Source organism: Paenibacillus sp. 203 (assembly GCF_037027525.1).
GTDB classification, from domain to species: domain Bacteria; phylum Bacillota; class Bacilli; order Paenibacillales; family Paenibacillaceae; genus Paenibacillus; species Paenibacillus polymyxa_B.
The window spans coordinates 1-57,671 of record NZ_JAXCHD010000018.1 but is presented as its reverse complement, the minus strand read 5'-3'; the positions used below and the strand labels follow the sequence as shown (position 1 = coordinate 57,671).

The 57,671-nt window shown below is 44.9% G+C and carries 47 protein-coding genes, 1 tRNA gene and 1 other RNA gene (1 of these 49 running past the window's edge); 40 read left to right on the top strand and 9 right to left on the bottom strand.

The window, feature by feature from the left end; genetic code table 11:
• The 10 genes from hisJ to WA407_RS25070 all read left to right on the top strand — a co-directional run.
• On the top strand, positions 1-37 hold the final stretch of the coding sequence (gene hisJ / locus WA407_RS25115) for a histidinol-phosphatase HisJ (RefSeq protein ID WP_336078651.1). It extends 794 nt beyond the left edge of the window; the window shows 37 of its 831 coding nt (coding positions 795-831); its start codon lies beyond the left edge, outside the window; it ends in the stop codon at positions 35-37.
• Positions 38-274: 237 nt separating this feature from the next.
• Positions 275-2,044 (top strand): tetratricopeptide repeat protein, encoded by a 1,770-nt coding sequence (locus WA407_RS25110; protein WP_336078650.1) that lies wholly within the window; start codon positions 275-277, stop codon positions 2,042-2,044.
• A 39-nt stretch (positions 2,045-2,083) separates the two neighbouring features.
• A complete protein-coding gene (gene trxB, locus WA407_RS25105) occupies positions 2,084-3,037 on the top strand; it encodes a thioredoxin-disulfide reductase (protein ID WP_013308252.1) in 954 nt (317 codons plus the stop codon).
• A gap of 293 nt (positions 3,038-3,330) precedes the next feature.
• Positions 3,331-4,281, top strand: coding sequence for an ROK family glucokinase (locus WA407_RS25100; RefSeq protein WP_336078649.1), 951 nt, complete (start codon positions 3,331-3,333; stop codon positions 4,279-4,281).
• A gap of 66 nt (positions 4,282-4,347) precedes the next feature.
• Complete coding sequence (gene rapZ, locus WA407_RS25095; RefSeq protein ID WP_013308254.1) at positions 4,348-5,247, top strand: RNase adapter RapZ; 900 nt, start codon at positions 4,348-4,350, stop codon at positions 5,245-5,247.
• A 12-nt stretch (positions 5,248-5,259) separates the two neighbouring features.
• Entirely contained in the window at positions 5,260-6,246 is a 987-nt protein-coding gene (locus WA407_RS25090) for a gluconeogenesis factor YvcK family protein (protein WP_023986485.1), read from the top strand.
• Between the two features lie 5 nt (positions 6,247-6,251).
• Positions 6,252-7,196: a DNA-binding protein WhiA gene (gene whiA, locus WA407_RS25085; RefSeq protein WP_061830212.1), complete on the top strand. Its 945-nt coding sequence runs from the start codon at positions 6,252-6,254 to the stop codon at positions 7,194-7,196.
• Between the two features lie 136 nt (positions 7,197-7,332).
• Complete coding sequence (locus WA407_RS25080) at positions 7,333-7,602, top strand: HPr family phosphocarrier protein (RefSeq protein WP_013308257.1); 270 nt, start codon at positions 7,333-7,335, stop codon at positions 7,600-7,602.
• A gap of 272 nt (positions 7,603-7,874) precedes the next feature.
• Positions 7,875-8,636, top strand: coding sequence for an SIMPL domain-containing protein (locus tag WA407_RS25075; protein ID WP_336078648.1), 762 nt, complete (start codon positions 7,875-7,877; stop codon positions 8,634-8,636).
• 239 nt (positions 8,637-8,875) lie between these two features.
• Positions 8,876-9,979 (top strand): PdaC/SigV domain-containing protein, encoded by a 1,104-nt coding sequence (locus WA407_RS25070; RefSeq protein ID WP_336078647.1) that lies wholly within the window; start codon positions 8,876-8,878, stop codon positions 9,977-9,979.
• Positions 9,980-10,104: 125 nt separating this feature from the next.
• On the opposite strand, the gene clpP is transcribed toward WA407_RS25070, so the two are convergent.
• On the bottom strand, positions 10,105-10,701 hold the full coding sequence (clpP, locus tag WA407_RS25065; protein ID WP_013368815.1) for an ATP-dependent Clp endopeptidase proteolytic subunit ClpP: 597 nt from the start codon (positions 10,699-10,701) through the stop codon (positions 10,105-10,107).
• Between the two features lie 211 nt (positions 10,702-10,912).
• Positions 10,913-10,987, bottom strand: a tRNA-Arg gene (locus WA407_RS25060).
• A gap of 269 nt (positions 10,988-11,256) precedes the next feature.
• Here WA407_RS25060 and WA407_RS25055 point away from each other — a divergent pair.
• The 13 genes from WA407_RS25055 (at position 11,257) to WA407_RS24995 (ending at position 25,172) form a co-directional block, all read left to right on the top strand.
• Positions 11,257-12,294, top strand: a complete 1,038-nt coding sequence (locus tag WA407_RS25055; RefSeq protein ID WP_013308261.1) for a sugar-binding transcriptional regulator — start codon at positions 11,257-11,259, stop codon at positions 12,292-12,294.
• Positions 12,295-12,387: 93 nt separating this feature from the next.
• Positions 12,388-13,398: a type I glyceraldehyde-3-phosphate dehydrogenase gene (gap, locus tag WA407_RS25050; RefSeq protein ID WP_165179540.1), complete on the top strand. Its 1,011-nt coding sequence runs from the start codon at positions 12,388-12,390 to the stop codon at positions 13,396-13,398.
• 120 nt (positions 13,399-13,518) lie between these two features.
• Positions 13,519-14,700, top strand: a complete 1,182-nt coding sequence (locus WA407_RS25045; protein ID WP_013308263.1) for a phosphoglycerate kinase — start codon at positions 13,519-13,521, stop codon at positions 14,698-14,700.
• 59 nt (positions 14,701-14,759) lie between these two features.
• Entirely contained in the window at positions 14,760-15,512 is a 753-nt protein-coding gene (gene tpiA / locus WA407_RS25040) for a triose-phosphate isomerase (protein WP_013308264.1), read from the top strand.
• Position 15,513: 1 nt separating this feature from the next.
• Complete coding sequence (gpmI, locus tag WA407_RS25035; protein WP_336078646.1) at positions 15,514-17,058, top strand: 2,3-bisphosphoglycerate-independent phosphoglycerate mutase; 1,545 nt, start codon at positions 15,514-15,516, stop codon at positions 17,056-17,058.
• 63 nt (positions 17,059-17,121) lie between these two features.
• Positions 17,122-18,408, top strand: coding sequence for a phosphopyruvate hydratase (eno, locus tag WA407_RS25030; protein WP_013308266.1), 1,287 nt, complete (start codon positions 17,122-17,124; stop codon positions 18,406-18,408).
• A 341-nt stretch (positions 18,409-18,749) separates the two neighbouring features.
• Positions 18,750-18,983: a preprotein translocase subunit SecG gene (gene secG / locus WA407_RS25025; protein WP_013308268.1), complete on the top strand. Its 234-nt coding sequence runs from the start codon at positions 18,750-18,752 to the stop codon at positions 18,981-18,983.
• Positions 18,984-19,179: 196 nt separating this feature from the next.
• Entirely contained in the window at positions 19,180-21,795 is a 2,616-nt protein-coding gene (gene rnr, locus WA407_RS25020; protein WP_336078645.1) for a ribonuclease R, read from the top strand.
• Between the two features lie 281 nt (positions 21,796-22,076).
• Positions 22,077-22,556, top strand: coding sequence for an SsrA-binding protein SmpB (smpB, locus tag WA407_RS25015; RefSeq protein ID WP_013308270.1), 480 nt, complete (start codon positions 22,077-22,079; stop codon positions 22,554-22,556).
• A gap of 250 nt (positions 22,557-22,806) precedes the next feature.
• Positions 22,807-23,171, top strand: a transfer-messenger RNA (tmRNA) gene (gene ssrA / locus WA407_RS25010).
• A gap of 282 nt (positions 23,172-23,453) precedes the next feature.
• Positions 23,454-23,681 carry a DUF896 domain-containing protein gene (locus tag WA407_RS25005; RefSeq protein ID WP_336078644.1) on the top strand — a complete coding sequence of 76 codons (228 nt, stop codon included), beginning with the start codon at positions 23,454-23,456 and terminating at the stop codon, positions 23,679-23,681.
• Positions 23,682-23,748: 67 nt separating this feature from the next.
• Positions 23,749-24,147, top strand: coding sequence for a DoxX family protein (locus tag WA407_RS25000; protein ID WP_336078643.1), 399 nt, complete (start codon positions 23,749-23,751; stop codon positions 24,145-24,147).
• Between the two features lie 74 nt (positions 24,148-24,221).
• Positions 24,222-25,172 (top strand): ring-cleaving dioxygenase, encoded by a 951-nt coding sequence (locus tag WA407_RS24995; protein WP_254329927.1) that lies wholly within the window; start codon positions 24,222-24,224, stop codon positions 25,170-25,172.
• Positions 25,173-25,290: 118 nt separating this feature from the next.
• Here the strand turns inward: WA407_RS24995 and WA407_RS24990 are convergent, their stop codons facing one another.
• Positions 25,291-26,442, bottom strand: coding sequence for a glycosyltransferase family 2 protein (locus tag WA407_RS24990; RefSeq protein ID WP_254329925.1), 1,152 nt, complete (start codon positions 26,440-26,442; stop codon positions 25,291-25,293).
• A gap of 353 nt (positions 26,443-26,795) precedes the next feature.
• Here WA407_RS24990 and WA407_RS24985 point away from each other — a divergent pair, with 353 nt between their 5' ends.
• From WA407_RS24985 to WA407_RS24950, 8 genes are all read left to right on the top strand, one after another.
• Entirely contained in the window at positions 26,796-27,518 is a 723-nt protein-coding gene (locus WA407_RS24985; RefSeq protein WP_023986502.1) for a GntR family transcriptional regulator, read from the top strand.
• Between the two features lie 294 nt (positions 27,519-27,812).
• Positions 27,813-30,197: a phosphoketolase family protein gene (locus WA407_RS24980; protein ID WP_336078642.1), complete on the top strand. Its 2,385-nt coding sequence runs from the start codon at positions 27,813-27,815 to the stop codon at positions 30,195-30,197.
• Between the two features lie 278 nt (positions 30,198-30,475).
• On the top strand, positions 30,476-31,318 hold the full coding sequence (locus WA407_RS24975) for an aldo/keto reductase (RefSeq protein WP_336078641.1): 843 nt from the start codon (positions 30,476-30,478) through the stop codon (positions 31,316-31,318).
• Between the two features lie 184 nt (positions 31,319-31,502).
• Positions 31,503-32,123, top strand: a complete 621-nt coding sequence (locus tag WA407_RS24970; RefSeq protein WP_336078640.1) for a PspA/IM30 family protein — start codon at positions 31,503-31,505, stop codon at positions 32,121-32,123.
• Between the two features lie 26 nt (positions 32,124-32,149).
• Positions 32,150-33,184, top strand: a complete 1,035-nt coding sequence (locus WA407_RS24965; protein WP_061830225.1) for a hypothetical protein — start codon at positions 32,150-32,152, stop codon at positions 33,182-33,184.
• Positions 33,181-33,975 (top strand): TPM domain-containing protein, encoded by a 795-nt coding sequence (locus tag WA407_RS24960; RefSeq protein ID WP_336078639.1) that lies wholly within the window; start codon positions 33,181-33,183, stop codon positions 33,973-33,975. Before WA407_RS24965 ends, WA407_RS24960 begins: the two co-directional genes overlap by 4 nt.
• A 141-nt stretch (positions 33,976-34,116) precedes the next feature.
• On the top strand, positions 34,117-35,103 hold the full coding sequence (locus WA407_RS24955) for an SPFH domain-containing protein (protein WP_254329916.1): 987 nt from the start codon (positions 34,117-34,119) through the stop codon (positions 35,101-35,103).
• Between the two features lie 259 nt (positions 35,104-35,362).
• Positions 35,363-39,112 carry an alpha-L-arabinofuranosidase C-terminal domain-containing protein gene (locus WA407_RS24950; protein WP_336078638.1) on the top strand — a complete coding sequence of 1,250 codons (3,750 nt, stop codon included), beginning with the start codon at positions 35,363-35,365 and terminating at the stop codon, positions 39,110-39,112.
• A gap of 101 nt (positions 39,113-39,213) precedes the next feature.
• Here WA407_RS24950 and WA407_RS24945 read toward each other — a convergent pair whose 3' ends face one another.
• On the bottom strand, positions 39,214-40,611 hold the full coding sequence (locus WA407_RS24945; protein ID WP_336078637.1) for a phytase: 1,398 nt from the start codon (positions 40,609-40,611) through the stop codon (positions 39,214-39,216).
• 110 nt (positions 40,612-40,721) lie between these two features.
• Positions 40,722-41,597, bottom strand: coding sequence for a helix-turn-helix transcriptional regulator (locus WA407_RS24940; RefSeq protein WP_061830230.1), 876 nt, complete (start codon positions 41,595-41,597; stop codon positions 40,722-40,724).
• A 193-nt stretch (positions 41,598-41,790) separates the two neighbouring features.
• On the opposite strand from WA407_RS24940, the gene WA407_RS24935 reads away from it, so the two are divergent.
• The 3 genes from WA407_RS24935 to WA407_RS24925 all read left to right on the top strand — a co-directional run bounded on the left by WA407_RS24935 (position 41,791) and on the right by WA407_RS24925 (position 46,800).
• Complete coding sequence (locus tag WA407_RS24935) at positions 41,791-43,734, top strand: glycoside hydrolase family 127 protein (protein WP_336078636.1); 1,944 nt, start codon at positions 41,791-41,793, stop codon at positions 43,732-43,734.
• 27 nt (positions 43,735-43,761) lie between these two features.
• Complete coding sequence (locus WA407_RS24930) at positions 43,762-45,132, top strand: MFS transporter (RefSeq protein ID WP_336078635.1); 1,371 nt, start codon at positions 43,762-43,764, stop codon at positions 45,130-45,132.
• A gap of 276 nt (positions 45,133-45,408) precedes the next feature.
• Positions 45,409-46,800 carry an MATE family efflux transporter gene (locus WA407_RS24925; RefSeq protein WP_103048395.1) on the top strand — a complete coding sequence of 464 codons (1,392 nt, stop codon included), beginning with the start codon at positions 45,409-45,411 and terminating at the stop codon, positions 46,798-46,800.
• 88 nt (positions 46,801-46,888) lie between these two features.
• Here WA407_RS24925 and WA407_RS24920 read toward each other — a convergent pair whose 3' ends face one another.
• Complete coding sequence (locus tag WA407_RS24920) at positions 46,889-47,878, bottom strand: zinc-binding dehydrogenase (protein WP_336078634.1); 990 nt, start codon at positions 47,876-47,878, stop codon at positions 46,889-46,891.
• 135 nt (positions 47,879-48,013) lie between these two features.
• Here WA407_RS24920 and WA407_RS24915 point away from each other — a divergent pair, with 135 nt between their 5' ends.
• Together WA407_RS24915 and WA407_RS24910 are read left to right on the top strand one after the other, a co-directional pair.
• On the top strand, positions 48,014-48,886 hold the full coding sequence (locus WA407_RS24915) for a LysR family transcriptional regulator (protein ID WP_336078633.1): 873 nt from the start codon (positions 48,014-48,016) through the stop codon (positions 48,884-48,886).
• The gene (locus tag WA407_RS24910) at positions 48,864-50,012 is read left to right on the top strand and encodes an RDD family protein (RefSeq protein ID WP_336078632.1); all 1,149 of its coding nucleotides are present in this window, start codon (positions 48,864-48,866) and stop codon (positions 50,010-50,012) included. The genes WA407_RS24915 and WA407_RS24910 overlap by 23 nt, the downstream gene beginning before the upstream one ends.
• Before the next feature lie 161 nt (positions 50,013-50,173).
• On the opposite strand, the gene WA407_RS24905 is transcribed toward WA407_RS24910, so the two are convergent.
• Positions 50,174-52,432 carry a beta-L-arabinofuranosidase domain-containing protein gene (locus tag WA407_RS24905; RefSeq protein WP_336078631.1) on the bottom strand — a complete coding sequence of 753 codons (2,259 nt, stop codon included), beginning with the start codon at positions 52,430-52,432 and terminating at the stop codon, positions 50,174-50,176.
• A gap of 130 nt (positions 52,433-52,562) precedes the next feature.
• Between WA407_RS24905 and WA407_RS24900 the strand changes: the two genes are divergently transcribed.
• Both WA407_RS24900 and WA407_RS24895 read left to right on the top strand, forming a co-directional pair.
• On the top strand, positions 52,563-53,456 hold the full coding sequence (locus WA407_RS24900; RefSeq protein ID WP_336078630.1) for an AraC family transcriptional regulator: 894 nt from the start codon (positions 52,563-52,565) through the stop codon (positions 53,454-53,456).
• Positions 53,457-53,789: 333 nt separating this feature from the next.
• On the top strand, positions 53,790-54,728 hold the full coding sequence (locus WA407_RS24895; RefSeq protein ID WP_336078629.1) for a YwqG family protein: 939 nt from the start codon (positions 53,790-53,792) through the stop codon (positions 54,726-54,728).
• Between the two features lie 51 nt (positions 54,729-54,779).
• Here the strand turns inward: WA407_RS24895 and WA407_RS24890 are convergent, their stop codons facing one another.
• Entirely contained in the window at positions 54,780-55,643 is an 864-nt protein-coding gene (locus WA407_RS24890; protein ID WP_069290826.1) for a LysR family transcriptional regulator, read from the bottom strand.
• 224 nt (positions 55,644-55,867) lie between these two features.
• Between WA407_RS24890 and WA407_RS24885 the strand changes: the two genes are divergently transcribed.
• Positions 55,868-56,230 (top strand): cupin domain-containing protein, encoded by a 363-nt coding sequence (locus WA407_RS24885; RefSeq protein WP_013308297.1) that lies wholly within the window; start codon positions 55,868-55,870, stop codon positions 56,228-56,230.
• A gap of 384 nt (positions 56,231-56,614) precedes the next feature.
• Complete coding sequence (locus tag WA407_RS24880; RefSeq protein WP_336078657.1) at positions 56,615-56,980, top strand: cupin domain-containing protein; 366 nt, start codon at positions 56,615-56,617, stop codon at positions 56,978-56,980.
• Positions 56,981-57,592: 612 nt separating this feature from the next.
• Here WA407_RS24880 and WA407_RS26840 read toward each other — a convergent pair.
• Positions 57,593-57,649, bottom strand: a complete 57-nt coding sequence (locus WA407_RS26840) for a hypothetical protein (protein ID WP_442952046.1) — start codon at positions 57,647-57,649, stop codon at positions 57,593-57,595.
• Between the last annotated feature and the right edge of the window lie 22 nt (positions 57,650-57,671).

Genomic DNA, 57,671 nt, shown 5'->3' with positions numbered 1-57,671 from the left:
CGAGCGCTCGCTGGTGCCGCTGACGCTGACGCTTTAATTATTACGTTTATTGGGTCTAAGTATCATTTCCAGTGGTTAGCCGAACGCTCCCTATTTCTACAGGGAAAAAGCGCTCGGCTATTTAGCGTATTCTTATATACATATCTATAGGTATACAAGAGTGTATCCGATTTTTGGAATGAGGCAGGATCGACTGTCAAGTCGTTTTGAAGTTGTGGTATACTGAAGGGTATGAACATGCCAGTTACTTTTAAAGGAGGTGCCTTGGTTATTTATGAAAGGGAAACATCTGCGAGTATCGGAACCTAGCCCTAAAATTATTGCTTTGCGTTTCGACGCATCTTTCTTTTTTGAGAAAGCTGTGCGCTCGCTTGATCGCAATCATTATGACAAGGCATTGAAATATTTTCGCAAAGCCGTTGAATATGAACCGGATAATCCGGTGAATCATTGCAATATGGCGGGTATATTATCAGAGATGGGGGATTATGCAGGTTCGAATGAGATCCTGTCCTCTGTTCTGAGTGACGTAGACTCGTCGATGACAGAGTGTTATTTCTATATGGCGAATAATTACGCTAATATGGAGCAGTTTGAAGAAGCGGAGAAAGCATTGGTCACGTACCTGGAGGAGGACGAAGAAGGCCAGTTTCTTGATGAAGCGGAGGAAATGATGGAGCTGCTCTATTATGAGCTGGACCGTCCAACGAAGCTGAACCGCATTAAGGCCCGGCAGGGAGTAGTAGAGCATGATCAGGCTCGTGTCCTGCTGGAGGAGGGGAAATTTGCTCAGGCAGCCCAGTTGCTCAAGCAAATTTCAGAGGAACAACCGGATATGTTCGCTGCGCGGAATAATCTGGCGCTGGCGTATTACTACATGGGATTGTTCCAAAATGCTAAGGCTACCATTATTCAAGTGCTGGAAGATGAGCCGGGTAATTTACACGCATTGTGCAACTTGGCGATCTTTTATCAGCACGAGGGCGGCGGCCCGGAATTGGATCGTCTGGTGCAGACTTTGGCGGTTACTATACCGTTTCAGGAGGAGCAGGTATTCAAGCTGGCGACCACTATGGGGATTCTCGGACGCCATGAGGAGGCCTATAGACATTTCCGCAGGTTGCTTCATGGCGATGGAGAGAACAATGCGGATGCTTCTTTGTACCATTACACGGCGGTAGCTGCTAGCAATACCGGAAGATATGCGGAAGCTCGGCGGTTGTGGAGTCATTTGCAAAAACAGGATGCTTCCTCGGAAGTTCCGCGGTTTTTCCTGTCCCGACTGGAGGAACTCCAGCAGGAGGGTACACCGCTGCAAGTGCTCAGCTATCATTATCATCTCCCGTTTGAGGAGCAATTCCGCATGTGGGAGAAGTTTGGTGCTGACCAGGTGCCTGACAGTATGAAGAAGGACCCGCTAATCCGGTCATCCTTCTTCTGGGCCTTGCGCCACGGGGATCGGGCGACTCAGCTTCAGGTCATTCAGGCGTTAAGCTTGATCGGTGATGATGAGGTGCGTCAGGCACTGGAGTCCTTCGTAGAAGACCCGGACCAGGAGGATGAGCTGAAACGCCGTGCCTTGCAAGTATTGCAAGAACTGGCGGAGCAGGGTGAGCAGAAAATGTACCCGGAAACGGAACATTCTGATCAGTTGGAGGTTGAGAACGATCCGCATACAATTGAAGGTGGTGTATCTGCTTCCCCGGTCGATCCACAATGGCAGGCAGTGCTGGATAAGGTACTGACCGTCATGAGCAGGCCATCAGATCCGGCCATGCAGCACGATTTGAGATCGCTTTGGCTGGAGTATTTGGATCGGCTTGCCCCGGAAGTTCCGATGGTTCAGCATACTGAGGGATGGGCAGCGGCGCTGGAATATTTGACAGCTAAAATGCATCATCATTCAGTCACCTATCAGGAAGTAGCCGATCGTTATGGTATTTCCGTATCGACCGTAAGCCGCTATGCACGCCAGATTGACAGCGTGTGTGGTATCAAACAGAAGCTGAAGCAGCCGCTCTCCACGTTTAAAAAGCAGGTCTGAGACCTGCTCCAAACATCACTTAAAGGAGGCAACAAACGTATGTATAAATCCATAATTATTGGTACAGGTCCTGCAGGCTACACAGCCGCTATTTATTTGGCACGCGCTAACATGAATCCGCTGATCATTGAAGGGATGCAGCCCGGTGGGCAGCTTACTACAACGACCGAAATTGAAAATTTCCCGGGTTTTGAGCAAGGTATCCTCGGGCCTGAACTGATGGATAATATGCGCAAGCAGGCTGAACGTTTTGGCGCTGAATTTACTTCCGGTTGGGTTGAGGAAGTGGATTTCAGCAAACGTCCTTTTAAAGTGAAGGTAGAGGGTAAAGGCATCATTGAGGCGGAGTCGGTCATTATTGCTACAGGTGCGTCCGCCAAATATCTAGGCATTCCGGGCGAGCAAGACAATGTAGGTCGCGGAGTCAGCACGTGCGCAACTTGCGATGGCTTCTTTTTCCGCGGGAAAAAGATTGTCGTGGTTGGCGGTGGCGATTCAGCCATGGAGGAAGCGAGCTTCTTGACCCGTTTTGCTTCCAGTGTAACCTTGGTCCATCGTCGCGATGAGTTGCGGGCGTCCAAAATTATGCAAGATCGCGCGCGTGAGAACGAAAAAGTACATTGGGCATTAAACCGGACTCCTCTGGAAGTTGTGACGGGAGAAGCTGGTTTAAAGGGTTTGAAGGTACACAATAATGAGACCAATCAGGATGAGCTGATTGAGGTAGATGGCGTATTCGTAGCCATCGGGCATACACCGAACACAGGTTTCCTGAACGGACAAATCCATACCGATGAACACGGCTATATTGTTGTGAAGCCAGGCACAACAGAAACGAATATCCCCGGAGTTTTTGCCTGTGGGGATGTACAGGATAACCGTTACCGTCAAGCTATTACGGCTGCGGGAACGGGCTGTATGGCGGCTATGGACTGCGAGAAGTATCTCGAAGGCAGTGCTGTTCACGACTGGAGCGAGACACTGGATCAATAAAAGAGTGACTATAGTACACAAAAAGGCTAGCAGGAGAGCGAAGGAAGCCTCTGTTATGCCGTATGTTTTTGTTCAGGAAGAGAAAGCCTGCTGCGTTTGCACAGGCTTTCTCCTTTTTATGGGTGCATGAGGTTAAAAGTTCCGCTAATCGTACACTTTTCAACAAGGAAGTGTCCTTGACCGTAACGGGGGCTTCAATTATAGTTGGAACGTAGGAATACTATTATGAAGTAGGAATTGTAATCGTACATTTCATACCAGGTTTTTAAGTAAACACAAAGGTGGCTTGGAACATGTCTGAAAGTATCTATGTAGGTGTCGATTTGGGCGGTACCGCGATTAAAGTCGGCATTTGTAATGAAAACGGACAGCTTTTGCACACATATGAGGGACCAACCGAAACCGATAAAGGTGTAGACGTTGTCATCGGTAATATCGAAAAATATGTGCGGCATATTGTTGAGCAATCTCCTTATGAGTGGGATCAACTAAAGGGTGTCGGTGCAGGCGTTGCAGGTTTTACGAATGTTCGTGATGGTATTATTGTCCTCGCTCCTAATATTGGCTTTCGTGACGTACCGATCCGTGCGCTCCTAGAGAACCGGATTGGCAAGCCTGTGAAAATAGACAACGATGCGAATGTTGCTGCGCTGGGTGAGGCTTGGGCTGGTGCAGGCAAAGGCATAGAAAACTGCGTATGCTATACCCTGGGAACAGGCGTAGGTGGCGGTATTATTATAAACAGTAAAATATACCAAGGCTCTTCGGGCATGGCCGGAGAAATTGGCCATATCAGTGTCGTACCTGATCTGGAGGCTATTCAGTGTGGGTGCGGCAAAATGGGTTGCTTGGAAACTGTATCTTCCGCAACAGGCATCATTCGTATGGCCAAGGACGCTGTGGAACGTGGCGACCGGACCTCTCTGGCGCTGGAAGATCAAATTGCTGCCAAGGAAGTATTTGATGCTGCTAAAGCTGGAGATGAAGTCGCGCTGCGTATCGTGAACCGGGCTGCCTTTTATTTGGGGAAATCCATGGCAGCGGTTGCCGCTGTGCTTAATCCAGAGTTGTTTATTATAGGCGGCGGTGTTTCTAAAGCAGGCGACTTTTTATTTGAAGAGATGCGTCGCGTATACGCCAAGCTGGCACCTGAACCGCTTCAAAAGGGTGTATATATCGTACCAGCGGTGTTAGGCAATGACGCAGGTATCGTAGGGGCTGCAGGGTTGCTGCTACGCTCCTGATCCACAGGTTATTGATAATACGGGTACTGGTATAGAGCGAAGAAGCAAAAGGAGAGGGAAGTCCATATGACAGACAACCTAAAAAATGCTGCGCCGTGGGCAACGCTCATTATTATTACGGGGATGTCAGGCGCAGGGAAGACCATTGCGGTTCAGAGCCTGGAAGACTTGGGCTTCTTCTGCGTTGATAATTTGCCCCCTGTACTGATTCCCAAATTTGCCGAGTTGATTGAGCAGTCGAACGGTAAAATAGGCAAGGTGGCACTCGTAATTGATTTACGCGGACGAGAATTTTTCACTGCCTTGTCGGAATCTTTGAATTATATTAAAGATCATTTTACGATCCATTGTGAAATTTTATTCTTAAATGCGAATGATGGCGTTCTCGTACAGCGGTATAAGGAAAGCCGTAGACGTCATCCGTTGGCTCCAGACGGCATGCCTTTGGATGGGATTCGGTTGGAGCGCAAGATGTTGGAAGAATTAAAAAGCTCAGCTACACAGGTTATTGATACAAGTGTGATGAAGCCTGCAACCTTAAAGGCGAGGATTATTTCACGATTTTCTCATCTGGAGAGTAGTATGCTTTCCGTGAACATTACTTCTTTTGGCTTCAAGTATGGTATTCCCATTGATGCCGATCTTATATTCGATGTGCGCTTCCTGCCTAATCCCCACTATGTGGACCAACTACGTCCCCACACGGGACAGGATAGCGATGTATATGATTATGTCATGAAATGGCCCGAGACTCAGGCATTCTTGACCAAGTTGCTGGATATGTTACACTTTTTGATTCCGCAATATCGCAAAGAAGGCAAAAGCCAGGTCATTATCGGCATTGGCTGTACTGGCGGTAAGCATCGTTCTGTTGCAATATCGGAGTATTTAGGAAAAATGCTGGGTGCCAGCGAGACAGAATCTGTTTCTGTTTCGCATCGGGATGCTGATCGGGACCGGCATTAATGAGGTGAAATCATGAAAGAGACCGGATCACAACGGGAGCGCCCACGTATTGTTGTTATGGGCGGCGGAACCGGCTTGTCCGTCATGCTGCGGGGCTTAAAGCAAAAGCCGTTAGATATTACGGCTATTGTTACAGTCGCTGACGATGGCGGAAGTTCCGGGATTTTGCGCAGTGAGCTACAGATGCCCCCTCCAGGGGATATTCGCAATGTGCTGACTGCCTTGGCTGACGTGGAACCAGTGATGTCAGATATGCTGAAATACCGTTTCGGTGCGGGATCAGGATTGTCAGGCCATAGCCTGGGTAATCTGATTTTAGCAGCGATGACCGATATATCGGGAGATTTCGTAACGGCGGTGCGTGAGCTTAGCCGTGTATTTGCTGTCCGGGGACGTGTGCTACCGGCAGCCGAGGAAGGCGTTGTGTTAAGCGCCGAGATGGAGGATGGCACGGTGATTACCGGGGAGTCCAAGATCCCGGAAGCGGGCGGACGCATCAAACGCGTCTTTCTTGAACCGACTCACGTGGAGCCGTTGCCTGAGGCTGTAGAGGCCATTAATGAAGCCGATGCGATTTTGATTGGCCCCGGCAGTCTATATACCAGCATATTACCAAATTTGCTTGTACCTAAACTCGCTGAAGCTGTAGTAAAATCAGACGCTATCAAAATATTTGTCTGTAACGTTATGACCCAGCCTGGGGAAACCGATGGTTATACGGTAGGAGATCACCTGCAAGCTATTTTTGAGCATGTAGGGCATCATCTCTTCGACTATGTCATTGTAAATAACGGAGAAATTCCACCCCAAGTACAGGAAATGTATGCCGAGCAGGGAGCCAAGCCAGTTCAAGTAGACATGGGCGAGCTGACCGACCGGGGATATAAAGTGGTGGCAGATACATTAGTTCTGTTCCGCACGTATTTACGGCATGATGCCGACAAATTGAGCCAGCATATCTACCAATTGGTACAAAACTGGATATTAAGAAGGAGGTGAGTCCCTTGTCCTTTGCGGCACAAACGAAAAAAGAGCTTACGATGATTGAAAGCCAGTCCTGCTGTGAGAAAGCGGAACTATCTGCGCTCATACGTATGCTCGGATCCGTACAACTGTCGAATAAAAGGGTGATATTGGACGTGTCCACAGAAAATGCCGCGATTGCAAGGCGGATTTACTCCTTGATCAAGAAGCATTTTCAACTTCATATCGAACTGCTTGTACGGAAAAAAATGCGCTTGAAAAAAAATAATGTGTACATTGTCCGTATTCCCAATGGTGTGCAGCAACTGCTAAAGGATCTTTATATCGTCACAGAAGGTTTCTTATTCACTGACGGGATTAATCGGGATATCGTTCGGAAAAACTGTTGTAAGAGGGCTTATTTGCGGGGCGCCTTTATGGCAGGTGGCTCTGTCAACAATCCTGAAGGATCGTCTTACCACCTTGAAATTTCTTCGATGTATGAGGAGCATTGTCAGGCACTCGTTGATCTTGCGAATGAATTTCATCTAAATGCTCGCTGTATTGAGCGAAAAAAAGGTTTTATTCTCTACATCAAGGAAGGCGAGAAGATCATTGAGCTGCTTAGCATCATTGGGGCGCATCAAGCCTTGTTCAAATTTGAAGATGTACGCATTATGCGCGATATGCGCAACTCCGTAAATCGCATTGTCAATTGTGAAACGGCTAATTTGAACAAGACGATCGGAGCTGCTGTCCGGCAAATTGAGAATATTAAGTTGCTGGAGAGGGAAGTTGGTTTGGAGACCTTGCCGGATAAACTGCGTGAAGTGGCAGAAATTCGGCTCGCTCATCCCGATTTGAATTTGAAAGAAGTCGGGGAAATGCTTAAAGGGGTCGTGAGTAAATCGGGTGTAAATCATCGGCTTCGCAAAATTGATGAGATGGCTGACAAAATTAGGGGCGAAAATGGCCTGATTCCGTAAAAAGAGTGTCCATGGGGCTTTTAGCCCCGGTTTTTTTAGTTTTTTTTCTAGTGTCTGTCCCGGGTTAATGTTATAATGTGATAAATAAAATGGAGTAAGTAGTGTCCAGATTTATTTGATGAGGGGGTAAGCTGACATGTCAAAACATCCGGTAGTCGTACGCTTGAAAACAGGACTGCACGCCAGACCTGCTGCGTTGTTCGTACAGGAAGCGAATAAATATTCATCTGAGATTTTTGTGGAAAAAGATGACAAAAAAGTTAATGCCAAGAGTATCATGGGTATTATGAGTCTTGCCATCAGTACAGGTACTGAAATCAATATTAGTGCTGAAGGTGCGGACGCCGAACAGGCTGTAAACGCTTTAGTAAGTTTGGTTAGTAAGGTAGAGCTGGAAAATCAATAAACAAAGATTTGCTTTGTAATATGATGTATGCTCTTAGTGAAAAGCCCCTTTGGGGCTTTTTTTGTATCCAGAAAAAAGTCTTCGAACGCTCCTCCGTTAACTGTTCTATGTGTGGATTTGTTGAATATAGAGACCGTATTAAGTTCAAGTTATAAATAATTAAAATTTCCGTGGTCATGCTCTGTTTCGGAAATATGTATGCTTGGCTGCAACCTTTTTTCGTCATTTCCGTCTGGAAGGTACAAACATTTACAAGAAAGAGGTTGAATTCAATGAGACTTTGGACAAAAACAGTAGCCACGGCAGTTCTCGCAGGAGCATTAATGGCAGGGGGAGTAGCAGGAGGATTATGGACAGGGGAAGATCGTGCCTATGCTGCGTCAACAGCTTCGACGGTAAACGGTGTAATTAATGTGACTGGAAGCGGGGAAGTAATGGCGAAGCCTAATATTGCTTATCTCTCTATCGGTGTACAATCAGAAGGGAATACGGCAGCCGCTGCTCAAAAAGCCAATGCTACAAAATTGAACAAGGTTACACAACTGCTGAAAGAAAAGTGGAGCATCAGCGCAGATGACATTCAGACCAGCCAGTTTTATGTACAGCCTAACTACACCTATAACGAAAAAGAAGGGCAAAAGCTCAAAGGGTACACTGCCAACCATACACTTTCCGTCAAATACCGCGATTTGGATAAAATTGGTCAGTTATTGGATGAGGCGACCAAGTCCGGAGCCAATAACGTGGATAATGTACGTTTTTCCGTGGAAGACCCTTCGACTTATGAAGAGGAAGCCATTACTAAGGCATTGGGAAGCGCACAATCTAAAGCCAGTGCTGTAGCTAAAGCAGCCAAACGCGGGTTAGGTGCCCTTGTGAGTGTGACGGTAGATGGCGGAGAAGCACAAGTCTTTACACAACGTGAAAATGCCATGTCAAAATCGCTCTTGGACGTAGCAGGTGGCGGGACAGAGATCCAATCGGGACAAGTAACAGTGAAAGTTCAGGTGTCGGCTCAGTACGAAATGAACTAATACAGATCATCAAACGAAGCCACAAGCGGCCTGCATCATGCGTAGGCTGGCTTGCTGGCTCTTTTTGTATATCGAAACCTTTTTGTAATGAGTCTGTCATAGCTAAGGGTTATTAGGTGTACATATTGAAATCGGAGAGTGTACAGATTGTAAACTACATACAATAGGGTATAGATATAATAAGAAAAGTAATTATCACACATAGACAATACAGATCAATAACAGGAGGAATACTTAATATGAGTAAGCATGCGAAAAAATGGGGTTCAGCACTGCTGGCAGCAGGGATTTTAGCAGGAGTCGCAGCTGTTCCCGTTTCCTATATCCAGGCAGCATCGACCAAACAAGCGACAACACAGCAACCAGGAATCACCATCCAATGGAATGGTAAAACGTTGCCCGCTAAAGGTGTTCAAGTGAACGGGAGTACAATGATTCCGGTGGCCGCTTTGCGTGACAGCCTGGGGATTCCAGTAAGCTATGATGCGAAAACAACGACATATACCGTAGGTAGCGGGTACAATAAACTTTACATTATGGCTTCTTCCTCGGATGCCTACGTCAACGTCAATGGAATCAATACACGTAGCATGGATGCCAAACAGATCGCTGGGAAGCTATACATTCCTATGAGTCTGCTGAAAGACTATCTAGGCATAGATGCTCAATGGAATGCTGCTCAGAAAACAGTAACGCTGAGTAAAAGCCAGCTAAATCCGATCACCATTGCGTCTCAAACACTTCCAGCTTCGAGTAATGCGAAGGTGTCCTACAAGATTAAGTACCCGCAAATCAGCGGCAGTCAGCTGAATCCTGAGGCTCAACAGGCCATTAACAATGTGCTTAAAAAGCATGCAGAGGGTATATTGGTAGCAGGCAAAAAGATGATGGCTGAGGGTGAGGCTACAACAGAAAGACCGTATGAGTTCGGAAATGACTTTGCGATTGCCTATAACAAAAATGGTATTCTGAGTGTGATTATGCAGGATTACTCGTATACGGGTGGCGCACATGGCATGACGGCACGTAAAGGATATACGTTCTCGCTCGCTGATGGTAAACTGCTGCAATTGTCTGACGTTTTGAAGGCAAATCCGAACTATAAAAAGTTCCTCAATGCTGATTTGAAGAAAAAAATCGATGCGCTTCAGGCTGGCGAAGGATTCGGCAAATTTAAAGAGCTGGCGTCAGATCAGAATTTTTATGTGACGAGCAGTGGAGTAACAATTGTGTTTGATTTGTATGATTATGCGCCATACGCGTATGGAATTCCGGAGTTTACCTACTCGTTCGGTCAACTGCTGCCTCAAGGCGGAAAGCCTTTTGCGGAACAGCATGAATAGTAGGAGTAAACAATTCCAATTGTCTATAACCTAAAAAAACAATAAAGCAAAAAAAGCTGCCTACCGGATAAAACATCCGGGGCAGCTTTTTCATTAACCGGCTATCGAGAGGCAAATTTCTTCTCTTATACACCTTCTGGAGAGGAGCTAGTTAGCACTTTATCAATAATACCGTATTCCTTGGCATCATCAGCGGACATGAAGTAGTCACGGTCTGTGTCTTTTTCAATGCGCTCCAGTGGTTGGCCTGTGCGATCTGCGAGAATGCGATTCAATTTGTCACGCATTTTCAGAATGCGGCGTGCACGGATTTCAATATCCGTTGCCTGGCCTTGTGCACCACCCAGTGGTTGGTGAATCATAATTTCACTGTTTGGCAAAGCGAAACGTTTACCTTTGGCGCCTGCATTTAGCAAGAACGCGCCCATGGAAGCCGCCATACCTACGCAAATCGTAGATACGTCAGGTTTAATGTATTGCATCGTATCGAAAATGGCCATACCAGCTGTAATGGAACCGCCAGGACTGTTAATATACAAGTGAATATCTTTTTCAGGATCTTCGGCAGCCAAAAACAGCATTTGCGCAATAATAGAGTTGGCTACAACGTCATTGACGTCCGAGCCTAACAAAATAATGCGATCCTTCAACAGTCTGGAATAAATGTCATAGGCGCGTTCGCCGCGGTTACTTTGTTCTACTACCATAGGAACATAGCTCACGTCAAAAAACCTCCCTTAAATATCGTTAGTGGATTTGGTGGACATGCCGATTACACGTCCCTTATTTATAAACTGTTACCGTATTAACCACATGATAAACAATTTCAAACAAAAAGTCAAAGAAAGTCAAACTAATGATTTAAAAAAAAGAGCCCTCAGCGCTCTTATTGGTTAAAACATTATATAGAAGCATTTATGCGTTCATTTAAAATGGCGCGCCCGCGAGGAATCGAACCTCGATCTCAGGCTCCGGAGGCCTACGTCATATCCGTTGGACCACGGGCGCATAGTTCAATCAATGCAAACAACCAACTAATTAAACAGCTAATTGGAAACAAAGATGATTATATGATATACAACAGTGAATTGCAAGCTTTTATTAAATGCGCATATTCAGGCAAATGGTTGAGAAATATAGGTTCAGATAGACTTGCATGTGGAGCAAATATTGGTTAAGATATACGTGGGACTTAAAAAGTTATCCCGGGACGTTTTAAGACCAGTTAGAGATAGAGCATTAGAGACAGAACTTAGAAGTGTGCGGGAGTGGAAAGCATGCGAAAGATATTAGAAATACAGAAGCAGCTTCTGCCCGACCTCATGGATGTTTTGAAAAAAAGGTACACGATCCTGCATCAGATTATGCTGTCCGATGTTGTTGGACGCAGAACACTGGCAGCTTCACTGAACATGACTGAGCGCGTGTTGCGCGCCGAAACCGATCTTCTTAAAGCTCAAGGGCTAATTGAGATTGAGAGTGTAGGCATGAAGGTGAGCAAAGCAGGACTGGATCTGCTGGAACAGCTGGAGCCGATTGCGAACAACTTGTTCGGCCTGTCCCAATTGGAGGACCAGATTCGTCAAGCCTATGGTTTGAGGAAGGTGGTTGTCGTTCCAGGGGATTCGGATGCTTCTCCGTTAACAAAGCAGGAGCTGGGGCGCGCTGGAGCAAAAGCGTTGCTGAGTGTTATGGACGACGAGGATGTGGTCGCTGTAACAGGTGGCACGACGATTGCCGACGTGGCGGAACAACTGGCACTACCTTCTAATGGCCCACTTAAGGGTGGGTGGTTTGTACCGGCACGCGGAGGTTTGGGAGAAAGCATGGAAATGCAGGCCAACACAATTGCTTCCACAATGGCTCGCAAGGTAGGCGCTCAATACCGTCTGCTCCATGTACCGGATTTGCTCAGCAATCATGCTTACAACTCCTTGCTTGAAGATACGAACATTCAGGATATATTGAACCTGATTCGCGAGAGTCGTATCATCATTCACGGGATAGGCAACGCCATAGCGATGGCACATAGACGTAAACTTGATCCCGAAACCTTTGCCCAGATCAGCAGTGAGGGGGCCGTTGCTGAATCGTTTGGTTATTACTTTAACGAAGATGGCGTCGTTGTTCACAGAATGCTGACGCTTGGACTTCGATTAGAGGACATCAGGCGTACCGATACGGTTCTAGGTGTAGCTGGAGGCAAGAGCAAGGCGGCCGCTATTCATGCGGTACTGCGTTTCGGACAAGAAGACATTCTAGTCACCGACGAAGGCGCTGCTGCCGAGATTGTAAGTCATTATTTAAATGGTTAAGATGGATTTATGAATGGTGTTGTCTTGACGGGCTTTCGGGTCTGTCTTGAATATATAAAACTAAACTAAACGAACTTTGGGAGGAACTCACTCATGACAGTTAAAGTTGGTATTAACGGTTTCGGACGTATTGGACGCCTTGCTTTCCGCCGGATTCAAAACGTGGAAGGTATTGAAGTAGTAGCAATCAATGACTTGACAGATTCCAAAATGTTGGCACATTTGTTGAAATATGATACAACACAAGGTACTTTCCAAGGAGAAGTAGAAGTACATGACGGCTTCTTCAAAGTAAACGGTAAAGAAGTTAAAGTTTTGGCTAACCGCAACCCTGAAGAACTGCCTTGGGGAGACCTGGGTGTAGATATCGTTCTGGAATGCACAGGTTTCTTCACAACTAAGGAAGCTGCTGAGAAACATTTGAAAGGCGGCGCTAAAAAAGTTGTTATTTCCGCTCCAGCTACTGGCGACATGAAAACTGTCGTTTATAACGTAAACCATGAAATTCTGGACGGTACTGAAACTGTAATCTCCGGTGCTTCTTGCACAACAAACTGCTTGGCTCCTATGGCTAAAACACTGCAAGACAAATTCGGTATCATCGAAGGTTTGATGACTACAATTCACGCTTACACTGGCGACCAAAACACTTTGGATGCTCCACATGCTAAAGGTGACTTCCGTCGTGCTCGCGCAGCAGCTGAAAACATCATTCCTAACACAACTGGTGCTGCAAAAGCCATCGGTCTGGTAATTCCTGAACTGAAAGGTAAACTGGATGGCGCGGCTCAACGTGTTCCAGTAGCAACTGGTTCCCTGACTGAGTTGGTAACAGTTCTGGAGAAAAACGTAACTGCTGAAGAAATCAACGCAGCAATGAAAGAAGCTTCTGATGCTGATACTTTTGGATACACTGAAGATCAAATCGTTTCTTCCGACATCAAAGGTATCACTTACGGTTCTTTGTTTGATGCAACTCAAACTAAAGTTCTGACTGTTGGCGACAAACAACTGGTGAAAACTGTAGCTTGGTATGACAACGAAATGTCCTACACTGCACAATTGATCCGCACGTTGGAATACTTCGCAAAACTGGCTAAATAAGAACAGTCTTATTGAGCAATAACATAGAGCGGAAACAGGTTATTGTTTCCGCTCTTTATATATCAAATGTGCCTTAAATTCCTGTTTCGTAAAATTATAAGGGTGCGGAGGAATATGGAGATGAACAAAAAGAGCGTACGTGATATAGAACTGAATGGAAAACGGGTGTTTGTTCGTGTAGATTTTAACGTTCCGGTTGAGGACGGTAAAATTACGGATGACAAGCGTATTCGTGAAACCTTGCCAACCATTAACTACTTGATTGAAAAAGGTGCAAAAGTTATTTTGGCGAGTCACTTTGGACGTCCAAAAGGTCAGGTTGTTGAATCCATGCGTCTGACTCCTGTTGGCGTACGTTTGTCTGAGCTGCTGAAAAAGCCAGTAGTTAAAGTGGACGAATCGGTAGGCGAAGCTGTTAAAGCGAAAGTGGCTGAACTGCAAAACGGCGACGTGCTGTTGCTTGAAAATGTACGTTTTTATGCAGGAGAAGAAAAGAATGATCCTGAATTGGCGAAGCAATTTGCTGAACTGGCCGACGTTTTCGTGAATGACGCATTTGGTGCAGCACACCGTGCTCATGCTTCCACTGAAGGTATCGCTCATATTCTTCCGGCTGTTTCTGGCTTGCTGATGGAAAGAGAATTGTCTGTTATTGGTAAGGCTCTGTCGAATCCAGACCGTCCTTTTACAGCCATTATTGGCGGTTCCAAAGTAAAAGACAAAATCGACGTGATCGACAACTTGCTGAACATTGCAGATAACGTAATCATTGGTGGCGGTTTGACTTATACATTCTTCAAAGCTCAAGGTCATGAAGTGGGTCAATCTTTGCTGGATGAATCCAAACTGGACGTAGCTCTTGGATTTATTGAAAAAGCGAAGAAGCTCGGCAAAAACTTCTATCTTCCGGTTGATATTGTAGTATCTGACGATTTCAGCGCTACGGCGAACACGGACATTGTGGATATCGACGGCATTCCTGCAGATTGGGAAGGCGTGGACATTGGACCGAAAACACGTAAAATCTATGCAGATGTGATCAAAAACTCCAAACTGGTTGTATGGAACGGACCAATGGGCGTATTTGAAATCGAGCCTTTCGCTGGTGGTACTCGTGAAGTAGCGGAAGCTTGCGCAACAACTGAAGCATACACCATCATTGGTGGCGGTGATTCTGCGGCTGCGGCTGAAAAATTCCACTTGGCTGATAAAATGGATCATATCTCCACTGGCGGTGGCGCATCACTGGAATTTATGGAAGGCAAAGCACTTCCGGGTGTTGTTGCACTGAACGATAAATAATCAAACGCACTATGCGTGAATAAAGCTTTAGGGCACCTAATAGTTAGGAGTTGAAACCATTGAGAACACCGATTATCGCGGGTAACTGGAAGATGTTTAAAACCGTACCAGAAGCTAAAACTTTCATCGAGGAGATCAAAGGCAAAGCGGAGGTTGCAGGAGTGGAGAGCGTGATTTGCGCACCATTTACGAATCTTCCTGCTCTGGTTGAAGCAGTAAAAGGCACGTCTATTAAAATTGGCGCACAAAACCTGCACTTTGCAGAAGATGGTGCATTTACAGGTGAAATTAGCGGTGGAATGCTGAAAGATCTGGGCGTAGACTACGTTGTGATCGGACACTCCGAGCGTCGTGAATATTTTAATGAAACAGACGAAACGGTGAACAAAAAGGTTCATGCAGCATTCCGTCATGGCCTGACTCCAATCGTGTGTGTAGGCGAAAAGCTGGAAGATCGTGAAGCTGGACAAACCAAAGAGGTTGTAAAAGTGCAAACTGTAGCAGCTTTTGCTGGTTTGGCTAAGGACCAGGCTGCACAAGTAGTTGTTGCTTATGAGCCGATCTGGGCCATCGGAACAGGCAAATCCTCCACTTCGCAGGATGCGAATGAAGTGATTTCCTATATCCGCAGTCTGATTAAAGAGCTGTATGATGAAAATACAGCAAATGCTGTACGTATTCAGTATGGTGGCAGTGTAAAACCTGAAAATGTTACTGAGTACCTGGGTCAAAGCGATATCGACGGCGCGCTCGTGGGCGGTGCCAGTCTTCAACCGGCGTCGTACATCGCGCTTGTTGAGGGGGCGAAGTAAGATGACAGCACCAAAACCGGTAGCTTTAATTATTATGGACGGGTTCGGATTGCGTGACACCGTAGAAGGTAATGCGGTTGCGCAGGCCAACAAACCGAATTACGACCGGTATTTACAACAGTATCCTCATACAACGCTGACGGCTTCTGGCGAAGCAGTGGGTCTGCCTGAAGGACAAATGGGTAACTCCGAAGTAGGTCACTTGAACATCGGCGCAGGCCGAATTGTATATCAAGACTTGACTCGTATTTCGAAGTCCATCCGTGAAGGTGAATTCTACGACAATGAAACACTGGTTAAAGCAGTGCAACATGCCAAGAAGAACAACACGAAACTTCACCTGTACGGACTTCTGTCCGACGGCGGCGTGCATAGCCATATCAGTCATCTGTTCGCTATGCTGGACTTGGCGAAAAAAGAAGGCTTAACAGAAGTGTACATTCATGCTTTCATGGATGGACGCGATGTTATGCCTGACAGCGGCGTAGGCTTTATGCAGCAGCTGATCGCTAAAATTCAAGAAGTGGGCGTAGGTAAAATTGCGACTGTACAAGGACGCTATTATGCTATGGACCGCGACAAACGTTGGGAACGTGTAGAGAAATCCTACCGTGCAATCGTGTACGGAGAAGGTCCTCAATACACAGATCCAATGGAAGCATTAAAAGAATCGTATGAAAAATCAGTGTTCGACGAATTTGTGGAGCCAACGGTTATTGTGAAGGCTGACGGCAGTCCTGTAGGGCTGGTCGAAAGCAATGACTCTGTTATCTTCCTCAATTTCCGTCCTGACCGTGCGATTCAACTGTCTCAGGTATTTACAAACGCGGACTTCCGTGGTTTTGAACGTGGTCCGAAATGGCCTAAAGATTTGCACTTTGTTTGCCTGACGTTGTTCAGCGAAACGGTTGAAGGCTTTGTAGCTTACGAACCGAAAAACCTGGATAACACGTTTGGTGAAGTGTTGGTTCAAAACAACAAAAAGCAATTGCGTATTGCTGAGACTGAAAAATATCCGCACGTTACTTTCTTTTTCAGTGGCGGACGTGATGTGGAGCTTCCTGGCGAAACTCGTATTTTGATCAACTCGCCTAAAGTGGCTACATATGACTTGCAGCCCGAAATGAGTGCGTATGAAGTAGCGGATGCTGCTGTTAAGGAAATCGAAGCCGACAAGCATGATGCGATTATCCTGAACTTTGCCAATCCGGATATGGTTGGACACTCCGGTATGCTGGAGCCAACGATTAAGGCGGTAGAGACGACGGATGAATGTGTTGGACGTGTTGTAGATGCGGTTAAAGCCAAAGGCGGCGTGGTTATTATCATTGCTGACCATGGTAACGCGGATATGGAAATTGATGAGCAGGGACGTCCGTTCACAGCTCACACAACTAATCCGGTTCCGTTCATTTTGACTGACGAAAATATCGTTTTGCGTGAGCATGGAATACTGGCTGACGTAGCTCCAACGCTTCTGGATTTGATGCAACTTCCGCAACCTGCGGAAATGACAGGAAAATCTATGATTGCATCCCGCAAGTAAGCTTGATTTAATAAGTATAGGCTTGACCAACAAATCATGATTCACAAAGGAGATTAAGTACAAATGACTATTATTTCTGACGTGTACGCTCGTGAAGTCCTCGACTCCCGTGGTAACCCTACGGTTGAAGTTGAAGTATATCTGGAATCCGGTGCTATCGGTAGTGCTATCGTTCCTTCCGGTGCCTCCACAGGCGCTCACGAAGCTGTAGAGCTTCGTGATAACGACAAATCCCGTTACCTGGGTAAAGGCGTTCTGCAAGCTGTTAAAAACGTGAACGAAATTATTGCTCCTGAAGTAATCGGCTTGGATGCTGTGAACCAAGTAGAAATCGACACGCTGATGATCAAATTGGATGGTACACATAACAAAGGTAAATTGGGTGCAAACGCAATTCTGGCTGTATCCATGGCTGTAGCTCGCGCTGCTGCTGAAGCTCTGGGCTTGCCACTGTACACTTACCTGGGTGGATTCAATGCTAAACAATTGCCAGTACCAATGATGAACATCGTTAACGGTGGCGCTCATGCCGACAATAACGTTGACGTACAAGAGTTCATGGTTCTGCCTGTAGGCGCTCCTACATTTAAAGAAGCTCTGCGTGTAGGCGCAGAAATCTTCCACAACCTGAAATCCGTACTGAACTCCAAAGGTTTGAACACAGCTGTTGGTGATGAAGGTGGTTTTGCTCCTAACTTCAAATCTAACGAAGAAGCTCTGTCCACTATTATCGAAGCGATCGAAAAAGCTGGTTACAAACCAGGTGTTGACGTATTCCTCGGTATGGACGTTGCCTCCACTGAGTTCTTCAAAGATGGAAAATACACTTTGGAAGGCGAAGGCAAATCCTTCACTTCTGCTGAGTTCGTTGACCTGCTTGCTTCTTGGGTTGATAAATACCCAATCATCACTATTGAAGATGGTTGCTCCGAAGATGACTGGGAAGGTTGGAAATTGCTCACTGAAAAATTGGGCAACAAAATCCAATTGGTTGGTGACGACCTGTTCGTAACAAACACAGAGCGTCTGGCTAAAGGTATCGATGAAAACATCGGTAACTCTATCCTGATCAAAGTAAACCAAATCGGTACGCTGACTGAAACATTCGATGCTATCGAATTGGCTAAACGTGCAGGATACACAGCTGTTATCTCTCACCGTTCCGGTGAATCCGAAGACAGCACAATCGCTGATATCGCTGTTGCAACAAATGCAGGCCAAATTAAAACAGGTGCTCCTTCCCGTACTGACCGTATTGCGAAGTACAACCAATTGCTCCGCATTGAGGATCAACTGGGTGAACTGGCTCAATACCACGGCCTGAAATCTTTCTACAACCTGAAAAAATAATATTGCGCAAAAATGCTGATGGCGTCTCTTGACTCATGGTTTATGATCATGAAGTCTGAACGCTCAAAGCTTTTTCGCATGAATAAAACAGGCCTACTCGCCACCGCGAGCAGGTCTGTTTTTTGTTATTATGGATGTGTATGAGAATTTATAACTTTGCAAAGGCTTAATGGCTGAGTGACTTGCTATAGCTGTTGTTATCTACTGGAAGCTGTGGTAGAATAGAAATAGTGTTTTGCGTTAATTTCCGGCTATTTATAACATGATATGTACATGTTTTCATAAAAGAGGCTGTGTTGTTTTGCAAAACAGATGTATAAGCTCAGGAGGTGGGATTTTTCATGGAAATCTTTTTGAAAGTGCTGCTCGTTGTGTTCTCGATTGCTGTTATTGCGGTTGTTTTACTGCAAAAGGGGAAAAGCGCAGGTTTGTCCGGTGCCATCTCTGGCGGTGCTGAGCATCTGTTCGGCAAGACAAAAGCTCGCGGTATGGATTTGATTTTACAACGCGCAACTGCTGTTTTGGGTGCGGGTTTCATGATCGTTTCTGTTTTAGTTGCATTTTTTGCAAAATAAGATAAATATGTACCTTAAGCCTTCGTTTCGCGGGAAACGGGGGCTTTTTTTAGATTTTGGACAGGCAGGGATGCCGTCGATTAAATTCGTGTATACTAGGGTATGAGTATATTAAGAGCCTTGTATCAGGAGCAAGGAACAAGGACATGCGGATTTTATTACTGAAAATTAAAGGTCACCCGAGGTGGACAATATTATGATAACAGAGCAACAACTACTCGATTTTATGCGCGAGACCGCATACAAACCCATGACTTACCAGGAGCTGGAGCAGCACTTTGATATTAAGGATGCCGATGATTTCCGTGAATTTCTTAAGCTATTGAATGCCTTGGAGGAAGAGGGGAAAATTCTGCTGACCCGCACAAACCGTTATGGTGTGCCGGAACGAATGGATTTGCAGCGTGGGCGTTTGCAGGCTCATGCCAAGGGATTTGCTTTTCTGATTCCAGAGGACCGGGAGCACCCGGATGTATATATTCATGCTAACGACTTAAAGAGTGCGATGAATGGAGATACGGTACTGGTAAGAGTGACTTCGAAGGGACCTGCGGGTGGCCGATTAGAAGGCGAAGTTGTGCGGATCGTGAAGCGCGCAGTGCTTCAAGTAGTAGGCGTGTTTCAGAGCCACGAAGCATACGGTTTCGTTTTGCCGGATGATAAGCGTATTAACCGGGATATTTTCATTCCAAAAACAAGCTTCAATGGAGCTGTAAACGGTCAAAAGGTCGTTGTGCGTATTGTGAGCTATCCAGAAGGACGAGCAGCAGCGGAAGGCGAAGTGTTGGAGGTTTTGGGTCATAAGGATGATCCGGGCGTCGACATTTTGTCAGTTATTCGTAAGCATCAGCTTCCGGAAGCTTTTCCAGATGAAGTGACAGAGGAAGCCGAGAATGCTCCCGACGCGATTACGGAAGAAGAGATTGTACGTCAGGGACGGCGCGATCTGCGTGATAAGATCATTGTGACCATTGATGGTGAGGATGCCAAAGACCTGGATGATGCTGTCAATGTAGAGCGCTTGCCGAACGGAAACTACCGTCTGGGCGTTCATATTGCCGACGTAGGGTATTATGTGCGTGAGAACTCCAAGCTGGATCAGGAGGCATATAACCGCGGTTGTAGCGTGTATTTGGTTGACCGTGTCATTCCTATGCTTCCACATCGACTTTCGAACGGAATATGTTCTTTGAATCCACAGGTGGATCGACTGACTTTATCCTGTGAGATGGAATTCAATGAGCATATGAAGGTTGTAAAGCATGATATTTTCACCAGTGTGATTAAAACGAAGGAACGAATGACGTACACTAACGTTCGCAAAATCCTCGAAGAGGAAGATGCTGAACTGATGGAACGGTACAAGGATCTGATTGATGTATTCAGCACGATGAAGGAATTGGCATTGAAGCTGCGTGCTAATCGAATGCGCCGAGGCGCGGTTGATTTTGACTTTGATGAAGCCAAAGTGATTGTGGATAATGAAGGCAAAGCTGTCGATATTGTAAAGAGGGATCGTACGATAGCTGAACAAATTATTGAAGAGTTTATGTTGGCGGCCAATGAAACGGTAGCTGAACATTTCCATTGGCTCAAAGTACCTTTCTTGTACCGGATTCATGAGGACCCAGATCCAGAGAAGCTGCAAAACTTTATGGCTTTCGCAGCTAATTTTGGGCATCAGATCAAAGGTAGAGGAAATTCCATTCATCCGCGTGCGCTACAAACGTTGCTAGAAGACATTCAGGGTACGAAGGAGCAAACCGTGCTTAGCACGATGATGCTACGTTCGATGAAGCAGGCAAAGTATGATGCGGAGTCGACAGGACATTTTGGATTGGCAGCGGAGTATTACTCTCATTTTACATCGCCGATCCGTCGTTACCCTGACTTGGTGATTCACCGTGTCATTCGTGAGGTATTGGAGAATGGCGGGGCTTTAACAGCCGAGCGTCAGGAATATTTGACTGCACGTATGCCTGATATTGCGCAGCAATCTTCCGAGCGTGAACGCGTAGCTGTGGATGCAGAGCGTGATACAGAGCAGATGAAAAAGGCTGAATATATGCTGGACAAGGTCGGCGAGGAATTCGAGGGGATCATCAGCAGTGTAACCAGCTTCGGAATGTTCATTGAGCTCGACAATACAGTGGAGGGCCTGACGCGTCTGAGTGCGCTTACGGACGACTATTATCATTTTGACGAGCAGCATATGGCGTTGATTGGCGAACGCACCTCCAAGGTGTTCCGCATTGGGGATGAGGTTAAAGTTCGCGTCGCGCGTGTGAATATGGAAGATTACACAATTGACTTTGAACTTGTCGATATGAAGCAACGGCAACGCCGTGAACGGACTGGCGGTACAGGACAGGGTGGAGACTTTGCGCGTGGCGAGAGCCGTGGTAAAGGCAAAGGCCGAGAAGGGCGTGACCGCAAGGGCGGCAAGGACAAGACTGGCAAAGAGCGTAAAGGCGGTCATGATGTTACCGGGAAGCCAAAAGAAGCTGGCGCTGGTAACGGAGGGATTAGTACCGCAGGTCGTTCCGGGCGCGGCGGCGGAAACGGAGCTGGAACCGGCTCAGCTAGCAACTTCGGCTTTGGCAGTGGCAAGGGCGGATATAACTCGCCAGCATCCGGGGCAAGCAAGCGACGGAAGAAGACGTCTGCCAGCGGTATTTTCATCGGCGGAGCAGCTACACCAGGTAGTGATGCCAGACCAAACGGTGAAGGCGCAGCACGACGCAAGCGGAAGAATAAGGGCGGAAGTGGCGGCAATAGCACCGCGGGCTTTGTGCGGAAAAAGAAGAAGTAGGAAGTTAGAGTTTACTTACTTTGAAGGCTGGAGCTTCCATTGCAGTGAATGAAGCTGACTTTGAAGCATAGGTTATACGGGCGGTTTCTGTCTGCTGTATTGGATGGAAGCCGCTTGGTTTTAAGTGTGATATAAGTGCAGTTTGAAATGTAGAAGGCTTGACCTTTCTTGCTTTTACCATCTGAAATTTGTTACAATATATTTCTAGGTGGCTCTTTGTAGCCGGATTTTGATGCTTGGATTTCAAGAGTGAATTACGTTATTCATAAGGAGTGGTATTCATGGGTAAGAAGGCAGACGGGAAAGTGCTCGCCCAGAACAAAAAAGCTTCCCATGACTATTTTATTGAGGACACCTACGAGGCGGGCATGGTGCTTACGGGAACAGAAATTAAGTCTCTACGGAATGGTCGCTCCAATATAAGTGATGCATTTGCTACGATCCGTAATGGCGAAATTCATATTCACAATATGCATATCAGTCCTTTTGAGCAAGGCAATCGTAATAATCCTACCGATCCGACCCGTACGCGTAAGCTACTGTTGCATAAAGAACAGATTCGCAAGCTTATCGGATTGTCCAAACAGGAAGGCTACACGATTGTTCCGTTAAAGATTTATGTTCGCAATGGTTATGCTAAGCTTTTACTCGGACTGGGTAGAGGTAAGAAGCAGTATGATAAACGTGATGCTGCCGCTAAACGCGATGCACAGCGTGATATCCAACGTGCTTTGCGCGAGAAGCAGAAAATTGCAAGATAAGTTGCTGTATTATTGGGTATGGTACAAATTGCTTGGAGAAGTTACTTGTTCCTGTAATGGTGCTATTTTATAAGGCTTAAATAGCTTCATTTCGTTTCGTAATGACCTGTAATATGGTATACTAACGAAGTAGTCAGTTTTAAAGCTTTTAACTTTGTTCGAGTGTTGAATCCTAGGATTCAGCTTTTGATATTATGCATGCTTATGCTCCGGTATTTCCGGTTTTATCCGTGGAGCCCTTTTATAATAAGGGGGCGTTTATGGATTCGACGGGGATAGTTCGAGCATGGGTAGCGGGTAGTGGGGACGCGTCCGCTTCATCAACGCTAAAGCCTATTAAACGGCAAACAACAAAACAACTACGCTTTCGCAGCCTAAGAAACTGTGTGCGTGCTTCTACCCAGCATCGTCCATGTGACTGGGATAGGGGCTAACAAATAGTGGAATACGCTGTCTCATCTCCGCCTGCGGTGAGCTGAAGAAGATAATCAGGCTGACCCGAAGGGAATCCGGTGACAGGGAGTTTCTAGGGTGACATCAAAACTGTCACTACACCCGTAGAAGCTTATGTGTCGTTATCTTCGGACAGGGGTTCGACTCCCCTCGCCTCCATTTGAGTAAGACAAGAAAGCCATCAGCCAGTGATTCTGGTTGGTGGCTTTTTATTATGGCTCTAGTAATTGAGTTGAAGAGGTTTTACACAACTTGTAGCTTAAAGATATTTCTAAGTGTTCCGGCTGTTTTTTCTTTCACCTTTAAAAGCAACTCAAGCGTTCATCTTCTTTTCTTTCGAAAAGTATTGACACGGATAAGAAATTGTTATATCTTTATATCAAGATAAATGAATTAAAGATAAAACAACAGCGAACAGCGAATTATGAACAGGGAGGTATATACATGATCACCATTTTAGAAAGAATTAATCAGCTTGCAAAAAAAGCAAAAGAAGTTGGGTTAACTGAAATTGAAAAAATGGAACAAACGGATCTTCGCAAAGAATACCTTCAAATCTTTCGGGGCTCTGTACAAAGCATTCTCTTGAATGCTACGATTTATGATCCGAATGGAGACGATGTTACACCTGAAAAACTAAAAAAAGAACAGGCTCAAATCGCTAAACGATGAATTTAATTTTATCTAATATCTTTAATTTAATAATCTTTAAATAAATATAATGTGGAAGGTGATTTTTATGTTGGCAAGTGGATTGTTACTGGTACGTTTGGTGGTTGGATTGTTATTGGTGGGGCATGGAGCTCAGAAACTTTTTGGCTGGTTTGATGGCTATGGTCCAAAAGGTACTGGCGGTTGGATGGAATCGATCGGCATTAAGCCTGGAGTATTCATGGCAGTGTCTGCTGGGTTGATGGAATTGTTGGGAGGAGCTCTATTTGCTGTAGGACTACTCACTCCACTGGCTGCATTGTTGATTACGGTGACTATGCTTGGAGCAATTTTCAAAGTACATGGCCCAAACGGGATCTGGGCAACAGCTAATGGCTATGAATATCCGTTAGTTCTTATTGCAGTCGTAATTGGTATTGCGTTGACAGGAGCAGGTTCATATTCCATCGATGCATTACTTAGATAAAACATGATATTTAGGTCATTAAAAGTCATCAACAATAAAAAATAAAGGTTTCTACGATTAAAGGAGGGTTTCATATGTCACTTCAAACTACAGGTATCCATCATATTACAGCTTTTGCCGGTAATCCGCAGGAAAATGTCGACTTCTATGCCGGCGTCCTGGGACTTCGGTTAGTGAAGAAAACAATCAACTTCGATGCTCCTGAGGTCTACCACTTATACTTTGGTAGCGAGGCAGGAAGTCCTGGAACGATCATTACTTTTTTTCCTGCACCAGGAACTCCCAAAGGGCGAATCGGAGGTGGCCAGGTGGGCATAACCTCGTATGTAGTACCCCCAGGTTCACTTGATTTTTGGCAGCATCGTTTGGAAAGCTTTGATATTCAAGTTACGAAAACGAGCCGTTTTTCTGAACAATATCTTCAATTTGAGGATAATGAGGGCTTACGACTTGAGCTTGTCGAACGTGAGGAAGGAGCGAACAGTACTTGGTCTTACGGTGGTATTTCGGCTGATAAAGCAATTAAGGGGTTTGGAGGTGCTGTGCTATTTAGCGTCAATCCACAGAGAACGATGGATGCATTGGAGAGCATACTCGGATTTACGAAAATCGCTGAAGACGCCGAATATGCCCGTTATCAGTCCGTAGGAGAAATCGGCAACATCGTAGATGTTCCGCTCGCCAAAATGGGTTTAGGCTTTGGTGGAGCAGGCACGGTACATCACATTGCGTGGCGTGCAAAAGATTTTGAACAACATGAAGAATGGAGAAGCGCAGTCCAGCATTATGGATATCAGCCGACTCCCATTATAGACCGCCAATATTTTAATGCGATATATTTCAGAGAAGCAGGCGGTATCCTATTTGAAATTGCTACAGATCCACCGGGATTTGCTAACGATGAACCTACTGAATCTTTGGGACAGGAATTAATGCTGCCAGAGTGGTATGAACCGCAGCGGGCTCAAATCGAGGCGAATCTGCATCCTATTAAAGTGAGAACATTAACGGAAAAACAAAAGTAAGAAAAAGTTGCATATGACTCTTCCATAAGACAGCTTGCCGAGTTTGGCCTGCTCTCAGATGGAGGAGTCTTTTTATTACGGGAAAAATTCATGCGTTTCGTGTCCTTCCGGCCTCTTGCTACTCCACCAGCTTTTCAGACTTCACTAGCATTTCTCGTAACACATGAGCGACTCGACTTTTCCGGTTCGCTGCTTTCTTTTTTATCAAGTGTAATGATTTTTTGTATGCATGAGTATGGCTTTGATCGTAGAACTGTTTGGCTGCAATGCGTAGTGTTCTTCTTAATAACAGTGCTGATGAGCGTGTTAACCTAGAGCGGAATCCCCTGCGCAATACCCGCAATGTATTTTTGTAGGTCTCAAAATCCTCGGATGGAGGGATAAGGGCGAATAAATTTAACGAAGAGTCATTGAATCCGTAGGTTTCATACATGATTCTCAGATTTTCCGTATTTAACACGTTACCTCTAAGATAGGTTGGATGTTCCTGATGATATCCGACCACCTCTTTGATGCAATAAAAAGGGATTTTCAAGCGATGAAGTCTATAGCCAAGGTCCCAGTCCTCGAGTCCATAGAGCACAAACCGTTCATTGAAACCTCCAATACGAATCAAGTGGCTGCGTCTGATGGCTACACAACGAGTAACCAGCAGCATCCAGGGGGCTACGTCCGTTGAGGCAAATTGTTTCTGCGTATTGGGAGGAACCCTTGTGGGACTAACTACTTTAGACAGTGCACCCGTTTGGTGAAGGATATCTTCTGGGGTTATGATCGGAGTAATTTTGTTCGCTGCTTCATAGTTAGCATTCCATAAGTTGGATTGCGTAAGTATGTTGCGACATTGTTCTTTTTCTTCAGGGGAAAAGTCAGGGTAATAGTGGGTAAAAGCATCGTCCCACGAGTGAGGAATGCCTGAAAGCACGGACTTGGGATATTTACGGTGATAACGGCTCACGATCCTAATGAATTCCGGTAACACTACAAAGTCAGCGTCGCAGAAGATGATGTACAGCCCTTTTGCACGGCGCAGTCCCAAATTTCGAACGGCAGATCGACCGCGTTGTTCCTGATGTGACACATAGATAAGAGGATAGGATGCTTTGAAGCCTCCGACCATTTCTTTCGTTCCGTCTGTAGAACCGTCATCAGCTACAATGACTTCGAATAGTTGCTTTGGATAGGTTTGTGTCTCAAATGAAGCGAGTGTGAGCAACAATTGCTGGGCTCGATTATAGGTTGGAATGATGACGCTGTAGCGGATAGCCAATATGATCTCCCCCCCCACCATTCTTATTAGAAAACGCTTGAACAAGATAAATAATAACAATGTATTCAAGGATTTTAGCCTGGTCTAGTCAAACATCCCTCCAGGTTCGAAACAGGCTTGGTCTTATTACCGATATTAAGGTGGGGGTTCTGTATCTTCTGCTGTTTTGCAGGTACGTTCAGTGGTGTTATGTATGTGTAATCATGGTATTATGCATAGAGATGTAAAGTAAAAGCGAGGGCGCTTCCTATCCGCTGAAAGTCCACTCAGCATACAGAAACAAACATGAGATGAAATGGGCAAGTTATGGTAAACTATATAGAGTTATAGAAGACCTGAAAGAGGAGTACTATATGACACAATTTGTCTATAAGCAAATTATTGACGATCTCAAGATGAAAATTTTTGCTGGAAAGTTTGCAGATATGAGATTGCCAGATGAACGTAGTCTTAGTGAGACTTACCAGGTTAGTCGTAGTTCAATTAAACGTGCTCTGACTAAAATGGAGAATGTCGGAATCATTTTCAAAAAACAAGGTTCCGGGACATTTATTAATCCATTATACATAAGAAATGAATCTATCTTTAACTACGAAGGCTCTAATCTAGGAGTCACTGATAATTTTCAAATGCATGGTAAAAAGCCGAAAATCAAAGTATTGAGTTTTGAGGTCATTCCGCCAACAGAAGAGTTACAGCGCGATTTGTTCTTGGAGACTCATGATTTTGTTTACAAAATTGTTCGCTTACGTCTGTTTGATGATGATCCTTTTATGATTGAAACGGGCTATATCCCCATTAAAATTGTCCAGAATTTAAATCAGACAATTATCGAGGGGTCCATTTTTAATTATTTGGAAGACTCGCGGAACTTGGCTGTCACCAAATCTTTTTTATCCATTTTTGCAGAACCGTCTCAAGAGAATGATCAAAAGCTGCTACATTTAAATGAAAATGAGCCTGTAGGTATTATGGAAGGTGTGTTCTTTTTAGATAACGGTACGCCATTTGAGTTTTCTCATATGCGATTTCATTACAAATATTTGAAATTTAACACCTTTGTATCGGTTCACTAATGATAAGACTGGAGAATTCTCCGGTCTTTTTTTTATGGTTTTGAAAAAAGAATTGGAGTCTGCGATTGCCTCGTTTATTGCAAATTTTATTGGTTTATAATTCTATATATTTTAATGTAAGAGCTTTTTTACTGTCTTTTTAATTTATATTTCATAGTATGTTCAAAATTTCACAAAATTGGACCGTATCACTTGTGAAAAAGGTTGAATTTAATCAGCGTAGCGTTATGATGTACATGTAGATGAAATTTCCGGAAATAAATTACAAACAAAACTACTTAGGGAGTGGACACCATGTCGTTATCACCCGTGTTAGCAGATTATTCATCTAAAACATACTTAGAAAAACTTGATGCATATTGGCGTGCAACGAACTACATTTCGGTAGGTCAGCTGTATTTAAAAGATAATCCTTTGTTGAGAGAGCCTTTAAAAGATTCAGATGTGAAGGTTAAGCCTATTGGACACTGGGGCACAATTCCGGGCCAAAACTTTATTTATGCACATCTAAATCGTGTTATTAATAAATATGATTTGAGCATGCTTTACATTGAAGGTCCTGGTCACGGCGGCCAGGTTATGGTTTCAAATTCTTATCTGGATGGAAGCTACACTGAAATCTATCCGCAAATTACACAAGATATCTCAGGGATGAAGAAATTGTTCAAACAATTCTCTTTCCCTGGCGGTATTGCTTCACATGCTGCTCCTGAAACACCTGGATCTATCCATGAAGGTGGAGAATTAGGCTACTCCCTTTCTCATGGTGTAGGTGCCATTCTGGATAATCCTGATCTGATCTCGGCTGTTGTTATTGGTGATGGTGAAGCTGAAACAGGCCCATTAGCCGCTTCGTGGTTTTCTAACCGATTTATCAACCCCATCACAGATGGTGCAGTACTACCAATCTTGCACTTGAATGGTTTTAAGATTAGTAACCCAACGATTATGTCTCGTCAATCGAAAGAAGAATTGACCTCATACTTTAAAGGTTTGGGTTGGGAGCCGTTCTTTGTTGAAGGTGAAAATCCGGATCACATGCATCCAGAAATGGCGAAAGTATTGGATACGGCTGTCGAGAAGATTGAAGCTATTCAAAAGAATGCGCGTGAAAATAATGACCTTACTCGTCCGGCTTGGCCGATGATTGTATTCCGTTCACCTAAAGGCTGGACGGGTCCGAAGGAATGGGACAACGTGCCGAATGAAAATTCATTCCGTGCCCATCAGGTTCCAATTCCGGTTGATCAAAAAAATATGCAGCACGCACCTGCTTTGTTAGAATGGCTGAATAGCTATAGACCAGAGGAATTGTTCGACGAAAACGGTCGTTTAAACTCTGAGCTTGCTGAAATTTTGCCTACAGGCGATAAACGCATGGGAATGAACCCTGTTGCGAATGCGGGTAACCTCATTAAAGACTTGAAATTACCGGATTTCCGTAACTATACGCTGGATAATTCCGTACCTGGTAAAGTGATTGCGCAAGATATGTCGGTTTTAGGGAAATACGTTAAAGATGTGGTTGTCTTAAATGAAGAAAATCGTAATTTCAGAATCTTCGGACCGGATGAAACGATGTCTAACCGCTTGGCTCCTGTTTTTGAAGTAACCAAACGCCAATGGATGGACCAAATTATTGAACCTAATGATGAATTCTTATCATCCTATGGCCGCGTAATTGATTCTCAATTATCCGAACACCAAGCTGAAGGATTGCTGGAAGGTTATGTATTAACAGGTCGCCATGGTTTCTTTGCAAGTTACGAAGCCTTCCTGCGTGTGGTTGACTCGATGATCACCCAGCACTTTAAGTGGCTGCGTAAAGCAACGGATCAAGGATGGCGTGCAGATATCCCATCACTGAATGTCGTAGCAACTTCAACAGTGTTCCAACAGGATCATAATGGGTATACACACCAAGATCCAGGTTTGTTAGGTCATTTGGCTGATAAAAAACCAGAATTTATGCGGGAGTATCTGCCAGCGGATGCCAATTCCTTGTTGGCTGTTTTCGACACCATTTTAAACGACCGTCAAAAGATCAATTTGGTTGTTTCGTCTAAACACCCACGTCCACAATGGTTTACTGCTGATGAAGCGAAAGAATTGGTGGATAAAGGGTTGAAGATCATTGACTGGGCAAGTACAGATCAAGGTGGAGAGCCTGACCTTGTCATTGCTTCTGCGGGTACAGAGCCAACGATTGAAAGTTTAGCTGCAATTTCTATTTTGCATGAAAAACTGCCTGACTTGAAGATTCGGTACATCAACGTGGTAGATTTGCTGAAACTGAGAAGTCAAAAACTAGACCCGCGTGGATTATCCGACGCTGAGTTTGATCAATTTTTCACAAAGGATAAACCCGTTGTGTTCGCTTTCCATGGTTACGAAGGTCTGATCAAAGATCTGTTCTTTGATCGTCATAATCATAACTTGCATGTACATGGTTACCGTGAGAATGGCGATATTACGACACCATTTGATATGCGTGTATTGAATCAAATGGATCGTTTTGACTTAGTGAAGGAAGCTGTTCTCAACTTACCTGACGCTGGGAAGTACACCAACATTGTGGATGAAATGGATGCTACGATTAAGAAACATCATCAATTCATTCGCGAAGAGGGTATTGACTTGCCAGAGGTAGAGAACTGGGTATGGAATGGCTTGAAATAAAAATACAGACACTTCAACTTTGTGTTGGACAACCAAGCCATCAAGCATGAAGTGGAATATATGATTTGGTAGTGGTACAAGTGCCTGCCCCCTTGACTTCAAGTATGATTTCAATGGGGATCAGGCGCTTTTTGATTTAGTACACAGAGAACTTGGTAGGGAAGTTACGAGCTAGTGGGTATATACATATATAGGGAACGGAATGGAGTGGAGTGCTATATTTTGCCGGAGCTTTGAAGAGGTGATGTTATATGAGAATAGTAAAGGAGGCTGTAATTATGAACCAACAAATTCCGGAGAAGGTATTGAATGATGGCATTAAAGTGCCCGTCATTGGATTTGGGACTGCTGGAATTAAGGGTGCAGATGGAGTAAAGGCGATTACCGGCGCGATTGATGCAGGTTACCGTCTGATCGACACAGCGTTCAACTATGAAAATGAGGGTGCTGTTGGGAAAGCGGTCCAGCAGAGCTCTGTGCCCAGAGAAGAATTGTTGATTTGCTCCAAACTACCGGGTCGCCGACATGCTTACCAAGAAGCCATTGTAACGATCGAAGAGTCATTATATAGAGGAGGCCTGGACTATTATGATCTTTATCTGATCCATTGGCCGAATCCCCAAATTGATCGGTATGTTGAAGCCTGGCAGGCGTTAATTGAGGCGAAGAAAAGGGGCTATATCCGTTCCATCGGGGTCTGCAATTTTCTGCCCGAGCATAATGAACGTTTAATACGGGAAACAGGTGTCGCGCCGAGCTTAAATCAAGTTGAATTGCATCCATTGTTTAATCAGGAACATCAGCGTGCAAAAGATGCTGAACAGGGCATTGTGACGGAATCGTGGAGCCCCTTGGGGCGTGGTCACAGTATGCTGGAGAATGAAGAGATTGGGAAAATTGCTGCTGCTCATGGTAAAACCACTACACAAGCAATTTTACGTTGGCATATCCAACTTGGAGCAATTCCGATCCCTAAGGCCTCTTCTTTAAAACACCAAACGGAGAATCTGGATATTTTTGATTTTGAGTTGTCTCCAGAGGAAATGAACATGATTTCGGCATTTAGCAGTGAGGATGGACGGATATGGGGGCAGGACCCCAAGTCCTATGAAGAACTATAATCAGGAACAATAAAATAAAGGGGTTCAAAAATCTGTCGCGGGTTTTTGGACCCTTTGCTTTTATCATAAAACGAACACACATCCGAAAGTGATCAGTGGGTCAGTATATAGAGCTATGATGAACATTTTTTACCGGATTTGATGTATGATATGGTGGGATGTAGTCCTTTCGAAGGAGGTCATCATGGGAATTTTGTCGAGGTTTAGGGATATTATGAAAGTGAATGTTAACGCCTTAATGGATAAGGTGGGAGATCCAGAGAAAACCATTGACGATTATATGCGGAATTTGAACAGTGATCTAGGTAAGGTGAAAGCGGAGACGGTATCAGTATTGGCTGATGAGAGAAGGGCGAAAAGAGCACTGGATGAATGCAAAGCCGAGATCAAAAAGCTCCAGCATTATGCCAGTAAGTCTGTGGAAGCTGGTAATGAAGAGGAAGCTCGAAAGTTTCTGGAGAGAAAAGGTTTGCAGGCGGAGAAATTGGAACAATTACAAGCCTCCTATGATTTAGCTTCGACAAACGCCGTAAATATGAAGAAAATGCAGGAGAAGTTGGTGTCCGATATGGGGCAACTAGAAGCGCGGCACGCTGAACTTAAAGGGAAGATGGCGGTTGCCAAAGCACAGCAAGCCTTGAACTCTATGGGCAGCAAGAATTCTGCTTTGGAAGTTATGGAAGAGCAGGTGAACAGAGCGTATGATGAAGCGATGGCTATAGCCGAGCTTCGGGCAGGAACGAAGGACGACCTGGATGCCTTATTTGCACAATACGAGAAGAGTACGAATACAGAAGATGAATAACAGTATCTACATGAAGAGGTGAGCAGATGCCGGTTATCGAATACAAATGCCCCAACTGCGGCAGCGGCATGGTCTTTGACGGTGAGACAGGGATGTTATCCTGTCATAGTTGCGGAAGAGAGGACAATATTGAATCTATTCCTGATCCTCTGATAAATCGTATTTTTTCAGAAGATGAGGCTCATGAGTATCATTGTAATAACTGCGGAGCAGTGATTATGACCGAAGTGGAGACGAGTGCAACGGTGTGCAGCTTTTGTGGTTCTGCCGTGGTTCTTGGAGACCGACTGACCGGGAAGCTGGCTCCGGCGCAGGTTATTCCTTTTTCGATCAGTAAGGAAGAAGCCATAGTTGCTTTCAAAAAATGGTGCAAGAACGGCCGTCTGACGCCGAACCGGTTCATGATGGCAGACCGAATCAAGGGAATAACCGGGATGTATGTGCCCTTCTGGTTATATGAATTACATAATAAAATTGAGGTTCAAGGTGAAGGTACCCAAGTGAGAACCTATACGAGCGGAGACTACGAATATACGGAAACGAAGCATTTTGATGTATATCGGAAAATCCGTTTGAATTATGTAAAGGTTCCGATTGATGCTGCGGAGAAAATGAACGACGAGCTGATGGATAAATTGGAGCCTTTTCCATACGATCAGCTAAAACCCTTTAAAACGCCATATCTAGCAGGTTATATTGCGGAGAAGTACAGTTATAACGAAGAAGAGCTCTTCCCGCGAGTTAAAGAGAAAGTGAAGGAATATATTGATGCTTATATTCATTCTACGGTGTCGGAGTATACGTCCGTGAGTTATACGGAAAAGCAAATTGATACTACATTAAAACAAGCGGATTATGTTCTGCTCCCGGTATGGGTCATACACTATGACTACAATCAATTGGAGCATACGTTTGCTATGAACGGACAGACGGGCAAGGTAGTCGGTAAGCCTCCGATCAGCAAGTTCAAAGTAACAGCTTGGTTTGCAGGCATTTTCGGCATTACTCTCTTCTCATTAAGATTAATCACTTGGCTGATGATGGGAGGGGAATTCTATTGAAAAAGCATAGAGCCATTGTAGCCGTCTTGTTGTTCTTTGCTGTTTCTCTGGCAGTTCCTATGGAAATGAAGGGCGAACCAGCAACGACAGAAATGAAGCCATTGATTTATGATGAAGCGGGTCTGCTCAATCAGGAAGAGTATGATGTGTTGAACACTATGGCTAATCAATACGGAGCGGAAAGAGAAACGGACATTATTATTTATACTACTCTCAATCCCGACAATATGGATGTTATGAAAATGACTCAGGACTTTTATGATGACCATGGCCCTGGGTATGACAGATCTCATGGGAACGCGGTCATTTTAACGATGGATATGAGAAATAGAGAGGTGTACTTGGCCGGATTTTATAAGGCAGAACGGTATCTGGATGATGACAGGCTTACTAAAATACGCCATGAGATTAGCCCGGATCTGACGAACGGCAACTATGGGCTGGCATTTCAAAAGTATATTCTAAGCGCGCACAAATATCTGGCCATCCGTCCAGGGGTGAATCCAGACAGTATATTTTTTAAAGGATGGCTTCATTTGGCGGTAGCGCTGGGATTGGCGGCGTTGATCGTGGGTAAGATGGTTTCCAATTCTGGCGGTCGGGTTACGGTAAATCGGCAGACCTACGAGGATGCGAACGCTTCAGGAGTTCTGGAGCATCGAGATCAGTATCTTCACACAACGACAACGAAACGGAAGATTGAAAAGAGCAGCAGTAGCAGCAGCTCAGGTGGTGGTGGCGGAACTACCAGCGGCGGTCATTCGCATAGCGGCAGCAGAGGATCATTTTAACTGAGGATTTTGCAAAAATCCAATAAGCGACTTTCAATGAACAATATATAGATCGAAATGGTCTAGTTCGTCTATATATTGCACTTTGGAGCGACTGGAATCGAATTTTGCAAAATCCTGAACTGAAAGGATGGATACAGTATGGGATTCTTCAGAAATCAATTTGCAAATGTTGTAGAGTGGGAAGAATTTAGAGATGATATGATTTTCTGGAAGTGGAGTAATCGTGAAATTAAAAAAGGCAGTAAATTAATCATTCGCTCCGGTCAAGATGCGATTTTTGTAAATAACGGCAAAATAGAGGGTATTTTTGAGAATGAAGGGTCGTATAACATGGACTCTGACATTATTCCATTTCTATCGACATTAAAAGGGTTTAAATTTGGTTTTAACAGTGGCATGAGGGTAGAGGTCTTATTCGTTAATACGAAGGAGTTTACTGTCAAATGGGGGACGCAGAATCCAGTGCTGATCCCGACCCCCCAGCTGCCAGGCGGTATGCCGATCCGTGCCAATGGTACATTTAATTTTAAAGTGCACGATTATGTTACGCTCATCGATAAAATTGCTGGAGTGAAGGACAGTTATCTCGTTGAGGATGTGAAAATACGCATTACTTCAGTATTGGATCAGTTATTGATGAAGTGGATCAGCAGAGAAGGAAAGGACATGTTCAATCTGCAGGCGAATGCTTCTGACATTTCAAAAGGTATTCAAGAAGATCTGGATATGCAAGTGATGGACAATGGTATGACGATTACTGGCTTTCATGTGATGAGCTTCAATTATCCTCAAGAAATCCAAGATATGATTACGAAGACAGCCTCTCATGAAATGATCGGTAATCTGCAAAAGTACCAACAAGTGACGATGACGGACGGAATTGCATCGGGTAATGTAAAAGGCGGTGGTGCTGCCTCAGATATGGCGAGTATGATGATGGGGATGAATATAGCAAATGAAATGATGAAAAATTTGAACCCAAAGCCTTCGGCTGAGACTCAGCCTACACCAGCTGCCCCCTCTCCATCTGGAGACGGTAATAAGCCCAATTTTTGTCCGAATTGCGGTACAAAAAACGAAGGAGCTAACTTCTGTCCGAATTGTGGACAAAAATTGAACGGATAACCATAGCTACGACCAAGCTTCTTTATTTCGGAAAAGTTCCGACTGGGTCAAGCAATCCTGTAAGCCAAAAGGCAGTTGTCGCAGAGTATCTTCTGTGATGGCTGCTTTTTTATGTAGTTCGTTCAAGTATTTTCTTCATAAATCCGATTTATTGGATTGAAAAAGGTACTCAGGATAAGGTACTATAACTATATAGTATGCATTTATATTAACTAATTAGTTATTACATTAATAAACTATAGGTATAGGAGCAACGAAGATGACCAAATTCCAAGATCAAATCATTGCACGTTACAAGTTTGATGATGCAGAGAACGTCGGCAAAGATAGCTCAGGGCAAGGTAACGATGGGGTTGCTTCAGGCACAGTAACACCTACGATTTCCCATGCTACCGGTAGAGCAGCTTTGACGCTTGAGGGAGGCCCCAACGGTACATCGTATATCCAGCTTCCTTCCGATCTATTCAAAGATGTAAGCGATAACACCGGTGTGACGGTTACTGCTTGGGTCAACTTCGGCAGATTCACAGATATGTGGGAACGTGTCTTTGACTTTGGTAAAGCCCATACAGGGCCCTATATGTTCATGACACGGAATCTGCGCGGAACTCTTTTCACCGAGGTAGATTTGTCCGTAGACCCGGGAAGAGGTTTTGTCAGGGATGAGTGGATGCACATAGCCCTGTCTGTGATCGGCACGGAAGGCGGAACATTAAGCAGTGCGGGTCCGGTGGTATATGTCAATGGTGAGGTAGTAGCGGACGGTTCCATCAGTCAAACTTCCAGCGGCAACTATGCCAAGCTACGTAAATGGTTCGAAACGTTTACAGACTCGTCCAACTACAGCAATAATTTTATCGGTCGCTCCCAGCATGCAGTGGATGTAGACTTTGCCGGCTCCGTTTCAGACTTTCGAATTTATAAAGCAGGCCTGACGGCGGATGAAGTCATTGAGGTCATGTGCGATTCGTTGACAGATGAAGAGATCGTGAAGCTTGCCAGAGATAAATATTTGTCCTTTCCGACGACGATTGTAACCAAGGACATAACTTTGCCAACGGTTCTGATGGGCGGAAGAGTAGAAGTAACCTGGAAATCCAGCCAGCCTGGTATACTCTCTGACAATGGCCAGATTCAGGCGATTACCTCCGCACAAGGGGTTACCGTCACGGCTCTATTGACGAAGGGCTTAAGCCAGATTGAAGAGAGCTTTGAGGTATCCGTTCTTCCTGAACAGCTACCTCCGTATACGCTGACCATTCATGGAAATAAGGAAGTAGTGGATGTCAGTGAAGTGATGTACGGCTTGTTCTATGAAGATATCAATAACGCAGCAGATGGCGGGATTTATGCAGAACTCGTTCAGAATCGCTCCTTTGAATCTTTCGAGTTCGATACGTATTCCCATGCTTCCGGTGAATGCGGCTGCTCTACAGGACGGAACCGTAACCCGTTGTTCGCCTGGTCTGGTGATACGGATAAGATGACTCCACAACATAGCGGTGGATTAAATGAGTTTTTAGGCGCAAAAGACAAAGAAGTGAACTCTTATTATGTGACGGTAGCGGATGGTGCAACGATTCGGAACAAGGGCTTTTCGGATTCTAACCAAAATTGTGCCATGTCCATCCAAGAGGGTGCCAAATATGAGTTTACCATCTGGGCGAAGGCCGATTCAGAGGGCACAATCACACTGCAACTGCAAGACTCAAATGAAAAGGCTATTAGTGATTCGGTTACGATACAGGTGGAAGGCGGCAACACGTGGAAGAAGTACGGCATCGATTCCAAGCTTGTACTGACAGGCTCAGCTACGGTTCTCGGGCAGCTGGCGCTTACATTTGAAGGGGCCATTTCGGTTGATATGGTTTCTTTATTCCCACAAGATGTATGGGGCGCAGGAGAGGAAGAACAATCCCCATCGGCACATGCTAACTTCCAGGGTAATCCTAACTACCGACTGAGAAAAGATTTGGTGAACGCACTGGTTGGCATGCATCCGAAGTTTTTGCGGTTTCCAGGTGGTTGTATTTCCGAGGGTTCATTTATATGGGAAAACGTATACGATTGGAAGGAATCGATTGGGGATATCGAGCTGCGCAAGGAAAACTTTAATGTATGGGGCTATATGATGACCATGGGTCTTGGTTATATGGAATATTTCCAGTTGGCAGAAGACCTGAATGCAGCTCCGCTTCCGGTTATGGCCTGCGGCGTGCTCTGCCAAGCCCGCTCGGATTATGCTCATCCCGCTGGAGGCGCATTGAGAGAATACTATATTAAGAACTTTACGGATCTGATCGACTTTGCGATTAGTGTGGATTTTGAACATAATGAATGGGCTGCTATGCGTAAAAAAATGGGCCATGAAGCTCCGTTCGATCTGCGTTATTTGGGTGTAGGTAACGAGAACTGGGGCACAGAGTTCTTTGCCAACTTTGAAGTGTTCAAGACATCGATTGATGAGTACATGGAGAAAAACTATCCGGGTTATGAGCTACACATCATCTCCACGGTTGGCGCTCAAGCAGACGACGATACATATCAGCAGGGCTGGAAGTTCTTAAGCGGTAATATGACCGGTTCGGCTAAGGTTGCTTTTGCAGATGGTAACCAGGTGACGGAAGAAACGGTAACCTGGTATGAGAAGCAAAAGGACTATATGGACACCATTGCAGATGAGCACTATTATCGTTCTAACGAGTACCTGCTGAATAACGTGGACCGCTATAACTACTACTACAGAGCTTATAATGCGGACGGCAGTATAAATTGGAAAGCAACATCAAAGGTTTTTGTCGGGGAGTACGCCTCAACGGATAAAAATACATTGGCAGGCGCTGTAGCAGAGGCAGCGGTGATGACGGGCTTTGAAAATAATGCCGATGTCGTTCGGTTGGCTGCCTATGCACCGCTGTTTAACAAGGTGCTGACAGATGGAACCTACAGATGGACGCCAGACTGCATCTGGTTCGATGACGAAACGGTGTGGTTTACGCCGAACTACTATGTACAGCAAATGTATGCTAAATATTTGGGGAATAAAGTATTGAGCACTTCTTTCTCTACTTACAAAAACGGCAAGCCAACGGATCTCATTCCTCAGGGGGGAATTGAAATTGCAACAGGCAATGCCGAGGTTATGATTAAGCGTGTGACTGTTACTTCCAACCAGGACGGCAGTGTGCTGCTAGATCAAGACTTTACCCAGGGATTGGATTCGGCTTGGCAGGTCATTCCCGGTTCTGTGGGATCTACGGTGGAGGAAGGTAAGGGGCTTGTGCTCAAAGCTCAGGATAGCGGTCTGAATGGTCTGTACATCTTGAACGATAGCTGGGGCAATTACAAGGTAGAGGTGGTCGCTTCCCGTATTTCCGGCACGGACGGCTTTTATGTGGGTGCGGGTCTCACCGATATTTCTGCGGAGAAAAAGGACGTCGTTGAATACGCGATCGGCTATGGCGGCAAGGCTACCGGCGTGAAGGTTTACAAGCAGGGCATAGAAGGCTACACATTGGGTGACTACTCTTCCAGTACAGCGGCAGGTAACTTGAGAGCAGCTAGCTATGAAGAGTTGGCTGACAACACGGACTACACCATAACAGTGAACTACGGCGGTGAAACGGGTAGTAATCTGATTTGCTCATACACCGACGGCGAGACAAGCAGCAAGGTGCTGGACTACAAGCTGGAGGCTTACAACAGAGACGTGTTCAACTCGGTAACCCAAGATGCTGAGCATGTATACGTGAAGCTGGTGAATGCCGACAACGTGGATAAGGTAATACAGCTGAATCTACAAGATTTGAGTGTTGAGTCCATCGCTAAGCTGGTTACACTAACTGGCGATTCCTCGCTTGTTCATGTACCTAACGTGAACAAGAAGAATGATGAGAAGGTAATGCCTACCGAACAGCAGATCACGCTTCAGACGGATTCTGTCCTCTTAGACTTACCGGCCAACTCGTTAAATGTGCTGGTGCTGGATCTTAAACCTTTTCTCGCTTAAAAACAAAAAGGGGTGTCCCAAGTAGCCGGTTTATGGCTTTTGGAACACCTCTTTTTTCTATGAATAGAGTCGGAATGTTGAGTTGATTTCCCCGAAGGGCATTACTGCGTGCTTCTGTTTACCAATTCACGCGGGTTGATGCCATCGTCTATCGTTAGCGGGGTAGGGGCTCCCGTAGCGATTCGCTCCCAGGGCACCATTTTAAAGTTCTGATTCAACTTTTTGCCATTTTGAAGATTTTCGTCATCTTGTGCAACGAAGATACCATGCGGGAAATTTTTGCCTAATCCGTAGCCAAGAACATCAATACCGTCTGTGACAGATGTACCATCAACGGTAGGGCTCGCGCTAATCGTGAAGTTGCTTATATATGCATTGTCTCCTTGTCGTTCATAGATCGCATAGCTGCTGTTTCCTTGGCTGGAGGCCATGAGGTACCCTTTGCCATCTTTACCGTAATACAATGTAAGTCCCTCTATGTCATCGTGAAGTCTGCGCCCATCTGCAATATCCACACGTCGCAGCGGCTCGGTTGAAACGTCTGGCTCCGCACTATACTTCCAAATAGCGTAATCCTCTTCAGCGATGTAGATCGTACCATATTCATCATCAGCAACCATGCCTTCGGATTGCGTATTCAGCTTGAACTGGCGGACAAGCTTACCTGCAATTTTGCCGCTTCCGTCGTCAGTCAGCTCATATTGCTCAAATTCACCCTCTTTGCCCAACACGAGCGCGTAAAATTTATCTGTCTTGAGGCTATGGTATAAGCTGAATCCGTACACTTCTTTCATAGATGCTTTAATAGGTTTGCCAACCACGTTGGTCAGCTTTCCTGATGCACCGTCAATGGAAAAGATATCGATCGTGTTGTTGGTTCGATTGGTTGCCCCTGCGATATCAATTTTTTTGCCGCCCAATGTGAAACCGTAACGAAGATCCACGTTATTCATTTTTCCGACCTTCATGTTTTGCAGTTGCTTACCTTCCAGATCATAGACTAAAATCCCGCCGCCTTTATTGGTTGCTAAAATTCTACTTTTCTCCGGATCGACCGGGTTGAGCCAGATTGCAGGGTCGTCGGCTGCGTCTTCTCCATCCTCCACAGCTTCTGTTTCGGCAGAGGGGATCACCTTATAGGTGGGAACTGCGTCCTTAGGATCTGCATATTTGCTGTTCTCTGCTTCAAGCGCTGTAATAAGTTTTGTAGGAAGATATACATTTCCATTCATCATCTTAATTTCCCGGTCCGCTTTTCCGCTTAGTCCAGCTAGACGATATTGTTTCTCACCCACTGTAAAGGTCCCGACAATGCCATTTTTCAGCTTGACCAAAACAGACTGGTCATCACTGTCCCATGTAATTGTCGCCCCCATTTTATCTGCCTGTGTTCGTAGTGATGCATACCCGGATGGCTGAATGTCTGCCGCATGGGTCAGTTCTGGTGATACCAGAATCCCCGTTAACATGGCTAATAATGCTAGTTTAGTTGACTTCATATGTATGCCCCTTTTCCGAAGTGAAAATGATATAACCGACTCAGTATAAAGCGAGAATATCAAAAGGATACAATGAAAATGTAAAGAGAATGTAAAGGAGGTGTAAGCATTCAATGGACTGGTTTCCAGTATTGTTGTCTGTAATTCTTGGGAGACATTCCGAATTTTTCTTTAAAGCATTTGGAGAAATAGCTTGCTTGGGAGAATCCCGTTTCCTCCGTAATTTGTTGGACAGACCAGTCAGTTTGCAGCAAAAGACTGCGTCCTTGATCTAGGCGATAATCCATTAAATACTCAAGCGGTGTGCGCTGGAAAGCGACCTTCATGCATCTGGCGAGATAGTTCTGATGTACGTGAAAATGGGTCTCCAAATCTTTATTGGTGATTGTATTTTTGTAATTCTGTTTTAGGTATATTTCGATTTGTTCCGCCAACTTAGAGGAGCTGTCTTTATTATTCTGATCATACTCCAAACTCTGGAAAACACTCGCAAACGTCTGTTGGGCCTCCCATAGTGCCAGTTTTCTAGGTTTTAAAGTAGAGGCTAGTAAATAGTCTAATTTCGAAAATAGCTCATGTGGATTCACCACTTTTTGAATTTTGGGCAAATGAATGGTCGTATGTTCTGAATGAAAGTGCAGCTCGGGAATGGGGGTGCTGGGTATAATAGGATTGGGCGAGGATTGTGCGCACCACATGCTATTGGTTTGAAAATGGAACCAGTAAAAGGAGGTTTGTTCTGTACATGCCTCAATGGGAAAATGATGTTTATCCGGTTCAAGAATGAGAGCGTAATTTTTAGTTACCTTCCACACTTCGTCCTCTTCACCAATGTGCAGCAATCCTTCTTTAATGATTATTACGTCAAAATAACCCAGATTATACCTATTCGGATGCCAATCCCCTTTTTGATATGTAGTAAAATTCCCCTCAATGAAATAAGGCAGCGGAGGGACAAGGAAGGATAGAAAGTCTGTTTTGCTCATGGAAGCCAGCTCCTTTGTGTGTGAAATCGTATAAGTTTTAGTTAAAGATCGCGATTTTTTTTATAAATTCAGGTTGATAAAATAAGGACTGTAGCAAGGGGAGCTCAGGCTAGCTTGTACGATATTATCATTACTTTATCCTTATTTTCTCAAAAATGAAAGCGTTCTATTTCCAGGAAGGGATGTTTACCCAATGAAAACGGCAAAGCCAGTTAAGCATGTCATCGTTGACGATTTATTTTGGAAAAAGTATAAGCAGGTTGTGGCGGAAGAGGTTATTCCTTATCAGTGGAAAGCATTAAATGATGAATTACCAGATACAGAACCCAGTCATGCGATTGAAAACTTTAGGATTGCAGCCGGGGAATCCAGTGGGGAGTATTATGGAACCGTTTTCCAGGACAGTGACCTTGCCAAATGGCTGGAGACGGTTGCCTTTAGCTTAAGGGATCATCCGAATCCTGCGCTTGAAGAGCGGGCTGATGAAGTGATTGAATTGTTGGGAAGAGCTCAAGCTGAGGATGGGTATCTAAATACGTACTATCTGCTTAAGGAACCCAACAATCGCTGGACCAATTTAAGAGACAATCATGAGCTGTATTGTGCAGGACATTTTATAGAAGCGGCTGTTGCTTATTATGAAACGACGGGCAAAACGAAGTTTCTTCACATTATGGAGAAATACGTAGACCTGATTCAGCAGGTTTTTGGTACGGAAGAAGGTAAACGGAAAGGCTATCCGGGACATGAAGAAATTGAGTTGGCCTTGATCAAATTATACGACGTAACTGCAAAGGATCAATATCTCAAATTAGCGCAATATTTTATTGAACAGCGGGGACAGCATCCTATTTACTTTGCAGAGGAACAAGAACAGAGAAAACATATTCAAACAGAGCCCACCTGGAATGATGATAACAATATTAATTTTGGCTTAGGCTTCGAATACCAGCAAGCACACCAACCTGTGCGGGAACAAAAAGAGGCAGTCGGCCATGCGGTAAGAGCGGTGTATCTGTATATTGCGATGGCGGACTTGGCCGCGAAAACAGGGGATGCTTCCCTGTTACAAGCCTGTGAAACGCTGTGGGATGATGTAACGAATCATAAAATGTACATCACCGCAGGGATCGGTTCTACTGTAAACGCAGAAGCATTTACTTGCCATCACGATCTTCCCAATGACAGCATGTACTGTGAGACTTGCGCCTCTGTAGGGCTGGCCTTTTGGGCCAATCGTATGCTGCGCTTAGCGCCGAACCGGAAATATGCCGATGTTTTGGAGCGTGCGCTATACAACGGAACGATTAGTGGGATGGACTTGGATGGGAAACGGTTTTTCTACGTGAATCCGCTGGAGGTTAACCCTTTTCAAAAATCCAGAAAAGATCAAGAGCATGTAAAAACAGAACGACAAAAATGGTTTTTCTGTGCCTGCTGTCCGCCCAATTTGGCACGAATGATTGCATCGGTTGAGGACAATATGTATACCCAAACGGATGATACGTTGTATACGCATCTGTACATTGCCAGCAAGGTGAACATGACTTTATCTGGTCATGAGGTTGAAATTACACAAACTCATCATTATCCATGGGATGCGGATCTAACCTTTTCGATCCACGTAGCAGAGCCGACTTCCTTCAAATGGGCACTACGGATTCCTGGGTGGTGCAAGCAGGCAGAGGTAAAGGTGAATGGGGAAACCATATCATTAGACCGTCTGGAAAAAGGCTATATCGAGATTCAGCGCACTTGGAAGGACGGAGATGTGGTAACTCTGCATTTGGCTATGCCGGTTGAGCGCATTCGGAGCAATCCGCTGGTCTCCATGAACCAGCAGCAAATTGCTCTCCAACGAGGACCAGTCGTGTTTTGCCTGGAAGAAGTGGATAATGGAGCGAATTTGGCAGGATTAAGATTGACAAAGGATAGCCTCATTACGGAAGAGTTCAGCGAAAACCTGCTGGGTGGCATTGTAAAGCTGACCATAGAGGGATACCGGGTAAAAAATTCGAATGCATTATATAGCTCGGAGCCTCCTGAATTTGTTCCTCAACAAATTACCGCCATTCCTTACTACGCCTGGTGCAATCGGGCTAAAGGGGAAATGCGTGTATGGGTTTATGAATCATAATTCATTCGCATGGGGAGAGGAAAGATCATGAGTACGAGAATTGTGAATACGGAACCACCGGAAAAGGCAGCCAGTACCGTTCCTTTTCATCGTAAAATCAGCTATTCATTAACGGATACAGCAGGCAATCTACTATATTGTGTTATTTCCAGTTATCTATTATATTTTTATACAGATGTATTCGGACTTTCTATCGGGATTGCCGGGACATTACTATTTATCACCCGTTTTATCGATGCCATTGATGCCCCGATTTGGGGCATCCTGATTGACCGAACCAATTCAAAATACGGCCAGAGCAGACCCTATTTTCTATGGTTAGCGATCCCGTTCGCTGTGTTCATGGTCCTTACGTTTACGACACCCAATTGGAGTGAGTCGGGCAAAATTGCATATGCCGCCATTACGTATATTATAGCCGGCATCCTGTACACAGGGATCAGTACGCCGATTACGTCTATTTTGCCTAATCTGAGCACCAACTCTAATGAACGCGTAGTCTTGAACTCCTTCCGCATGGTCGGGGGGAACGTAGGTTTCTTCATTGCCACGACGTTTACATTACCTTTGGTCGCTTTCTTTGGACAGGGGAATGATCAAAAAGGATTTTCCTTAACGCTCGTTTTATTTGGAATCATGGCGATTATTATGTTTTTCATAGCGTTTGCCGATTTGCGAGAAAATGCAGCAGTGAAAACGAAATCTGTTCCCATTGCTAAAAGCTTTACAGCCATCAAACGAAACTGGCCCTGGATGCTCGTTGTAGCTGCCAACTTGTGTTACTGGATTGGTTTGAATATTCGTTCAGCAACTTTAATCTTTTATCTGCAATACAATCTGGACAGTAAGGACTTAGTGCCTTTAATCAATGGACTGACCTCCTTGCAGTTGATCTCGATGGTTCTGATTCCGTTTTTTGCCAGAAAATTAAGTAAAAATGCAATTATGATTATCGGATTGATATTAGCTGCGCTGGGGCAAGTCGTGATTTTAATGGGCAGTACAGACTTAACCCTCATTATTATCGGCTGGATTATTGGTGCGTTAGGATCAGGCTTTGCATGTTCTATGCCGTTTGCGATGTTGTCAGATACAGTCGATTATGGGGAATGGAAAAATGGTATTCGGGCAAGTGGTTTCCTGACCTCGATTGGAAGCGCATTCTGTATTAAAGCGGGTAGCGGAATCGGCGGATTATTGCCAGCATGGATCATGGGCAGCACCGGTTATATCGCTGGGCAAGTTCAAACTCCTACGGCGTTGTCTGGCATTCAGTTTAGCTTTATCTGGCTGCCGTTTATCGTCTTCTTGATCGGAATCATTCCTATGTTTTTTTATAAAAAGTTCGAAAAGAATGAAGCTTCTATTCAACAAGATTTAATTGCGAGAAGATCATAGACATTCTCTTAACAAGGTTTTAATGACATATTAAAACATTATAATGCTGCTCCAAAACCTGTTCACTGAGCTGAGCAGGTTTTTCTGTTATTTTATATTCAAATGTGAGCAAGACCATTGACAGGATTTTCTTTTGGAGTAATACTTCTATGTAGAGAAAAGTGTACAGAATCAAGAACTAGACATATCTAGCCTTGCAACTTTATACATTTTTTCGCCATGAAGGCTCTTCTGTTGAAGGGTTTTTTTTCAATTTGAGAAAAAGAATGTGATGATATGAGTCAACTGAGTGTAAGGATGAGAACACATGGCTTTCTGAATAAGCATTTTTCAGGAGAGTCTATTGATTATCGACAGATTATTGCGCTGTTTATCCCGCTTCTGATTGATCAGGCTTTTATCGTGGGTCTTAATTTGGTGAACACGGCAATGATTAGCTCGTCAGGAATGGCGGCAGTCAGTGCTGTAAATATGATCGATTCTTTGAATATTTTTCTGATTAATGTGTTTGTTGCAGTGTCTACCGGGGGAACGGTTGTCGTGGCACAGTATAAGGGGAGCGGTAACGACCTCATGGTCTCTAAAGCCGCATCCGGCACCATTTCCTCCGTTTCCTTGTTGGCCTTATGTATCAGTTTGTTTATGATCGTGTTGTACAATCCGATTTTAAGTGTTCTGTTTGGTTCCGCTTCGCCTGATGTATTAGCTAACGGTAAGGTATATCTGCTGGGAAGCTGCATGTCTTTTGTAGGGATTGCAATCGTTGAGGCAGTGTGTGGGGCGCTGAGGGGAATTGGGAAGACGAGGGCATCGCTGGCTCTTTCGCTCATCATGAACCTCTCGTACGTGCTCCTCAATGTGGTATTCATTAATGTATTAGATATGGGTGTGCTGGGCATGACGATTGCCGTCAATGTGTCCAGATATGCAGGGGCAGTGTGCGCATTGATCTATTTGGTCAGGGTAGATGATGACTTGCGTGTTCAGCTTAGAGATATGCTTTATTTTAATCTGGCTATGCTTAAAAAGATTTTGTTTATCGGGCTTCCCTTTGCAGCGGAGCAGATGTTTTTTAATGGGGGGAAAATTTTAACCCAAATTTTTATTGTGAGTCTGGGGACCAATGCGTTGGCGACGAATGCCATTTGCTCATCCCTAGCTAACGTGTTCCAAATCCCTGCGAATGCTTTGGCTCTTACGATTGTAACCGTAGTCGGTCAATGTATGGGACGTCGAAATGTCGAGGATGCTCGCAAGTTTACCAAATCGTTTATCTGGCTGTCGTCTTGTTCGTTTATTGTAATGGGATTAATCCTGATGCCTTTGTTTGAGCCGATGGTGGGGCTGTTTCATCCACCTGCCGAAATCGTAGATGACATTTTTGTTGTCATACTGATTAATACGTTGGCCCAGATTCCGCTCTGGTCCATTGCCTTTATTACACCCTCTGCGCTAAGGGCAGCAGGTGATTCAAAATTTACGTCCCTCACCTCAATGCTGTCCATGTGGTTGTGCCGAGTGGTGCTCGGGTACATTTTGGGCATTGTGTTCAACCTGGGGATTGTTGGTGTCTGGTTGGCTATGGATATTGAATGGGGCGTGCGGGGACTCGTTTTCCTTTGGCGCTTCCGCGGCAACAAATGGGTCCAGCATCGTTTAATCGACTGAATAGGTCCGCTACCATAAAATTGACTTCTGGATGAAGGCATTTTACGGTAGTGGATTTTTTTCTATTCCTATACTTCGTTCAGACTCCTTACTCTATCCTGATCCCTATATTGCCTAGCTGCGCTCCCTGCTGCATACGGTGGAAGGCTTGTGCTGTGTCTTGTAAAGGAAATACGCTATCTATAATCGGATGGAGTGCATGGCGCTCCATGAACTGAAGCATAGCTGCGAATTCCTCGCCACTGCCCATAGAGGTGCCGATGATGCTGATTTGAGGGAAAAATATAGACCGCAGCGGAATCTCTATTCGGTCTCCTGAGCTTGCGCCAAATGTAACAATCCGACCGTTCGGCTTGAGGATATCCAAATATTTATCGAACGTAGCAGGACCGATACTATCAAGAACCAGATCCACGGTGTCCCCGCTCATACTTTCTTTCCATTCGCTATGGCTGTCGAATGCATGATTAGCGCCATGAGCGAGGGCAGCCTGCCTTTTTGCTTCGCTGCGTGACGTGACGGTGACCCGTGCGCCTTCCGCTAAAGCCATAAGCATGGCATACGTGGCTACACCACCGCCAATACCGGGAATAAGGACGTGCTCACCCTCCTGCAATTGGCCTCTTGTGAAGAGCGCGCGATAAGCGGTCAAAGCAGACAAAGGCAGTACCCCTGCTTCTTCCCATGAAAGGTATGCTGGCTTGCTGACCGCATTTTGGACGGGGATGATAACCGATTCAGCGAATGTCCCGTCTGAAGGTCCGCCCAGAATGGCTGGAACCAAGGGAACATGATGCGTATTCTCCCATCCGATACATGGATTGATAATTACATCGGTGCCTACCAGCGAGGTTGGGCCACCAACACCCACAGCCTCAATCACGCCTGCTCCATCCGACCCCAGAATGAGTGGAGCATCGTTGGCTGTTCGATCCGCCATGAGGAACAGATCCCGATGATTCAAGCCTGCAGCTTTAATTCTTACCCTCACTTCGTTGTGCCCCGGCTGTCTGTCCGTAATGTCTGTATATGTCAGGCCATCAGGGCCGCTTTTGCTGGCATGGATTACAGCTTTCATTTTAAAACCTCCCGTAGTTCGAGTTTAGATGCAATTGCATGTACATTGAATTGTACAGAGCGGCAAGCGTCCGGTAAAATGAACAAAATCGAATGTGAGTATCATAAATGATCATACCAAGCAGGTGACGTATACATGGAAAGCAGTGATTTGAAGATTTTTCAGGCTGTCGCTCGCGAGGGCAGTATCACGAAGGCTGCGCAAGTTTTGAATTATGTACAGTCCAATGTGACCTCGCGGATTCAGCAGCTTGAGGCACAACTGAACGTACCGCTATTTCGTCGATCTAATCGGGGAATGACGTTAACGCCGGCAGGAGAGAACCTGCTGAAATACGCGGATACCATACTGACCTTGCTCGACGAGGCTGTAAAGTCCACTCAATATTCGGACCAGCCTGCGGGACCTTTGCGACTGGGCTCGATTGAGACGGCGGCGGTTACCCATCTGACTTCTTTATTGACGGAATATCATTCACAGTATCCTGATGTCCATCTATCGCTTATGACAGGCAGCACACATGATCTCGTACAAAAGGTATTGAATTACGAATTAGATGGAGCGTTCGTCTATGGCCCCGTCGATGATCCGCATATAGAGCATGTTGCAGCTTTTGAAGAGGAGTTGGTGCTCATCTCGGAACCAGGGAAAAAGGACATGGACGAGCTGCTTGCCAAGCCTATGCTGTTTTTCGACGTAGGGTGCACGCATCGTACAAGAGCGGAAAGCTTTCTGAGCGAAGCAGGTGTGGCTGCGTATCAGGTTATGGAGTTTGGGACATTGGAAGTCATTTTGGGTGGTGTAGCCTCTGGCCTGGGAGTGTCCATGCTGCCACAATCGTCGATTGCAAAGGCAGAGGAGGCGGGAAGTATTGCTTCGCATCGTTTACCTGAAAAATATCGCAAATTAGAGGTGTGGTTTGTTTATCGGCGGGATTCGGTTTACTCCAGTGCACTGTCAGGCTTGCTCCGCTGGATGAAAAAGGATGTTATACTTAACTGTGATTAAATTGACATCAGGGGTGTATCATTTGGAAGAACAAGATGTAACGAACAATCCATCTACAGTAGCTCCGGGACCATATGCGACGAATGGCAACTACCATCGACGAGAACCGGATAAGATGGCGGCATTATCAGAAACATACGGAGCCTCTATCTTCTTCAGAAGATGGGCGGCCTGGATGATTGACTTCATTCTTATCGTCTTCGGGTATGGAGGGCTGGTTTATTTTACAGCGAAAAAAGTATCTGAAGCGGAAACCCCAAATATGGGCATGGTAGTGATACTCTTTCTGATTGGCTCCTTCTGCTATTATCTGTTATTGGAAGGACTTACGGGCTATACGCTGGGTAAGTTTGTACTTCGCATTCAGGTCGTAAATGGAGAAGGAAGGCCGCCAGGCATGGTTAAATCCTTGATCCGTACCCTTATACATTTGGTGGATACGAATCCGCTGCTTTTCTTCGGGCTGCCCGCTGGTATATGTGTGCTGGTGACACCTCGGAAACAACGGATTGGAGATATGGCTGCGAATACATATGTGGTTAAGGTACGGGATTTGGGAAAGGTGGGCAGAAAGAAAACCGGGATTATTGCAGGAGCAATCATCCTGACGACGATCATTTCAATTGTCTATGCTGTATCTTTAATTTCTACGCTCATTACGCAAATCATGAAGCCTGAGGTATTTACCAGTAAGGATAGCCAGTTTGCGGTTACGGCTCCCTGGAATTGGTCACGAGATAATATGATTAATGAGGATGCGGACATCTCCATTAAAAATGAATTTACCGAAAGATATCTGATTGTATTGTCTGAACCGAAAAGCGATTTTGACAGCAGTATGACTCTTCAAGAATATAAAGGAATCATTGAGGATCATTTGGTGTCAGGAATTACGGACCCTGAATTGGGGACCGCTTCAGATATGGTGGTGAACGGATATCCTGCCATTGAGTTTACCCTAAAAGGAGAAATAGATGGGAATCTGGCCATGTATAACGTGACCACGATTGAAACACCTTCGCATTATCATCAAGTGCTTGCTTGGACCTACGCCTCGCGATACAGCAGGGCACAGCAAGAGCTACGCAAGATTAGAGACAGTTTCCGTGAAATGAACATGCTGTGAAGTGTACATGAAGCAATAACGATGATTCGAAGGTATAAGGCGGTAAGCGGAACAAGCAGACAGCTTATAGGAGCGTCTGCTTGTTGTTTTATAAACTTCCTTTAAAAAAACGAACATCAAAACGGAGTAGGCGGAATAGTAGATTTATATAGATAATTTGATCATACAATAGAATGTCTGATTATCCGCAATCCGGCCACTTTCGCCACCTTACCTTGTGGATGGGCTTTGAATTGAATCGTCACTTCATTCTTGTGGTTCGTCAAAGATAGAGGAAGCTCATAGGCGAATGTTTCGAATTTATTCATTTCCTCAGACTCCAGCTTGCCTTCCCCTAAAATCTGACCATCCGCAGTGATGTCAAAGTCACTATGAGGACGGCTCAAGTCCTTCAAATAAGTAACCGCCAATTGGACAGGCTCATCCGGAAGCACCTTCATGACAAAAGAGAACCAGCCCCCTGGCCAGGTATCGCGATATTTGCGGTTATAGATGGACCCCAGACCTACATGCTCGCCAGTAAAGGCATGATCCCGTTCAGGCTGCATTTCGGCAGGCTGCACAACGTCCACTGTAAGTCGTTCCAGCTCTAGCTGATACGCTAACGCGGTACGATATTCTGCCTCGGTTGCTGCCCATTCCTCCTGGGAAAAGAGATCCCAATAGACGGTATATGAACGATCATACATCTGATAAAACGGACGAAGCTTCAAGTCTCCGATATAGCCTAAGTCGGTCATATGGAACGTATTAGGCTCGTTCCCGTCAGCAATCAGCTTCGTTGTCAGGGAATCGGCCGATCCGATCAGAACAGACGCAAGCAGACGTTCCTCATTGGACTCCTGTTCAACAGGGCCAAGGTCTCCAGCCAGTACAAGCGGGCCGTACATAAATGCAATTCGGCGCGGATTGTCTGGCATTTCCTCGACTCTCACGGTCATAGGAATGTCGTACTTGATCGTATCCCCATTATTCCATTCCCGTTCCATTACAACGTAGCTGGTAGGACAGACCTTTGTGACGTATTCTTCTCCGTTGATTTTAATTATCATCCCTTGCTCCGCCCAATGCGGGCATCTTAGCTTGATCGCGAAGGATTTGGGCTCCTCGCTGATGACGCGTAGCGTTCCCCGTCCATTTTGCGGAAAGAGAGTGTCTTGTTTGAGCTGTACGCCCATCTCGTCCCATGTCACGGTAGAAGGGACATATTGATTGACATAGATCGTTTCTGGCGTGTGAAAATAAATCGCAGTGCCGTACATGGAGTGACTTTCCATACCGGACCCGACACAGCATGTAAAATCCTCATATTGAGAATTAAAGGACTTGTGTCCGCCCATTTCCAGCGATACAAAATAGCACACACGTCCATCTACAGGCTGCTGTGAAGCCAGGATATGATTGAACATCGCTCGTTCATAGTAGTCGGCATAGGCTGCATAGGCGTCCCACTCGAACATATGTCTTGTTAATTTCAGCATATTGTAGGTGTTGCAGGTTTCACAGGTACCTTCGCCCAAACGGTCATTCAGCTTGCCAGGTTCACCAAAATGTTCATTATAGCTATTGCCGCCGATCACGTAGGAATGCTTGTGAACAACCCGATCCCAGAAAAAGCGAGACAGGTCTGCATATTGCGGTTTGCCCGTCATTTCAAATTGCCGTGCAGCGCCAATGATTTTGGGAATTTGCGTATTGGCATGTCGCCCTGCCAAGGTATCTTGGCTATCCGCGAGATCATTGAGCACCTCTCCGTGATAAAAGCGTTCCGCCAGACTCAAAAAGCGTTCTTCTCCCGAATGTTCCGCCAGATCCGTTAGAACCTCATTCATACCGCCAAATTCGCAATGCAGCACCTGCTGCACCTGATCATCGTCCAGTCCTTGAAGTACATCCTCTAGCCAGTTGCCGAGTTTGATTTCTATAGAGAGGGCCTTGGGATGATGCGCCAGCAGATGGGCATCACGCAAGCCCGCAAAAAGTTTGTGCATGGTATATAGCGGCACCCAGCCACCGTTCAGATCAAAGCCCTGGGAGCGGATATCTCCAGCTTTTACTTCCTCAAAAATCTCTTTCCCACGTGGAATGCCGGAAATGTATCCGTTTCCATGACTGTTTTGGCATATTTCCAGTTCGTCGACTACATAGTTCACGCGTTCCAACAGTCTTTCGTCGCCTGTGGAGGCAAACATCAGCGCACAGCCGGACAGGTAGTGACCGAGTGTATGTCCGCTGATGCCACGCGCTTCCCAGCCTTCATAGTGAGCCGCTTTGGGCTCCAATCCCGCATATTCACGAAAGCGCGATAATAAACGATCGGGTTCCAAGCTCAGCAGGTAGGCCATATTCAGTTCCATCGCATGTAAAAGTGGGCCGGAATCAATTCCTACTTTATGCAAGTCAAAAGCTTTAGCTTTCAAAATCATCGCTCCTTAGCTAAGATGAAAGTGTATATTTCTCCACTACATTAGCATTGGAATCGCGGTATGTCAGTAGCTTAACCATACAATGGGTGGACAAATCCGAACATGAATCTAAAGAGGCGATAACATGACCTATCTAAAAGTAAATGTAGATGCTCCGATCCAACTGATCTCGGCAGGCGAGTTTGTTTCCGAGGTGCCTTGGAAGCATATGAGTCGCTCCATTGATAATTTTGAGCTGATCCTGGGTGTCCAAGAGACGGTATTTATACGGGAGGAACGGGAAGATTTTGAAGTAGGCGAGGGAGATATTCTATTGCTTTACCCCGGTCGTACGCACAAAGGATACCGGGAATCGTTGCCGGGCGTGAAATTTTATTGGTTTCATTTCGATGTTCCCACGACCCCGAATGTACTATCTAATGAGGAAATGAAGCAGGAAACAAGTGCTTTGGATGGGCTTTTGCAGCGTCACGGTGTGATACGTGATATCTATTTACCGCAAAGTGTACAGGCAGATAACGGGGATCGGATTCATATTATCGTCAATCAGATTTTACATGTAGCCAACTCACATTATCTTACGTATCACAGTGCCAATTATTTGTTCACCTCGCTGCTGATCGAGATATCAGAACTGGCGCTTAGCCGCTTGCTTTCCAATCCTGCTCATTCACAGGGGAGTGTGAGTTTTAACAAAATTATTGAGTGGACCCGTATTCATGCTGAAGAACCGTTGACCGTGACGGATTTAGCACGAAAATTCAATTACAACAAGGATTATATCTCTCGTTTGTTCAAGCAAAATACAGGCATGCGCCCCTTGGAGTTCATACACAGTATTCGTATTAACAAAGCCAAAGAGTTGATTTCCCGTACAGATATGAGCATTAAACAGGTTGCCGAAGAGGCAGGATATAGCGATGAGAAGTATTTTATGCGTTTGTTCAAAAAGAGAGCCCATATGACTCCTTCTCAATACCGGAATGCCTATCACAAAACATTTATGAACAATGTCTAGTGCATTTCCGCTAAAAGTTGGGTGTACCGTCCATAGGGAGCAACTGGTGCAGCATTTGGTCAATTGACGGAATCACTTGGTGGCAAGTGAAAATGTAGCACAGGGTAGAGTTATTTTGTTCGATGTCTGTATAATGATTTGTCCGCTCTTGTGATCTACTTTAATCTGAACTGTATCTCCTTGGCTCAGTCCGAGCTGCTTAATGGCTTCTGTCATAGTAATTCCTAAGCTATTTCTTAGAAATAGCTTGTCAGGCTGTAATTTGGTAATCTGAGGTAAGGGTTTAAATGGTTGCAGGCTATGTTATTACTTGATGAAAAAGGGGCGAGCGAGATGCTACAACCACCATTAAAGGATGAACTGACTCGAATACTGGAAGGGTATTCACTGGATGAAGAATTAAAAGAAGAGATTCATCAGGAAGCTCAAGCTGCTATACAATTTCATGTGGAGCATGAGGAAAATTATGAACAGGTTGGCAATAGTCGGATCGCCGGCTATCCAGATCTGCCACCCACAATAGAGTGGCCTTGTAATTCAGACGGGGAATATTATACATTTATTGCTCAAATTAATTTGGGCGAGCTACCTTTTTCACCATTTGAGGGATTGCCTCATCAGGGCATACTTTACTTTTTTCTTGGGCTGGACGAGCCCGCCTATGATATTGACCATAAAATCTTTTACTATAACGGTGACAGCAGCGTTTTGCAGAAAACATTACCGCCCGCTGGGCGCGTAGAGGTGTTGGCGGAGCAACGGGATTTCACCGCGTATGCAATTTCTTTTCATCCGATCCTGACGCTACCATCGGAGGGTGAGCTAGGAGATATTCTTGTAGATCAGTACGAAGAGCTTTATGAGCTTTTATATGAACATAGCGACACGGTGTGGGGGCAGCATCAATCTTTTGCCGGGAATACCCGGCGGGATGCTTATCTACGCCGAAACGGGCTGGAGGGTCTTCTGTTTAACTGGCATAAGAGTGAGAACCAGATTCATAAGGAAATCGAGCAAGCTATGCATAGGGGAAATACCGATTATGCGGAGCATTTACGGTCCGAAGTGCTGCCTCAGCTGCAAGAATATCAGACGAATCGGGAAAAGCACGATCAGGCTTCGGAAAATTGGCATGTTCTGCTCTCGGTATCTTCTTTGGACGAGGTCGGCATGTGCTGGTGGGACGCGGGGTATTTGGAGTTTTTTATAGATCAAAGGGACTTGAAGAACCTTGATTTCACGCGAACGTATGTCAATCTTGCTACGAGCTAGCTAAAGTTCTTAAAGGGACGTTGCTTCATTAAGTTGGCAAATAGCAACAAATCACAGATTAGTTATGCCCACCAGCTCCATAAATCGTGAGAGAGCACTGGTCATGTATGAGTCACGACGCCTTATAAACACAGTGGGCACTGTTCTGTACGGTTCCGGTAATGGATGACAGTTAAGTCTTCCCTGCATCCGTGATTCAACCATAGATATTGGTAAGACGGTGACTCCTAACCCGTTTTCAACGCATTTAAGGACACCCTCTAGAGTGCCATATTCCATCACCTTCATAGGAGCATAGCCATTGTCCTCTAGCCATCGCTGCCAACGTCCCAAATAGATGCAATGCGCGAATGACGAAAGCAGTGGTTCATGTAAAATCAATTCTAATTGGAATGGTTCCGGAGAGTAGCTTGTAATCAAAACTAGAGATTCTTCGAAGACAGGGTATTCAACAATTTCCGGATGAAGAATTGGCCCATCCACAAATGCGCCGTCTACCTTATATTTGAGAATGGTACTAACCTGATCTACAGTAGGTGCCATATATAAGCTTAATTCTACTTGTGGAAATTTCTTGTGATATTGTGTAAAAATCAATGGCAATCGTGTAGAAGCAGTTGACTCCATAGCTCCAATGCGCAAAGTTCCCCGCGGGGCAGAAGAAAGCTTAACTGCCTCAATCGCTTCCTCGAAATCGTAAAGCAACTTGTTTACATGCGGCAACAGTTCACGTCCTGCAGGCGTTAAGGATACCTTCTTATGATATCGATATAACAGAGGAACGCCCAACTCTTGCTCAAGACGTTGTATTCGTGCAGTAACATTGGACTGTACATAATTCAATTTCTCAGCAGCTTTTGTAATGCTTTGTTCAATTGCTACTGCCTTAAACACCTCCAAAGATCTAATGTCCAAAACAACTCTCTCCTTTTTGCATCACAAAATGTGATTATCTATACACTATTTTTTAATTTTACGTGATGCATCGCAGTATGTAAACTTAGTGAATAAGAGGGATTTACACCAAAACCAAGTGATTGAGTACCTCGTTATCTGATAATGAGGAGGAGAATGGGGAAAAGGAGATTCTAGCCGGGGCAAAATGCAGCACACGTTACCAATAATGAGGAGGGAATCTCATGATTTCGAAGGTCAATGTACAAGATAAATTTTTGCAAATAATTGATTATTGGAATCCCAGAATAGGTGGAGAGTTGAACGATTCATACGTAAAAATGGCAAAGATCAAGGGTGAATTCATTTGGCATCACCATGATCACGAGGACGAAATGTTCTTCGTATGGAAAGGGAGACTACTAATCCGTTTGAGAGACGGTGAAATAGCTGTTAACGAAGGGGAGTTTGTTATTATACCTAAAGGGGTTGAACATCAGCCAATTGCTGAAGAAGAGGTACATTTACTATTAATCGAACCAAAAACTACTCTAAACACGGGAAATGTGGTAAATGAACGAACCGTTTCGATTCCTCAACGAATTTGATGAAACGCTAGTTGACAAATAGTCTAAACCTCCTAATAGAAGAAAAACTAGAATTAATTGCCCAAGTAGGAGGCTTTATTATGATTTTAAGCGAACTTTGGCGTCATTATGAAGCGGATAAGCGAAATTCCTAAGTTCTTGATGGAGGAAGATGTAATTCATCTGATGATCTCTTGTCAGATACTAAGAGAAAGAGCTTTACTTGAGTTTCTCTACAGCACAGGCTGACGAATTGGAGAGGTCGAACTGTATCGTCGATTTTTTTAGTATGTTAGCGGCTGATCCTCCTTTAGAGATCCGCCGCATTCAACTAAAGGGCAGGATAGTTAACAACGAACCAAGTTGGTAATATGGTATACTGAACAATAAAAAGGAGGAATTAGTATTAATTACCAATCTATTAATCTGAATGAGAAATTATCTAAGTTTAATGAACATTGGTCTCCGAAAGTCATTGGTGAAATGAATGCCTATCAATTTAAATTGGTCAAGATAGATGGGGATTTTGTATGGCACGATCATCAAGATACCGACGAGGTGTTTATCGTGCTCGAAGGGGAGATGTTCATCGATTTCCGAGATGGCCAAGTAAAGATTTCCCAAGGAGAGATGTTTATTGTACCAAGGGGTGTCGAACACAAAACTTTCGCTAACCAGGAGTGTCATATCATGTTGGTAGAGCCCAGGGGCGTAGTAAACACTGGCGAGACTGAGTCAGAATTAACAGCAGTCAATGATATTTGGATCTAATGCATTTAGCTTCAGTTCGATTACATCGTTAAAGTAACGGGACACGTTAACTAAACATTAAGGAGTAGTATGCCATTTGGCAGCTGCTCCTTTTTCATTAAACCAACGGGTAGGAGGGTTAGAATTAATGACCGATATAGGAGTGGTTATTATGAAACGTAGGGGAGTAAAAATGCCAAATAGTATGTGTTTAGGGTGTCGACTTGCAAATAAAATAATTGAAACGAACACTGTTTATGAGAACGATTACGTTACTTGCATTCTGGATATCGCACCATTAAATGAGGGCATGTTCTCATACTTCCTAAAAAACATTACCACGGAGTCGATGACTTGGACGAAATTACTATGATTCTGATAGTTTTGCTTGGGTGGAACCCTCCGACACCACGAATGCAAAGGGGCGTTTAAACGAAACCAGAGGAAAGTTGGTGAAATGAATAAACTAGCTGTAATTGCGCTATCGGGAGATGTTAGTTCAATAGAACAACGACAATCTAGGACTTTATTTTCTGCTGACAGTATGATTGAAATGATAAAATGCAAAAGCCCTTCCGGCTTTCCAGGGACTGACCCCCGTTTGTGAGACAGGGATCAAAACACCTTTCAAGTTTAAGCAGCCAGTCGCCTGTAATCTACCGGCGACTGGTTATTTAGTTTCGTTTGAATCCGAATTGAGTTATAGTAGGTG

What these genes read in the sequence shown, in the direction of transcription:
- WA407_RS25110 (WP_336078650.1), top strand. Translation starts at nt 275, where the DNA reads ATGAAAGGGAAACATCTGCGAGTATCGGAACCTAGCCCTAAAATTATT.
- trxB (WP_013308252.1), top strand. Translation starts at nt 2,084, where the DNA reads ATGTATAAATCCATAATTATTGGTACAGGTCCTGCAGGCTACACAGCC.
- WA407_RS25100 (WP_336078649.1), top strand. Translation starts at nt 3,331, where the DNA reads ATGTCTGAAAGTATCTATGTAGGTGTCGATTTGGGCGGTACCGCGATT.
- rapZ (WP_013308254.1), top strand. Translation starts at nt 4,348, where the DNA reads ATGACAGACAACCTAAAAAATGCTGCGCCGTGGGCAACGCTCATTATT.
- WA407_RS25090 (WP_023986485.1), top strand. Translation starts at nt 5,260, where the DNA reads ATGAAAGAGACCGGATCACAACGGGAGCGCCCACGTATTGTTGTTATG.
- WA407_RS25080 (WP_013308257.1), top strand. Translation starts at nt 7,333, where the DNA reads ATGTCAAAACATCCGGTAGTCGTACGCTTGAAAACAGGACTGCACGCC.
- WA407_RS25075 (WP_336078648.1), top strand. Translation starts at nt 7,875, where the DNA reads ATGAGACTTTGGACAAAAACAGTAGCCACGGCAGTTCTCGCAGGAGCA.
- WA407_RS25070 (WP_336078647.1), top strand. Translation starts at nt 8,876, where the DNA reads ATGAGTAAGCATGCGAAAAAATGGGGTTCAGCACTGCTGGCAGCAGGG.
- WA407_RS25055 (WP_013308261.1), top strand. Translation starts at nt 11,257, where the DNA reads ATGCGAAAGATATTAGAAATACAGAAGCAGCTTCTGCCCGACCTCATG.
- gap (WP_165179540.1), top strand. Translation starts at nt 12,388, where the DNA reads ATGACAGTTAAAGTTGGTATTAACGGTTTCGGACGTATTGGACGCCTT.
- WA407_RS25045 (WP_013308263.1), top strand. Translation starts at nt 13,519, where the DNA reads ATGAACAAAAAGAGCGTACGTGATATAGAACTGAATGGAAAACGGGTG.
- gpmI (WP_336078646.1), top strand. Translation starts at nt 15,514, where the DNA reads ATGACAGCACCAAAACCGGTAGCTTTAATTATTATGGACGGGTTCGGA.
- eno (WP_013308266.1), top strand. Translation starts at nt 17,122, where the DNA reads ATGACTATTATTTCTGACGTGTACGCTCGTGAAGTCCTCGACTCCCGT.
- secG (WP_013308268.1), top strand. Translation starts at nt 18,750, where the DNA reads ATGGAAATCTTTTTGAAAGTGCTGCTCGTTGTGTTCTCGATTGCTGTT.
- rnr (WP_336078645.1), top strand. Translation starts at nt 19,180, where the DNA reads ATGATAACAGAGCAACAACTACTCGATTTTATGCGCGAGACCGCATAC.
- smpB (WP_013308270.1), top strand. Translation starts at nt 22,077, where the DNA reads ATGGGTAAGAAGGCAGACGGGAAAGTGCTCGCCCAGAACAAAAAAGCT.
- WA407_RS25005 (WP_336078644.1), top strand. Translation starts at nt 23,454, where the DNA reads ATGATCACCATTTTAGAAAGAATTAATCAGCTTGCAAAAAAAGCAAAA.
- WA407_RS25000 (WP_336078643.1), top strand. Translation starts at nt 23,749, where the DNA reads ATGTTGGCAAGTGGATTGTTACTGGTACGTTTGGTGGTTGGATTGTTA.
- WA407_RS24995 (WP_254329927.1), top strand. Translation starts at nt 24,222, where the DNA reads ATGTCACTTCAAACTACAGGTATCCATCATATTACAGCTTTTGCCGGT.
- WA407_RS24985 (WP_023986502.1), top strand. Translation starts at nt 26,796, where the DNA reads ATGACACAATTTGTCTATAAGCAAATTATTGACGATCTCAAGATGAAA.
- WA407_RS24980 (WP_336078642.1), top strand. Translation starts at nt 27,813, where the DNA reads ATGTCGTTATCACCCGTGTTAGCAGATTATTCATCTAAAACATACTTA.
- WA407_RS24975 (WP_336078641.1), top strand. Translation starts at nt 30,476, where the DNA reads ATGAACCAACAAATTCCGGAGAAGGTATTGAATGATGGCATTAAAGTG.
- WA407_RS24970 (WP_336078640.1), top strand. Translation starts at nt 31,503, where the DNA reads ATGGGAATTTTGTCGAGGTTTAGGGATATTATGAAAGTGAATGTTAAC.
- WA407_RS24965 (WP_061830225.1), top strand. Translation starts at nt 32,150, where the DNA reads ATGCCGGTTATCGAATACAAATGCCCCAACTGCGGCAGCGGCATGGTC.
- WA407_RS24955 (WP_254329916.1), top strand. Translation starts at nt 34,117, where the DNA reads ATGGGATTCTTCAGAAATCAATTTGCAAATGTTGTAGAGTGGGAAGAA.
- WA407_RS24950 (WP_336078638.1), top strand. Translation starts at nt 35,363, where the DNA reads ATGACCAAATTCCAAGATCAAATCATTGCACGTTACAAGTTTGATGAT.
- WA407_RS24945 (WP_336078637.1), bottom strand. Translation starts at nt 40,611, where the DNA reads ATGAAGTCAACTAAACTAGCATTATTAGCCATGTTAACGGGGATTCTG.
- WA407_RS24940 (WP_061830230.1), bottom strand. Translation starts at nt 41,597, where the DNA reads ATGAGCAAAACAGACTTTCTATCCTTCCTTGTCCCTCCGCTGCCTTAT.
- WA407_RS24935 (WP_336078636.1), top strand. Translation starts at nt 41,791, where the DNA reads ATGAAAACGGCAAAGCCAGTTAAGCATGTCATCGTTGACGATTTATTT.
- WA407_RS24930 (WP_336078635.1), top strand. Translation starts at nt 43,762, where the DNA reads ATGAGTACGAGAATTGTGAATACGGAACCACCGGAAAAGGCAGCCAGT.
- WA407_RS24925 (WP_103048395.1), top strand. Translation starts at nt 45,409, where the DNA reads ATGAGTCAACTGAGTGTAAGGATGAGAACACATGGCTTTCTGAATAAG.
- WA407_RS24920 (WP_336078634.1), bottom strand. Translation starts at nt 47,878, where the DNA reads ATGAAAGCTGTAATCCATGCCAGCAAAAGCGGCCCTGATGGCCTGACA.
- WA407_RS24915 (WP_336078633.1), top strand. Translation starts at nt 48,014, where the DNA reads ATGGAAAGCAGTGATTTGAAGATTTTTCAGGCTGTCGCTCGCGAGGGC.
- WA407_RS24910 (WP_336078632.1), top strand. Translation starts at nt 48,864, where the DNA reads ATGTTATACTTAACTGTGATTAAATTGACATCAGGGGTGTATCATTTG.
- WA407_RS24900 (WP_336078630.1), top strand. Translation starts at nt 52,563, where the DNA reads ATGACCTATCTAAAAGTAAATGTAGATGCTCCGATCCAACTGATCTCG.
- WA407_RS24895 (WP_336078629.1), top strand. Translation starts at nt 53,790, where the DNA reads ATGCTACAACCACCATTAAAGGATGAACTGACTCGAATACTGGAAGGG.
- WA407_RS24885 (WP_013308297.1), top strand. Translation starts at nt 55,868, where the DNA reads ATGATTTCGAAGGTCAATGTACAAGATAAATTTTTGCAAATAATTGAT.